The organism is Polaribacter sp., from assembly GCF_024639685.1.
GTDB lineage: Bacteria > Bacteroidota > Bacteroidia > Flavobacteriales > Flavobacteriaceae > Polaribacter.
The window spans coordinates 115,344-172,674 of record NZ_JAHEHX010000021.1; the positions used below are offsets into that span (position 1 = coordinate 115,344).

Consider the following 57,331-nt stretch of genomic DNA (forward strand, 5'->3'; position numbering starts at 1 on the left):
TTTTTTATTTCTATCGTATTCAGTTTTCAAATTAAAATTACTCTTTTTATTTTTATACAATAGTAAAAATAAAAAAACTCCAACAATTTAATGTTGGAGTTTCTATTTTTAAGAATCCTAAAAGATTTACTTTTTGAATTTCTTGTATTTGTTTTTGAATTTATCAATACGACCTGCAGCATCAATAAGTTTAGATTTACCAGTGTAAAATGGGTGAGATGTTCTTGAAATCTCTAATTTTACTAAAGGATACTCTACGCCATCAACTTCTAAAGTCTCTTTAGTGTCTACAGTAGAACGTGTTAAAAAAACATCTTCATTAGACATATCTTTAAAAGCTACCATTCTATAATTTTCTGGATGAATTCCTTTTTTCATTTTATAATATTTTAATTCTTAAATGTTATGTTTGCAGAATAAAGTTGGTAAAGTTTTATCCATTAATATCAAAACAGATTTACTATTTTGAGGATGCAAATTTAAGGATATTTTTCAATTAACAAATAAATAAATTACTTTTATTTAAAATTACATTCAAATTACACCTAAACCTTTGCAAATTAATAGCATGAAATTAATTTAAGCAAGAATTATAATCTATAAAAAAATGAAAAAAATAGTCATTTTAGCCTCATTCATTGTCCTACTATTCACCAGTTGTGATGATACTTATAATTTTAAATTAAAAGTAGACAACAAAACAACTTTAGATAAAAAAATTACAATTACTTTAAGTGAAAAGAATAATAAAATAGTAGACAAAGTACAATATTATATAGATAGTAAAGAAATAGAATCGAATGGCAACTCTTTAACTATAAATACTTCAGATTTTGGCTTAGGAAAACACCAAGTGTCTGCATTAATTTTTTATCCTGGAAAATCAAAAAAAACAAATAACTCCTTCGAAGTTTTTGCTAATAAAAAACCTATTATTTACGATTACGAAATTGTAAATACATTTCCTCATGATATAAACGCATATACACAGGGACTAGAATTTAAGAACGGATTTTTATATGAATCTACAGGTAGACATGGACAATCATCACTAAGAAAAGTTGACATTAAAACCGGTAAAGTACTGCAAAAAGTAAAGCTTGAAGACAAATATTTTGGTGAAGGAATAACAATTGTAAATGATAAAATTATTTGGTTAACCTGGCAGAGCAATAAAGGATTTGTTTATGATTTAAAAACGTTCAAATATGAAGGTGAGTTTAAATACCAGCAAAGTAAAGAAGGCTGGGGATTAACACAAAACGAAACAGAACTTATAAAGTCTGATGGAACTCACAAAATTTGGTTTTTAGATAAAAAAAGTCAAAAAGAGAAAAGAGCCATACAAACCTACACACATGATAGAGCCTTAAGTCAATTAAATGAACTTGAATTTATTAATGGTAAACTATATGCAAATTATTATCAAAAACCAGTAATAGCAATAATAAATCCAATTAATGGTGTTGTAGAAGGGCTAATTAATCTAAAAGGATTAGAAGCTGACATGAGAAAAACTCAAGAACTAGTAGAAAATGATGAAGTCTTAAATGGTATTGCTTATGATCCTGAAAAAAATAGACTTTTTGTAACAGGAAAAAATTGGGGTAATTTATATGAAATCAAATTGACCAAAAAATAATAAATCAATCATTTAAAAGTTCTATTTTTATAAAAACTGTTTTATGCGTTATTTTATTTCGTTTCTAATTTGTCTTGCTTTAATTACAGTTAGTTCTTGCAGAAAAGATTTTTCTACTATACCAAATTTTGGCAGTTTAGAATTTTCTAAAGACACTGTTTTCTTAGATACAGTATTCACTAATATTGGTTCTGCAACTTATAATCTAAAAGTTTACAATAGAGAAAATAATGCTATTACAATACCAAGAATTGCACTAGAAAATGGAACCTCTTCTAACTACAGATTAAATGTAGATGGTATACCTGGTAAAGAATTTAACAACATAGATATTCTTGCAGAAGATAGCATATTTGTTTTCGTCGAAACTACCATTGATGCTAGCTCTATAACAAATCCTTTATATACAGATCGTATTTTGTTTGATACTGGAACAAATCAACAAGACGTAGATTTAGTAACCTTAGTACAAGATGCCAACTTTATTTTTCCAAGAAAAAATCCTATATCAATGAAAATTGATAGCCTTACTTTGGATGGCCAAGCAACCACTATTAAAGGTCGATTTTTAGAGGACTCAGAACTCACTATAACAAATACAAAACCTACTGTTATTTATGGCTATGCAGCTGTTTCCGCAAATAAAACACTTACTATTAATGCAGGTTCACGAATCTACTTTCATGCTAATTCTGGCTTAATTATAGACAAAGAAGCAACTTTGCAAGTAAATGGTACAATAAGTGAAAAAGTTACTTTTCAAGGAGATCGTTTAGAAAATAGTTTTAGTAAAGTTCCTGGTCAATGGGGAACCATTTGGATGCGTGCAGGAAGTAAAAACAACGAAATTAAACACGCTCAAATAAGAAATGGAATTATTGGCATTTTAATTGATAGTGTAGGCTCAGACAACTCACCTACTCTAAAACTAGAAAACTCCGAAATTTACAACAACTCTAATTTTGGAATCTTAGCTAGAGAAACAAATATTGAAGCACACAATGTAGTTGTAGGCTCTGCAGGTCAAGCATCATTAGCTGCCACAGTTGGCGGTACTTATAATTTTACACATGCCACATTTGCTAATTTTTGGAATAATGGAATTAGACAGCTACCTGCTGTCTTAATCAATAATTTTTTCGTATTCCTGGACGATAATGGAAACGAAATTACAGTTGCTAAAGATTTAAATGCTGCAAATTTTACAAATTGTATTTTTGAAGGCAATACAAATATAGAATTCTTAATCGACAAAGTAGATGGCAGTCTATTTAATTATAATATTAAAAACTGTTTAATTTCTTTTAATGACATTAATAATTCTTTTACTGGGAATTTAGAGATGAACTTTTTAAATACAAATTACCAAAATAATATTATTAATGGGTTTTCAGATTTTAGAAACTCCCGAAATGAGGACTTTATCATTGGAGAAGAATCTGCAGCTATTCAAAAAGCAATTATAACACCATTTGCATTAGACATCTTAGGTGTAAATAGAGAAAACACTCCTGCAATTGGGGCTTATCAAAATATTATTTTTGATTAAAAATGATTCAATTTATTTTTTATAAATAACTCCATTTTTCATTACAAAAACAACATGTTCCATTGTAGATATGTTTTCTAATGGGTTATCATTAACTGCAATAATATCTGCAAAAAACCCTTCTGCAATCTGACCAATTTCATCAGACATGTTTAAAATCATAGCATTTGTAATAGTAGCTGCTTGAATAGTTTCCATTGCTGGCATACCACCTTCTACCATAAAACCAAATTCTTTACCATTTACACCATGTTTAAAAACACCTGCGTCTGTACCAAAAGCAATACCTACACCTTTTTTATAAGCTCTACCAAATGTACCTTGTATTTTAGGGCCAACAGCTAAAGCCTTAGGCACAACAATATCTGGATAGAAACCATCTATTTTTGCTTTTTCAGCAACCTCTTTACCTGCTGTAATGGTTGGCACTAAATAAGCATCGTGTTTTATCATTAAATTCATAGTTTCTTCGCTCATGTATGTTCCATGCTCGATAGTTTTAACTCCACCAATAATAGCTCTTTGCATACCTTCATCTCCATGAGCATGAGCTGCAACATGCATGCCATAATCTTTAGCCATTTCACAAATAGCTTTAATTTCATCGATTGTAAATTGAGGATTATCTCCTGATTTAGCAACACTTAACACACCTCCAGTAGCTGTAATTTTAATACAATCAGCACCATTTTTATAACGTTGTCTAACTGCTTTTTTACCATCTTCTACTGAGTTTACAACCCCCTCTTTAGGTCCTGGATTTCTAATTAAAACTCTACTACTACCATTTGTTGGATCTGCATGACCACCTGTTGTAGCCAATGCTTTTCCAGCTGTAAAAACTCTTGGCCCAGGTATTTTACCTGCATTAATTGCATTTCTTAGCGAAATATTTACGCCTGAACCTCCCAAATCTCTAACTGTTGTAAAACCATTTTTTAAAGTGGTTTCAGCAAATTTCACAGAATTGTAAGCAACATCTGCTTCATCTAAAATATATTTATTAATCCTAGTTTTATCATCATACTCCATTTCTAAATGCACATGCATATCTATTAAACCTGGCATAACAACCTTATCTCTTAGATCTATTAAATTGGCACTTTTAGGCAAGATATACCCATCTTTTACTGCTGTAATTTTATTGTCTTTTACTATAATAGTTTTTTCTTTATATATTTTTCCTGACTTGGTATCCAACAATTTACCACATAAAATATAGCTAGTTTGTGCTGAAATAATTTGTGCAATTAAAATCGTAAAAACGATTAAAAATAATTTCTTCATTTATCTTAATTTAATTCTTAAATGTATGAAAAAATAAGTAATTTGCTGTTAATTATAAATAGGAAACAATAATGAAGAATGTTGTAATAACAGGTACAAGTAGAGGTATTGGTTTTGAGCTGGCTCAACAATTTGCCAATAATGATTGTAAGGTACTTGCGTTATCTAGAAATGAGAAACCTTTAAAAGATTTAAATCATAAAAACATTACGACTCTTTCTGTTGATTTAGGAGTTGAATCAAATATTCAAAAAGTTACTTCATTTGTAAATGAGAACTGGAAAAATGTAGATATTTTAATTAACAATGCAGGTAAATTGATTAATAAACCATTTACAGAACTTTCTACTAATGATTTTCTAGAAGTATACAAAGTTAATGTTTTTGGGGTAGCTGAATTAACCAAAGCTATGGTTCCATTTTTGAAACAAAATAGCCACGTAGTTACTATAAGTTCTATGGGTGGTATACAAGGTAGCATGAAATTTCCTGGCTTAGCTGCTTATAGTTCTGCAAAAGGTGCAGTTATTACCTTATCTGAGTTATTAGCAGAGGAGTATAAAGAAGCTGGAATTTCATTTAATGTTTTAGCACTTGGAGCTGTGCAAACAGAGATGTTAGAAGAGGCTTTCCCTGATTATAAAGCACCATTATCTGCAAATGAAATGGCAGATTATATTTACAATTTTTCATTAACAGGTAATAAATTTTATAATGGTAAGATTCTAGAAGTATCTAGTTCTACTCCATAAATTAATGACTTTGAATTCTATTTTATCTAAATACATACCAGAAAATGCTATTATGATGGTTCAATATTTAATTGAACAAAATAATTTTAGCTTAAAAATTGTAAATCAGAGAGAAACCAAACATGGAGATTTTAGAAAAATGCCTGATGGAACTTTTCAAATTACAGTTAACAACAATCTTAATCAATATCAGTTTTTATTAACGCTTGTGCATGAGATTGCACATCACATCACACACCAAAAATTTGGTAGAGTTCAACCTCATGGAAAAGAATGGAAAAAAGTTTTTCAGCACTTAATGCTGCCGTTTTTAAAACCAGATATTTTTAAATATGAAATGCTACCTCATTTAGCTAACTATTTAAAAAAACCAAAGGCAAGCACAGATTCTGATGCAAAATTATCTTTAGCTTTAAGAGAATTTAAACCTAGCTTAGGCAAACATTTTGTATTTGATTTACCTTTTGGACAAGCTTTTCTATTTAAAAATAATATTTATAATAGAGGCAATAAAAGACGAACTCGTTTTGAGTGCTTAAATACTACTAACCAAAAAGTTTATCTCTTTAATCAGAACGTTGAAGTAGAAATTATTAAATAAAGTTATTACTTGCGTTTTATAAAGAGGGTATCTAACTTCATTTCTTGCTGTAACCACGCTCTTAGTTCCAACTCTTTTTTAATTAATGTAGAATCTTTTATGGTTTTATTCCACTTTATAATAGCAAGAGGTATTGTATCTATTTTTATAAAATCTTTAGACGACAATACTCTAGAAAAATCGATAGCCTCAATTTCGTTATATCTAATTTTTGCATCTTTTACAATTCTACTAAATGCTATAGCCTTTTGATTTTTACTTAATGCATTTTGCTCTATGCTAGCATTTAATGAAGAAATTGTTTGTTGTAATTCTGTAATTTGTTTTTGTAAGCCCGCAATTATATTTTTACTTTCTTGTAGTTCTTCTTTTTTCTCTTTGTAGGCTGTAGTTATTAATTCAAAACTTTTTGTATCACTCCCTTTGATTTCAAGGTTGAATTCTTTTAAACTATTATAAGCAATATTGTTTGTTAATTCGTTCTGCAAATCATTATAAGTAGCATCAGAAACCTCATTAAAAAAATTCAATTTTATTTTTTTATCTTCTAATTTAGAAATATCAAAATCAATTAAAGTAAGTGCGTTATTACTTTTTACCTCATTTTTAATAAAAATCTCAATTTGATTATTTATTTTATTTTCCTTGAAAACATTAATAAAGGTAAATATAGCAGGTATCATAACTGCAATACCAACAACCGTAGCAATAGTAGAATATCTTTTTCTCTTAGCAGCATTGGCGTACTTATGCATAGGAAAACGTAGCAACTTCATTACTAAAAAAGTAGCTAAGGCAATAAAAATCGTATTGATTGTAAATAAATACAGTGCTCCTAAAAAATAAATGAAATTTCCTTTTGCCAACCCATAACCTGCAGTACATAAAGGAGGCATTAAAGCTGTTGCTATAGCTACTCCAAAAATCACTGAAGCAATAGTTCCTTTCTTGGTCCTAGCAACCATAAATGCTAGTCCTCCAAAAAATGCAATTAAAACATCTCTAATATCTGGACTAACTCTACCCAATAACTCAGAATTATCTTCACTTAACGGAAAAAAATAAAAAAACAAAAAAGAAGCAAATAAACTTAAACCAATCATAATACCTAGATTGATTAAAGATTTTTTGAAAGTCTCTATATCATTCAGGGCAAAAGACATTCCAATACCTAAAATTGGACCCATTAAAGGAGATATTAACATGGCTCCAATAACAACTGCTGTAGAGTCAGCGTTTAAGCCTATAGACGCCACAAAAACTGCAAAAATTAAAATCCAAGCAGTTGCTCCTTTAAAAGGAATATCTGCTTTTATAGCTTCTAATGTTGCCTCATGATCTGTGTCTTCTCTAAAATCAAAAAGTTCAATTAAAAATAGTTTTATACTGTGAAGTAAACCTTTTGCGTCTTCTTTAACAGTATTAGTGATTACCTCTTCTTTAGATAAAGATCCGTCTACGGTTTTCTTAATTTCTTTTTCCATTAATTTATTATAAATACTTTGTTAAGATACAAATAAGCATCTTAACAAGATGCTGTTATTCAAGATGAATTTTATCAATTTCCAGCTGAAAAGATTCTGCTTTTTTATTCCCAAATAAAAAAGAAATCTGTGCTAATGTATTTGAAGAAAAGTTTTCAATATTTACCCTATTACCCCTAAACACTGGGTATAAGTCTTTTAATTCTATTTGTATAAATTCCCAATCCCCAGTTGTTTTTATTTGCTTTACAAAAGAGTAATACTTACTTTTATCATCTTTTATTCTAAACTGATATGTTTTTCCATCTCCTTTAACATGCATAACTATTTTAGTATATGGAGTAATATCCAATTCTCCTAAATTATATCGTACAGAAGAAAATCCTCCATTATTTTTTAAGGAAATCGATCCATAAAAAAAACCATTTCCGTTTTTATTAATCTTAAAGTTCCCATTAGACTTTCCTCCCATAACAACGTCATCAACGATTTGCCATGACTTTAAATTAGAATTATGAGAAAAATCTACTAAAACAAAAGACGAACTTAGCATGAAAATGAGATTTAAAATATAAATAGATATTGATTTCATATTCTAAAAATAATGTAATTTTAGCAAAATAAGATATATAAACTAAAAAAACTCCGTAAATAAATACAGAGTTTTTGTGACCGGGCTGGGGCTCGAACCCAGGACCCTCTCCTTAAAAGGGAGATGCTCTACCAACTGAGCTACCAGGTCATTTCTTTTCGTTTAAGCGGGTGCAAATATATAAGTTATTTTATAAAAAACAAATGATATTATAAATTTGTTTCATTTAAATAAGCTTGCCTTACTTTCTTAAATAGATTAGAGGAATAAACAAAGTTTACAACAGCTTCATTATCAGTTTTAAACATTTCCTCACTACTCCCTTCCCATTCTTTTATTCCGTCTTTTAAAAAAATAATTTTTTCCCCAATTTCCATTACAGAATTCATATCATGTGTGTTTATAACTGTAGTAATTTGATATTCTTCGGTAATTTCTTGAATTAGATTATCAATTACTATTGCGGTTTGTGGATCCAAACCAGAATTTGGCTCGTCACAAAACAAGTATTTTGGTTTCATAACAATAGCTCTTGCAATTGCGACTCTTTTTTGCATCCCTCCAGATAGCTCTGCAGGAAATCTATGATTGGATTGTTTTAAATTTACACGATCTAAAACAAAATTTACACGGTCTAACATTTCTGATTGTGTCTGATTGGTAAACATCTTTAAAGGAAACATTACATTCTCTTCAACAGTCTGAGAATCAAACAATGCGCTTCCTTGAAAAACCATACCAATCTCTTGCCTCCACTGTCTTTTTTCTTCTATACTAAAATTTGTGTTTAGCCTTCCATCAAAAGCTATACTTCCAGATTCAGGATGATGTAGACCAATAAGAGACTTTAAAAATACTGTTTTACCAGCACCACTCTGCCCAATAATTAAATTTGTTTTTCCAGGATGAAAAGTGGTAGAAATTCCTTTTAAAACCTCTACATTACCAAATCCTTTTCTTAAATCTTTTACCTCTATCATTTATGTAAGTAACATTTGAGTTAGCAAATAATTTGTAATAACAATTAATATTGTTGTCCAAACTACAGATTGAGTACTTGCTTTACCAACAGCAATAGATCCTCCTTTTACATAATAACCATGATAAGAGGGTACAGTTGCAATTAAAAAAGCAAAAACTAATGTCTTAATTAGTGCATAAGCAATTAAAAAAGGATTAAAATCAGTTTGCAAACCTTCAATATAACTTACACCACTAAACAAACCTGATAATACGCCAGCTAACCAGCCTCCAAACATTCCTAAAACCATACCCAAAGTTATAAGAAAAGGGTAAAAAAATAGAGTAGCTATTACTTTTGGTAACACTAAATGGTTTAGCGAATTGATACCCATTACTTCAAGCGCATCTATTTGCTCAGTTACTCTCATTGTTCCAATACTTGAAGTTATATAAGAACCAACTTTACCTGCTAGTATTATTGAACAAAAAGTAGGGGCAAACTCTAAAATTATAGAACGTTTTGCAGCAAACCCAATAAGTGATTCAGGTATAAAAGCACTATCTAAGTTTAAAGCTGTTTGAAGTGCAATAACCCCTCCAATGAAAAAAGAAATAAATAAAATAATACCAATTGACTTTAGACCTAACTCTTCAACTTCTCTTAGCAATGCATCATAAAATATTCTTGCTTTTTGTGGTCTTCTAAAAACCTGTTTAAGCATCATATAATATTTACCAATATGCTCTATATAATTCATAGCTTAAATTTAAAGCTAAATTAAGAAATAACATTAATACAATATCAAATTCCCATATTCAAAATAAAAAAAATTATTTTTGTATTCTAAAATGATAATATCATGAAAAAATTATTCTTATATATTACGATCTCTTTTTTATGTTTAAGTTTTACAGGAAATGAAACTGTAAAAACAAAACCAAAATTAGTTATTGGATTAGTTATAGACCAAATGAGATACGATTATTTAACACGATTTTCAGATCGTTTTTCTGAAGGTGGCTTTAAAAGACTATTAAATGATGGATTTTCTTTAGAAAATGCTCATTATAACTTAATACCAACATATACAGCAGTTGGACACGCTTCTATTTATACAGGAACAACCCCAACAAATCATGGAATTATCTCAAATAATTGGTATGATAAATTTTTAAAAAAAACTATATATTGTGTAGATGACAGAAGATATGAAACTGTTGGAAATCGAGGGAATTCTGGACAAAAATCACCAAAAAGAATGTTTACTTCTACGCTTGCAGATCAGCTAAAACTTCATCAAATCTCTAAAGGAAAATCTATTGGAATTGCAATTAAAGATAGGTCTGCTATTTTGCCTGCCGGACATACTGCAAATGGTGCATATTGGTTTGAGGGTGGAAATGAAGGTAAGTTTATTACGAGTTCTTTCTATATGGATCATTTACCTAAATGGGTTGAAGAATTTAACACTTCTGGAAAAGCAGACAGCTATTTATCTAAACCTTGGAATACATTGTTTCCTTTAGAAACTTATAGCAGAAGTATATCTGATAATAATGAATTTGAAGGCCTGTTTAAAGGAGAAACTTCACCTACATTTCCTCATAATATTCCTAAACTTAGAGAAAGAAATGGAAATTTTAGCATCTTAAAAGGAATCCCTGAAGGAAATACATTTACAATAGATTTTGCAAAAGCCGCTATTCTCGGTGAAAATTTAGGAATGTCCAATCATACAGATTTTTTAGCCATTAGTTTTTCTTCTACAGATTATATTGGACACCAATATGGTCCAGCATCTGTAGAGATAGAGGATACTTACTTAAAATTAGATAAAGATCTTTCCAATTTTCTAAACTTTTTAGACGATAAAATTGGTAAGGATAATTACACTATTTTTTTAACAGCAGATCACGCTGCAGTTCATGTACCTTCCTATTTACAATCCCTTAAAATTCCTGCACATTATTTTAATACAAAAGTATTTTATAATACAATTAATAAGATCACACAAAAATACTTTAATTCGAAAGAACTTGTAGAGAATATCTCTAACTATCAAATATTTCTAAATAAAGAAAAAATTGAAACATTAGGATTCACAAAAAATGAGATAGCAAAGCGAATTGTCAATGAGCTAGAAAGTCTTGAAGGGATTTATAAGGCAGTTACCGCAAAAACATTACAAACTAATCATTTTTCTGAAGGAATGATGAATTCCCTTCAAAATGGATACAATCAAAAACTATCTGGAGACGTTTTATTAGTGCCATATCCTGCAACATTAACTAGAGGTAAAACAGGTACATCTCATGGCTCTGGTTATTCTTATGACACCCATATACCTATTATCTTTTATGGAAAAGGAATTGAAAATGGAATGTCAAAAAAGCGATATGAAATTGTAGATATTGCTCCTACAATAGCAAACCTACTAGGTATTGAAGCACCAAATTCAGCAACAGGAAAAATTATTGAAAAAGCACTAAAACCAAAATAAATGAATAAAAAAGTATTTTTTTTATTTATTCTATTTTGCCTTTTAAATAAAATACAGGCTCAAATTACCGATTTTAAAACTAAATTTGAATTACCTTCTGAAGTATCAGAATCTTCTGGTTTATTGTTTTTGAATGGTAAAATAGTCACTCATAATGATAGTGGAGATGCTGCCAAACTTTATGAATTAGACAGTTTAACCGGAAATTTACTTAGAACTATAAATATCTCTAACGCAACAAATATAGATTGGGAAGATATTACAGAAGATGAAAACTATATTTATATTGGCGATTTTGGGAATAACAATGGTAACAGAACCGACTTAAAAATAATCAGAATTGCAAAAGCAGATTACTTAAACAGTGATTCTGTAACTGCGGATTTTATTACTTTTAGTTATGAAAATCAAACTGATTTTTCAATTAGAACCAATCAACATAATTTTGATGCTGAAGGTTTTGTGGTCATAAACAATTCACTTTTTATATTTACTAAAAATTGGGTGGATTTTAGAACTAATTTATACAAAATACCCAAAACAATTGGCGATTATACTGCAGAAAAAATCAGTACTGCAAATGTAGAAGGATTAATTACAGGAGCTACAGTAAATAGCAGAGCTTATTTACTTTGTGGGTATAATTCTACAGCAGTTCCTTTTATAATTTACATTGAAAGAAGTACTATTTTTGCAGATAATATTTTTAATGCTGGTTTCAATAAAACTTCACTTAACTCAAACGAATTAGAACAATTTAGTCAAGTTGAAGCAATAACCTCATTTGATAATGGTAAATTCTATATCTCTAGAGAAAAAGTAACTAGAAATGGAATTAATCTACTTCAAAAACTTTATGAATTTAAAGATGATAGATTAAAAACCTTAAACACAGATGAGCATAAGTTGAAAGATCTAGAAATTTCTCCAAATCCAACTTCTGGGGTTATTAATATTACTAACTCAGAAGGTATAAATAATCTATCAATTTATAATGCCTTAGGGAAAAAGGTTATTCAAAAAACGAATGTTAATTCTCAAATAAATATAAGTCACTTTCCTAAAGGAATATATTTATTGAGAGTTTGTTTTAAAGATTCATCAACAATAGTTAAGAGGTTAATTAAGCTTTAAAGTGGGAAATTTGTTGATGTTTTTTTATTGCCTTTTGAGATAATACAATGCCTATTATTAAAGAAACAAAAGCACCAATTGCTATACCAGGAATAAAGTTGATGAATAGAAAAAAGTCATAAGCTCCATGGAATAATGTAGCGACTACCAAACCAATTAAATTGTATTTTACCCTACAATCAGAAAACTTAGCTTTACCCATAAAATAGCCCATTAAAATTCCGAAAGTAGCATGTGCAGGAACTGCTGAAAATGCTCTAGTTAAACCAGTTGTTACTCCAAATTGGGATATATATAACACATTTTCTAAAGCTGCAAACCCCATAGAAACAACCACTGCATATACAATACCATCAAATGGTTCATTAAAATCAGTTTTCTTTTGTGCATAATATTTTACAATAATATATTTAGAGAACTCTTCTACCAAAGCAACTACAAAAAAGGCTTTAACAAATTGTTGTAAAATACTTTTTTGATCTGTAAGAGGAAAAATAATATTGGCTATAAAACCAAGAAGTAAGGTTATTATTATACTAACAACAGCACCTAAGAAAAAAATTTTAACCAATAACCCAATTGGTTTTTTTTCGTATTTATCTTTTACATAAATGTAAATTAAAATAACTATGATAGGAGCTAGAGCAATTAGCAATAAAGACATCTTTTATTTATTGTTTTGGTAAAAATACTTCAGCCATCATACATCTTGCACTTCCACCACCACAGGTTTCTATAGTTGATAACGAACTAGAAACTATTTTACAGTGTTTCTCTATTCTATAAACTTGATCTTTTGTTAAAGAATCATAAGCAGCTTGACTCATAATTAAAATACGTTCATTATCACTTCCTTGAACTTGCAACATATTTCCTGCAAAATTAGTTACTTGATCTTCAGAAATATCAATAACTTCTTTTTTATCTTCTTTTAAGGATTTTAAAACTTGTTTGCGTTCTTTTTTATTATCTATAGAAGACAAACAAATTACAGTAAAAGTCTCTGCAACACACATCATAATATTTGTATGATAAATAGCTTCTCTAGTACCATTTACGGTCTGATTTGCTGTAAAAATTACTGGTGTATATTCAAAATCTTCACAAAACTCTATAAACAAATCTTCATCTGCTCTTGGAGATAGCGCACAATAAGCTTTACGATTTTCTCTATCTAAAATCATACTTCCTGTTCCCTCTAAAAATACATCTTGCTCTTCTGCAGAAGTATAGTCTAAAACATTCTCTATAAGAAATCCATTTTCTTCTAGTGTATCTAAAACATCTTCTCTTCTCTCTAATCTTCTATTTTCTGCAAACATAGGATATATGGCTACACTACCATTTTCATGAAATGATATCCAATTATTAGGAAAAATTGAATCAGGTGTATCGCTTTCTAAATTATCATCTATTGTAATTACTTGAATTCCTTCACTTTTAAGTTTTGTTACATAATTATCAAACTCAAGCTGGGCTTTTTTATTAATCTCTAAACTCTTTATTTCTAGATCCTCTTGATAGTAATTGTTTACTGCGGTTTGTTCATTCATTCTGAAGCTTACAGGACGAATCATGAGTATTGTGTTCGTAGTTTGTTGCATATCCTTCTAATTAATCACTAAAAATACTTCTTGATTATTGAATAAAATTAAACTCTTATTAATGGCATTGTAGAACAGCGTAATAGCCCCTCTTGCTTAGCAATTTCTGAGTATTGTACTTCTTCTACAGTAAATCCGTTATTTCTTAACCAGGAATTTAAACGAAAAAAGTGTTTTTCAGAAATAACAATATCTTCTGATATTGAAAAAATATTACTATTCATTTGATACATTTCCTCTTTAGTAATTTCGAAAATGTTATCCTCACCAAAAAAGTTTTTTATCCATTGATAGTCTTCTTCTTTTAAAAATCCATTCTTATGTAAAATTGCTTTATTTTTTCCTATTGGCTGAAAACAACAATCTAAATGCAGTGCATTTTCTTTTGCATTAGTATTAGATTTTCTTAACTCAAATGATTTTACAATTTTATTTGGAAATAATTTTTGTATTGCATTCATAGCATTAACATTTGTTCTTGCAGTAATAAATTCTGGATAATCTACTCCTGAATACGTTCCTATGAATATATAGTTATTCCAAGGCATTACATCCCCTCCTTCTACATGACATTCTTCTGGAAGTTGAATTATATCTTTTGGATTAATTAAATCCAAAACATGTTGAATAGCGAAATATTCTTTTTCTCTATCAGGTAATATATTCGCTCTAACCAATTTATTATCAATTACAAAAGCGATATCTCTAGAAAATATTTGGTTATAATTTTCTATCACATTAGGTCTATAAATATCTACATTATATTTCTTTAATATTGTAGCTACTTCCTCCATTTCTTGAACCATATCTTGTTCTTTAGGATATGTTCCTGCTAAGACATGTTCTAGACTTTTAGGGTCATAACATTCTTCTGGTTTAGGAATGGGTCCATTGTTCTTTGCGATACCTAAAATAACAGCTTTTAATTTAGAAGTTTCGTTAGTAATATTTAATTCTAGCATTTTATTAGTTATAAAAAAAGCTTCATAAATTATGAAGCTTTCAATTTTATAGTAAAAATAATATTTTATTATCTGTTTTCAATAGATGTAAAAGACCTTTCTGTTTGACCTGTATAAATTTGACGTGGTCTACCTATTGGTTCTTTATTCAATCTCATTTCTTTCCATTGTGCAATCCAACCAGGTAAACGCCCTAAAGCAAACATTACTGTAAACATTTCTACAGGAATACCCATAGCTCTGTAAATTATACCTGAATAGAAATCTACATTAGGATATAGTTTACGATCTACGAAGTAAGGATCTTTTAATGCTTCTTTCTCTAATCCTTTAGCTATTTCTAAAATTGGATCATCAACACCTAAACTATTTAATACTTCATCAGCTGCTTTCTTTATGATTTTTGCTCTAGGATCAAAATTTTTATAAACCCTATGACCAAAACCCATTAATCTAAATGAATCATTTTTATCTTTAGCTTTAGCCATGTATTTTTTAGTATCTCCACCATCTTCTTTAATAGCCTCTAACATTTCTAGTACAGCTTGATTAGCACCTCCATGTAATGGGCCCCAAAGTGCAGAAATACCAGCAGATAAAGATGCAAATAATCCAGCATGAGATGAACCTACAATTCTTACTGTAGATGTAGAACAGTTTTGCTCATGATCAGCATGTAAGATTAATAATTTATCTAAGGCATCTTTTACTATTGTATTAATTTCATAATCTTCATTTGGTTGCTCAAACATCATTTTCATAATATTCTCTACATATCCTAAAGATTTAGAACCATAGTTTAAAGGCAATCCTTGTTTTTTACGCATTGTCCAAGCAACTAAAACAGGAAATTTACCTAAAATTTTAACAATAGCTCTGTACATATCCTCTTCTGAATCTACATTCACTGAAGAAGGATTAAATGCTGTTAATGCACTTGTTAAAGAAGACAAGATCCCCATAGGGTGGGCTGTCTTCGGAAAGGCATCTAAAATCTTTTTTACATCATCATCTACAACTGATTTAGATTTAATATCCGTATGAAATTTATCTAGTTGTTCAGACGTCGGTAAGTTCCCAAAAATTAATGCGTAAGCTACTTCAAGAAAGACTGCTTTTTCAGCCAATTGTTCTATTGGATATCCTCTATATCTTAAAATACCTTTTTCTCCATCTAAAAAAGTAATAGCACTTTCACAAGAGCCTGTATTCTTAAAACCAGGATCAATTGTAATAACTCCATTTGTTGCTCCTCTTAAAGATTTTATATCAATAGCAACTTCGTCTTCTGTTCCTTTTATTAGTGGAAATTCATAAGAATTTTCTCCAATTTTTAAATTCGCTTTATCTAGCATTTAGGTAATAATTTTATTAAATTTTTATTTCGACGAAGATACCATAAAAAAAAATTTTTTAAAAGTATAGAGTTATAGATTTTTTTAAATTAAATAATAAGGTTAGTTTATTTAACAATATCTTAATAAAAAAGCCTTGTAACATAATTACAAGGCCTTAACAAAATAAATAACTTAACATTTATATTTTAAAAGCATTTTCTTTTGGAAAATAAGCAGTTGCTCCAAGAGCTTCTTCAATTCTAAGTAATTGATTGTATTTTGCCATTCTATCTGAACGAGAAGCAGATCCTGTTTTTATTTGTCCACAATTTAACGCCACAGCTAAATCTGCAATAGTATTATCTTCTGTTTCTCCTGATCTATGAGACATTACTGAAGTATACCCTGCATTTTTAGCCATATTAACGGCAGCAATAGTTTCTGTTAAAGTACCAATTTGATTTACTTTAATTAAAATTGAATTGGCAATACCATTATCAATACCTCTAGATAAGCGCTCTACATTAGTTACAAATAAATCGTCTCCTACTAGTTGAACTTTATCTCCAAGTTTATCAGTTAAATACTTCCATCCTTCCCAATCGTTTTCATCCATTCCGTCTTCAATTGATATAATTGGATAGTTGGCAGCTAATTCAGCAAGATAATCTGCCTGCTCTTTACTAGATCTTACTACACCAGATTCTCCTTCAAACTTCGTATAATCATAATTTCCATCTACATAAAATTCAGCAGCTGCACAATCTAAAGCAATCATTATTTCATCTCCAAAAGAATATCCAGCATTACTAACTGCTAAAGCTATAGTATCTAGAGCATCTTCTGTTCCTTCTAATGTTGGTGCAAAACCACCTTCATCTCCAACTGCTGTAGAAAGATTTCTATGGTGTAAAACTTTTTTTAGATGATGAAAAATTTCAGATCCCATTTTCATGGCCTCAGAAAAATTAGTAGCTTTTACAGGCATAACCATAAACTCTTGAAATGCAATAGGTGCATCTGAATGCGAACCACCATTAATTATATTCATCATAGGAACAGGTAAGGTATTTGCAGAAACACCACCAATATATCTGTACAATGGTAAACCTAACTCATTTGCTGCTGCCTTTGCTGCAGCCAAAGAAACACCTAAAATTGCATTTGCCCCTAAATTGGATTTATTGCTAGTGCCATCTAAATCTATCATTAACTGATCTATTGCATTTTGTTCAAAAACAGAAACACCTAAAAGCTCTTGTGCAATTAAATTATTCACATTAGATACGGCTTTTAGCACACCTTTACCCATATAATCTTTGCCTCCATCTCTAAGTTCTACAGCTTCATGTTCTCCTGTTGAAGCCCCTGAAGGAACAGCAGCTCTTCCCATAACACCGTTTTCTGTAATTACATCTACTTCTACTGTTGGGTTTCCTCTTGAATCAAATATTTGACGCGCATGTACACTAATAATTATACTCATTTTATTTTATTTAAAACTCATTTTTGATGAGACTAAGTTAATACGGCTAAATTACAAATTATAAAAAATAATTGATTGAATGCTAAGATGAATTTACGAAAACGTTTGCTGAAATTTCAGCAAAAAAAACCCACTTAATAAATTAAGTGGGAAAAATTGCTATGAAAAAGAAATGTGATTTTAACATCACAATTCAAATTTAAATAATATTATTCATTTATAAAAATAAAAACGATAAAAACCATTTTTAAAATAACAAACAACTTAAATATCAGGATAAACTGTTTTTAACTTTTGTAATATTTTCTATAAATTGGTCAAATAAATATACAGAATCATTAGGGCCAGGACTAGCCTCTGGGTGATACTGTACAGAAAAAATATTTTTATCTTTTAAACGAATACCTGCTACTGTATTATCGTTTAAATGAATATGTGTAATTTCTACATTAGAATTTGCTTCAGTCTCCTCTTTATTAATTGCAAAACCATGATTTTGCGAGGTTATTTCTCCTCTGCCTGTTATTAAATTCTTAATAGGATGATTTATTCCTCTATGACCATTATGCATTTTATAAGTAGAAATACCGTTAGCTAATGCAATTACTTGATGCCCCAAACAAATTCCAAAAAGAGGCAAATCTCTTTTAATAATTTCTTTTGCCAATTCAACAGCTTCTTCTAAAGGTTCAGGATCTCCAGGTCCATTTGAGATAAAATATCCATCAGGATTAAAACCTTCTAGATCTGAGAAAGTTGAGTTATATGGGAATACTTTAATGTAGGCTCCTCTCTTTGCAAGATTCCTTAAAATATTTTTCTTTATACCAATATCTAAGGCCGAAATTTTAATAGGAGCATTTTCGTCTCCAATAAAATAGGGTTCTTTAGTAGAAACTTTTGAAGCCAATTCTAAACCTTCCATACTTGGTATAGCAGCTAATTGTTTTTTAAGTTCATCAATATTATCTACATCTGTAGATATGATTGCATTCATAGCTCCATTGTCTCTAATATAAGATACAAGTGCTCTTGTATCTACATCTGAAATTGCAACTAATTCGTGTTTTCTAAACCAATCTAATAGATTACTATCAGAATCCACTCTAGAGTGTATAAAACTAAAATTTCTACATATTAATCCTGAAATTTTAATTGAATCTGATTCAACCTCTAAATCATTTACCCCATAGTTACCAATATGAGCATTTGTCGTTACCATTAACTGACCAAAATAAGAAGGATCTGTAAAAATCTCTTGGTATCCTGTCATTCCAGTATTAAAACATATTTCACCTGTAGCTGAACCATCTGTTCCAACAGATTTACCATAGAAGACTGTACCATCTGCTAATAATACTAATGCCTTTTTTCTTTGTTGATATTTCATTTATAATTCTGTTAATTTTCTGCTCATACAGAAAAAGTGTTACAAAAATAAGCTTATTGATATTTTTAAGCTAAAAGAGTTATTATTTTTTATTTACAAAAAAAGGGATAAACGTAAACGCTTATCCCTTTATATGTTTAAAAATTTTCATTTTTTATTCTTCTGATTTCTCTTCAGTTGAAGTAGCTTCTACTTGAGCAGTTTCTGCTTTCTTAGAACCTCCTCTTCTACTTCTACGTGTAGACTTTTTAGCTTTTTCGCCTTTAGGGTTGTAAAGTTCGTTATAATCAACTAACTCAACCATAGCCATAGGGGCATTATCTCCTTGACGATTTCCTAACTTAATAATACGAATATAACCACCTGGTCTGTCAGCAACTTTTACAGAAATTTCTCTAAAAAGTTCTGTTACTGCATACTTATCACGTAAATAAGAAAATACAGTACGTCTATTGTGAGTAGTATCTGCTTTAGATTTAGTAATTAATGGCTCTACAAAAACTCTTAATGCTTTTGCTTTTGCAACTGTAGTATTAATACGTTTGTGCTCTATTAAAGAACAAGCCATATTTGCTAACATCGCTTTTCTATGCGCTGTTTTTCTACCTAAATGATTGTGTTTTTTTCCGTGTCTCATGACGTTTGTTTATTCTTTCATCTTGCATCTACCCATTTTGAGGAGCAAACTACGAAAGGTTAATCTCTATCTAATTTATATTTTGTTAAATCCATTCCAAAACTTAGACCTTTAACAATAACTAATTCTTCTAGCTCTGTTAATGATTTTTTACCAAAATTTCTAAATTTCATTAAATCACTCTTGTTAAAAGAAACTAAATCACCTAAAGTATCTACTTCTGCTGCTTTTAAACAATTTAAAGCTCTTACAGATAAATCCATATCAATTAATCTAGTTTTTAATAACTGACGCATGTGTAATGATTCCTCATCATATGTTTCAGTTTGTGCAATTTCATCAGCCTCTAAAGTAATACGCTCATCAGAGAATAACATAAAGTGGTGAATTAATATTTTTGCAGCCTCTGTTAAGGCATCCTTTGGATTAATTGAACCATCAGTATCAATATCGAAAACTAATTTTTCATAATCTGTTTTTTGCTCAACACGAAAGTTTTCGATTGCATATTTTACATTCTTTATAGGAGTGTAAATAGAGTCTGTAAAGATTGTTCCTATTGGAGCTGAAACTTTCTTATTTTCTTCTGCAGGTACAAATCCTCTCCCTTTTTCAATCGTAATTTCTGCGTTTAATTTAACAGATTTATCCATGTTACAGATTACTAAATCTGGATTCAATACTTGAAAACCTGAAATAAACTTCTGTAAATCTCCAGCAGTAAACTGCTCTTGACCAGATACTGAAACTGATACAGTTTCTCTATCTGTTTCATCAATCTGCTTCTTAAAACGAACTTGTTTTAAGTTTAATATAATTTCAGTAACGTCTTCAACAATTCCTGAAACTGTTGAAAATTCATGTTCAACACCATCAATTCTTAATGATGTAATTGCAAAACCTTCTAATGAAGATAATAAAACTCTTCTTAAAGCATTACCTACGGTTAATCCAAAACCTGGTTCTAAAGGTCTAAATTCAAATCTACCAGAAAAATCTGTAGACTCAATCATTATTACTTTATCTGGTTTTTGAAAATTTAAAATTGCCATTTGTTCTTCTTTTTAATTGTTATTTAGTTGCGCGGTTTTCGGTGTGAAGAAATACTTAAAACCCTTTGGCTAAATACCAATATGATTAATTTATTACTTAGAATATAATTCTACGATTAACTGCTCTTTAATGTTCTCAGGAATCTGTAATCTTTCAGGTACTTTTACAAAAGTTCCTGTTTTGGTATCATTATTCCATGTTAACCATTCAAAAACATTATTATTAGACGCTAATGCATCTTTAATAGCTACTAAAGATTTAGATTTCTCTCTAACTGCAACTACATCTCCTTCTTTTAAACTGTAAGATGGAATGTTAACAATTTCTCCGTTAACAGTAATGTGTCTATGGGAAACTAATTGACGAGCTCCACTTCTAGAGTTAGAAACTCCCATTCTATAAACTACGTTGTCTAAACGAGATTCACATAATTGTAATAGAATCTCACCAGTAATTCCTTGAGAAGCTGAAGCTTTTTTAAATAAGTTACTGAACTGACGCTCTAATATACCATAAGTATATTTTGCTTTCTGCTTCTCCATTAATTGAGTTGCATATTCAGATTTCTTTCCTCTTCTTCTAGCATTACCATGCTGTCCTGGAGGAAAATTTCTTTTTTCGAAGTTTTTGTCTTCGCCAAAAATTGCTTCGCCAAATTTACGAGCTATTTTAGTTTTTGGTCCTGTATATCTTGCCATTTCTTTTTGTGTTAAGATTAGGGATTATGAATTAAGGCTTATCCTTCGAAAATCTTATTCCTAATCGATTAAAATATAATTATACTCTTCTTCTTTTTGGTGGACGACACCCATTATGAGGAATTGGTGTAACATCAATAATTTCTGTTACTTCAATACCAGCATTATGGATAGATCTTATTGCAGATTCTCTACCATTACCAGGTCCTTTAACATAAACTTTTACCTTACGTAAACCTGCTTCCTTTGCAACGTTAGCACAATCTTCTGCTGCTAATTGAGCTGCATATGGAGTATTCTTTTTAGAACCTCTAAAACCCATTTTACCAGCAGATGACCATGAAATTACATCACCTTTTTTATTTGTTAAAGAAATAATGATATTGTTAAAAGTTGCACTTACGTGAGCTTCTCCAATTGCATCAATTATAACTTTACGTTTTTTTGAACTTGCTTTTGCCATAATATTAATTGTTTAGCTATCACTTTATAGTAAATTGTATAAAATACGGCACACTATTAGTTGATAACTCGTTTAATCTCTAACTTATTTCTTCTTGTTAGCTACAGTTTTTCTCTTACCTTTTCTTGTACGAGAATTGTTTTTTGTTCTTTGACCTCTTAAAGGAAGTCCTAATCTATGACGAATTCCACGCTGACAACCAATATCCATCAAGCGTTTGATGTTTATTTGTACTTCAGAACGTAATTCCCCTTCAATTGTGAAAGATCCTACTTGTTCTCTAATTGCTGCGATTTGACCATCTGTCCAATCTTGAACTTTGATACTTTCATCAACTTTTGCTTCTGCTAAAACTTTTTTAGCTCTACTGTTTCCTATACCAAAGATGTAAGTTAAAGCAATAACTCCTCTTTTATTCTTTGGAATATCAATACCTGCTATTCTTGCCATATTAATTAGTTATTAGTTGTTGGCTTTTGTTAGTTAATTTTAATTAAACAGTTAATTAATATATAACGTATAAAACCAACTTCTACTTTATCCTTGTCTTTGTTTAAATCTAGGATTCTGTTTGTTAATTACGTATAATCTACCTTTTCTGCGAACTATTTTGCAGTCGGCACTTCTCTTTTTTACTGATGCTCTTACTTTCATCTGTTTTGTTTTTAGTATCTGTAAGTAATTCTTGCTTTTGTTAAATCGTATGGACTCATTTCTAATTTTACCTTATCTCCGGGTAAAAGTTTAATATAATGCATACGCATTTTACCTGATATATGAGCTGTAACAATATGACCGTTTTCTAATTCTACACGAAACATTGCATTTGATAATGCTTCTGTAATTGTCCCATCTTGTTGAATTGCTGATTGTTTAGCCATACTATTTATTCGATTTTCTATTGCTATTTCCTGTTTTCATTAAACCATCATAGTGACGATTTAATAAATAAGAATTAATTTGTTGTAATGTATCTATTGCAACACCAACCATAATGATTAATGATGTACCTCCATAAAACATTGCCCAGCTTTGTTGTACTCCAAACTGGACTACAATTGCTGGTAATATTGATAAAGCTGCTAAAAATAAAGAACCCGGAAAAGTAATTCTTGATAAAACAGAATCTAAACGTTCAGCTGTATCTTTTCCTGGTCTAATTCCTGGTATAAAACCACCACTTCTTTTTAGATCTTCAGCCATTTTATTCGTAGGAATAGTGATTGCTGTATAAAAGAAACTAAAAATGATGATTAATAGTGCAAAAATAACATTATAACCTAGACCATTAATGTCTTGCAAACTAGCCATAAATGGAAACCTTTGAGCTAAAGCCATAGGTACAAACATTATTGCCTGAGCAAAAATTATTGGCATTACACCAGCTGCATTTAACTTTAATGGTATGTAATCTCTACTTCCTGCAACATTTTGTGTATTTCCTACAACTGTTCTTCTAGCGTACTGGACTGCAATCTTTCTAACAGCGGTAACTAGTAATACAGTAAGTAAAATAACCACAAACCAAACAATAATCTCAATTAAAATCATCATGATTCCACCTGCACCAGCATTTGTTGTTTTAGCAACAAACTCTTGTAAAAATGCTGCAGGGAAATTAGCAATAATACCTACAGTAATAAGTAGTGATATTCCATTACCTACACCTTTGTCCGTAATACGCTCTCCTAACCACATAGCAAATATTGTACCTGCAGTTAAAATGATAATTGATGAAACCCAAAATGTAGCACCACTAACTAAAAAAGCTTCTGGTCCTAATCCGAATTGTGTTTTTATAGCTGTAATATACGTTGGTGCTTGTACCAAAGTAATAGCTATTGTTAACCATCTTGTTATTTGTGTAATTTTTTTACGTCCACTTTCTCCATCTTTCTGTAATTTTTGCAAATAAGGAACTGCTATTCCCATTAACTGAACTACAATAGAAGCAGAAATATAAGGCATAATACCAAGTGCCATTACTGACGCTCTAGCAAATGCCCCTCCTGTAAATGCATTCAATAAACCTAAAAGACCACCATCAGTACTTTCCTTTAAAGCCGCAAGTTGTAATGGATCCACTCCTGGTAAAGGAACAGCAGCCATAAAACGATAAACGGCAATTAAACCTATTGTTAAAAGAATTTTGTTTTTTAATTCTTCAATACTAAAAATGTCTTTTAATCTATTAATAAAATTCATCATTTACGAGATCTTATAAAGTAACAGCTTCTCCTCCAGCAGCTTCAATAGCGGCTTTTGCTGATGCTGTAAATTTATGAACAGTTATATTTAATTTAGCTTTTAACTCACCATTACCTAATATTTTTACCAGGTCATTCTTACCCGCTAATCTATTAGCTATTAGTATATCTAAATCAACTGAATCTTTGATTTTCCCTGCATCAACTAAAGACTGTAATTTATCTAAATTGATGCCTTGGTATTCTTTTCTGTTAAGATTAGTGAAACCAAACTTTGGTACACGTCTTTGTAAAGGCATTTGACCACCTTCAAAACCTATTTTTCTAGAATAACCTGATCGAGATTTAGCCCCTTTGTGACCTCTTGTAGAAGTTCCTCCATGACCAGAACCTTCACCACGTGCGATTCTTTTCCCTTTTTTAACAGATCCTTCTGCTGGTGTTAAGTTATGTAAACTACTCATTTTAAATATCTTATTTTAATTTCTCTACAGAAACTAAATGTGAAACTCTATTTACCATACCAACAATTGATGGAGTTGCCTCGTGCTCAACAGATTGGTTCATCCTACGTAAACCTAATGCTTCTAAAGTTCTTTTTTGATTCTTTAAACGCCCGATTTGACTTTTTACTTGTGTAACTTTAATTTTTGTCATCTCTACTAGATTTATCCGTTAAATACTTTTTCTAAAGATATACCTCTTTGCTTTGCTATTGCAACAGCACTTCTTAATTGAAGTAAAGCGTCAAAAGTTGCTTTAACAGCATTATGAGGATTAGAAGATCCTTGAGACTTAGATAACACGTCTTGTATCCCAACTGATTCTAATACTGCACGTACCGCACCACCAGCAATAACCCCTGTACCAGGAGAAGCAGGTTTAATGAATACTTTTGCACCACCAAACTTACCTTTTTGTTCGTGCGGTAAAGTACCTTCAAGAATTGGTATTCTTACTAAATTTTTCTTTGCGTCTTCTACAGCTTTTGCTATTGCAGATGAAACATCCTTTGATTTTCCTAATCCGTGACCTACAACTCCGTTACCATCACCAACAACAACAATAGCAGAAAAACCGAATGCTCTACCACCTTTTGTTACTTTAGTTACACGCTGTACACCAACTAATCTATCTACAAGCTCTAATCCGCTTGGTTTAACTCTTTCTACGTTTTTATAACCTTGCATAATTTCTTAAAATTTTAAACCAGCTTCTCTTGCAGCATCTGCTAATACTTTGACTCTACCATGGTATAAATAACCATTTCTATCAAAAGCAACAGTTTCGACTCCTACTTTTGTAGCTTTTTCTGCAATTGTTTTACCTACTATAGTAGCTGCTTCAACTTTTGTTGTTGCTTTTAAATCTTTATCTCTAGATGAAACTGAAGCTAAAGTAACCCCATTTACATCATCTACTAATTGAGCATAAATCTCTTTATTACTTCTGTAAACTGACAATCTTGGTTTAGTTGCTGTACCAGAAACAATTTTTCTAATTCTATGCTTAATTCTAATTCTTCTTTGTAGCTTTGATAATGCCATAATGCTATATATTATGCAGACTTACCTGCTTTTCTTCTTAATACTTCACCAACAAACTTAACACCTTTACCTTTATAAGGCTCTGGAACTCTGAAAGAACGAATCTTTGCAGCAACTTGACCAACTAATTGTTTGTCAAACGAAGATAACTTAATGATTGGGTTTTTCCCTTTCTCTGATATAGTTTCAACTTTAACCTCTGGAGCTAAGTTTAGAATTATATTATGAGAGAAACCTAAAGCTAAATCTAATTTTTGACCTTGATTAGAAGCTCTATAACCAACTCCAACTAATTCCAAATCTTTAGTCCATCCTTTAGAAACACCTTCAATCATATTATTGATTAAAGCTCTCATTAAACCGTGTTGTGCTTTGTGATCTTTGCTTTCTGATGCTCTATCTAAAGTAATAACATCATTTTCAATCTTTACAGTAATACCTTCAGAAATTGTTTGAGATAATTCTCCTAATTTACCTTTTACTGTAATTACGTTTTCATTAATGTTTACATCTACACCTTGTGCTATGCTAACTGGGTTTTTTCCAATTCTACTCATCTCTTAAGGTTTAATAAACGTAACATAAAACTTCACCTCCAACATTCTCTTGTTTTGCTTTTTTGTTTGTCATTACACCTTTAGATGTAGAAACAATAGCAATACCAAGTCCGTTTAATACTCTTGGCATCTCTGAAGAGCCAACATATTTACGTAAACCAGGAGTACTAATTCGTTGAATTTTTCTAATAACTGACTCTTTTGTGTCTTTGTCATATTTTAAAGCAATCTTGATGGTTCCTTGAACTTTATCATCGTTAAATTGATAACTTAAAATATAACCTTGATCAAACAAGATTTTTGTCATCTCCTTCTTCAAATTTGAAGCAGGGATTTCAACTACTCTGTGACCTGCAGCGATAGCATTTCTTACTCTAGTAAGATAATCCGCGATTGGATCTGTATACATAATTAATTAAATTGCGATTATGGTTTTCATCTTTCTCTATTTACACTACAGATTTCTCTGTGAAACATGAACCTTTAATCAGTTAAAATTCTAATACTCAAAAAAAATAGAGCGCGCAAAGATACACATTCTATTTTTATTAAAAGATTTAAATCAAATTTTCTACCAACTTGCTTTTTTAACACCTGGTATTAAACCTTGATTTGCCATTTCACGAAAAGTTACACGCGAAATACCAAATTGTCTCATATATCCTTTAGGACGACCAGTTAATTTACACCTATTGTGTAATCTAATTGGTGATGCATTTTTTGGTAATTTTTGTAATGCTTCATAATCGCCAGCTTCTTTTAAAGCTTTTCTTTTTTCAGCATATTTAGCAACTGTACGTTCTCTTTTGCGCTCACGCGCTTTCATTGATTCTTTAGCCATTTCTTAATTTTTTTTGAATGGTAAACCTAATTCTCCTAATAATGACTTCGCTTCTTTATCAGTATTTGCAGATGTTACAAATGTAATATCCATACCGTTAATTTTTTTAACTTGATCAATATTAATTTCTGGATAAATGATTTGTTCTGTAACTCCTAAATTGTAATTACCTCTTCCGTCAAACCCATTAGCTTTTATACCGTTAAAGTCTCTAACACGTGGTAAAGAAGCAGTAACTAACCTGTCTAAAAATTCATACATCTTATCTCCTCTTAACGTAACTTTTACACCAATTGGCATACCCTTACGTAATTTAAAAGATGCAACATCTTTTTTAGACATTGTAGAAATCGCTTTCTGACCAGTAATCTTAGTCAACTCCTCTACAGCATAATCTATTAATTTCTTATCTGCGATTGCAGCACCAACACCTTTAGAAACAACAATCTTTTCTAATTTAGGTACTTGCATTACATTCTTATAGCTGAATTCTTCAGTAAGACTTTTAATAACTCTTTCTTTATATTCCGCTTTTAATCTTGGTACGTAACTCATGATTAATTCTATTTATTCGTTTTTTTAGAGATTCTAGTCTTAGACTCCCCATCAACATTATAACCAACTCTTACAGCTACACCATCTTCTACCAACATAACGTTAGAAATATGCAATGATGCTTCTTTCTTTACAATACCGCCTTGAGGACTTTGAGCACTAGGTTTAGTGTGTTTAGAAACTAAATTCACACCTTCTACTAATACTCTATGCTTATCTTTGATAATTTGTAAAACTTTACCTTCAGATCCTTTATGATCACCTGCAATAACCTTTACAGTATCTCCTGATTTTATTTTGAACTTCTTCATTTGTGTAATAGTTTAAAGCACTTCAGGTGCTAATGATACAATTTTCATAAATTGCTTATCACGAAGCTCACGTGCAACAGGTCCAAAAACACGAGTTCCTCTCATCTCCTCTGTAGGGTTCAAAAGTACACAAGCGTTATCGTCAAATCTAATATAAGATCCGTCTTTACGTCTAACTTCTTTTTTAGTTCTTACAACAACTGCTCTAGATACTTGACCTTTCTTTACAGTTCCGTTTGGAGTTGCAGATTTAACAGATACAACAATCTTGTCTCCAATGCTTGCGTAACGTTTTTTTGTTCCTCCTAAAACTCTAATTACTAAAACTTCTTTTGCTCCAGTATTGTCTGCTACTTTTAATCTTGATTCTGTCTGTAACATATTATTTAGCTCTTTCTAGGATTTCTACTAATCTCCAACGTTTAGATTTACTCATAGGTCTTGTTTCCATGATCCTAACAGTATCTCCTTCGTTGCAATCATTCTGTTCGTCGTGTGCAACATACTTTTTCGTTTTTAAAACGAATTTACCGTACATTGGGTGTTTTACTCTTTTCGTTTCAGAAACAACAATAGATTTCTCCATTTTGCTACTAGAAACAACACCAATTCTCTCTTTTCTAAGATTTCTTTTTTCCATCTTTAAAACTGACTATAGAATTATTGTAATTCTCTTTTTGTTAATTCTGTTGCAATTCTTGCTACAGTTCTTCTTAAACTTCTCAACTGCAATGGATTCTCCATAGGAGTGATTGCGTGAGTCATTTTAAGATCGGTATAATTTTTTTGCAACGCTACCAACTTTTCATTTAGATCAGCTGTAGATAATTCTTTAATTTCTGATTGTTTCATTTTATTTAGAATTATGCGTTAATATCAAAATCTCTTGCGATTACAAACTTCGTTCTTACAGGAAGTTTTTGCGCAGCTAAACGAAGTGCTTCTTTTGCAACATCCATTGGTACACCACCAACTTCAAACAAAATTCTACCTGGTTTAATTACTGCTACGAAATGATCTGGAGCACCCTTACCCTTACCCATACGAACCTCTAAAGGTTTCTTTGTAATAGGTTTATCCGGAAAGATTTTAATCCATAACTGACCTTCTCTTTTCATATGACGAGTAGCTGCAATACGAGCTGCTTCAATCTGACGTGAAGTTAATAAATTCTGGTCCAAAGATTTTATACCAAACATTCCGTTAGAAAGTTGATTACCTCTTTGAGAGTTTCCAGACATATTTCCTTTGCCTTTCTGTACCTTACGATATTTTACTCTTTTTGGCTGTAACATTTTTAATTTCTAGTTTAAAAATTATTTTCTTCTACGTGGTTGACGTTTAGATCTATCACCACCTTTACCACCTTGCTTTTTAGACAAACCAACTAACGGAGATAATTCTCTTTTTCCATAAACCTCACCTTTCATTATCCATACTTTTACACCTAATCTACCATAGGTTGTATGCGCTTCAACTAAAGCATAATCAATGTCAGCTCTAAAAGTAGAAAGAGGAATTCTACCTTCTTTAAAATGTTCTGATCTAGCCATCTCTGCACCATTTAAACGACCTGAAATCTGAATTTTTATTCCTTCAGCATTCATACGCATAGTAGCAGCAATTGCCATTTTTATTGCTCTCTTGTAAGAAATTCTATTTTCAATTTGACGAGCAACACTAGTTGCAACTAATCTTGCATCTAATTCTGGACGTTTAATTTCAAAAATATTAATTTGAACCTCTTTACCTGTAATTTTTTTAAGCTCTTCCTTTAACTTATCTACTTCCTGACCTCCTTTACCAATAATAATTCCTGGACGTGCAGTTGTAATAGTAACGGTTACAAGTTTTAAAGTACGCTCTATAATTACTCTAGAAACACTTGCTTTAGATAATCTAGCATGAATATACTTTCTTATCTTATCATCTTCAGCAATTTTATCTCCGTAGTCATTTGCACCATACCAGTTAGATTCCCAACCTCTGATGATTCCTAAACGATTCCCTATTGGATTTGTTTTTTGTCCCATTTCTACTTTGATTAATTACTTAAATTTTTACTACCTAACTCTAAAGTTACGTGATTAGAACGCTTACGAATTCTATGAGCACGGCCTTGTGGAGCTGGTCTTAATCTTTTTAACATACCTGCGCTATCTACACAAATAGACTTTACGAATAAACCAGCATCTTCAATAGATGAATCTTCATTCTTTGCTTGCCAATTTGCAATTGCAGATAACAATAACTTCTCTAAATTAATAGATGCCTCTTTAGGGCTGAATTTTAAGATTTGTAAAGCTTTTTCAACTTCAACACCTCTTACCTGATCAGCAACTAAACGCATTTTTCTTGGTGATGTAGGACAGTTAGTAAGCTTAGCGAAAGCACGTTGCTTTCTGTCTGCTTTTAACTGATCTGCCATATTTTTTTTACGAACTCCCATTTCCTACTATTTTTTACCTTTATTTTTTGCACCTGCATGTCCTCTAAAAGAACGTGTTGGTGAAAATTCGCCTAATTTATGCCCTACCATATTTTCAGTAACGTAAACTGGTACAAACTGACGCCCATTATGAACAGCAATTGTTTGACCAACGAAATCTGGAGTTATCATACTTGCTCTTGACCAAGTTTTGATAACTGTTTTATTACCAGCTTCTACATTAGCTAAAACTTTTTTCTCTAACTTATAGTGAACGTAAGGTCCTTTTTTTAATGATCTTGCCATAACTTAATTATTTCTTTCTACGTTCTATGATATACTTATTACTAGCCTTAGTCTTAGATCTAGTCTTGTAACCTTTAGCAGGTATACCATTTCTTGATCTTGGATGACCTCCTGATGAACGACCTTCACCACCTCCCATTGGGTGATCAACTGGGTTCATTCTTACAGCATTAACTCTAGGTCTTCTACCTAACCATCTTCTTCTACCTGCTTTTCCAGAAACTAGTAATTGATGATCTGAGTTAGAAACAACACCAATTGTTGCTGTACAAGTTAATAAGATTAACCTTGTTTCCCCTGAAGGTAATTTCACAGTAGCATACTTACCATCTCTAGCCATTAACTGAGCAAAAGAACCTGCAGATCTTGCCATAACAGCACCCTGACCAGGACGTAATTCTAAACATGAAATTGTTGTTCCTAAAGGAATTTCACTTAAAGGCATTGCATTACCAATATCTGGTGTTTTACCACTACCAGAAACAATAGTTTGTCCTACTGATAAACCATTTTGAGCAATTACATAACGCTTTTCACCATCTGCATAACTAAGTAAAGCAATAAATGCAGTACGATTTGGATCGTACTCTATAGTTTTTACTGTTGCAGGAACATCTTTTTTATCTCTTTTAAAATCGATAATACGATATTTCTGCTTATGACCACCACCTATATTACGTGTAGTCATTCTACCTTGATTGTTTCGACCTCCAGATCTTTTTTTCGGTGCCAATAATGACTTTTCCGGCTTATCAGTTGTTATGGCGTCGAACCCATTTACAACTCTAAAACGCTGACCTGGTGTTATTGGTTTTAATTTTCTAACTGACATGTTGTCTTTTGTTAAATATTGTTATAAAAATCAATACTTTCTCCTTCTGCTAATTGTACAATAGCTTTCTTATACCCACTCTTAATACCAGTTACTAAACCTTTTTTAGTATACTTTGTATTTCTTTGAATTGGATAGTTTAAAGTTTTTACACTTGATATAGAAACACCATAAGCAGCCTCAACTGCACTTTTGATTTCTAATTTATTAGCATTTTTATCTACAACAAAAGTATAACGATTAAATAATTCGCTATCGTTTGTCGCTTTTTCCGTAATAATAGGTTTAATTAAAATACTCATTTCCCTATTTGCTTAAATTTGAATTAATTCCTTCTAAAGAACCTTCTGTTAATACAATCTTATTAGCATTTAAAACACCATAAGTATTAATTTCTGAAGCCTTAATTACTTTAGAGTTTTTAATGTTACGTGATGATAAATATACGTTTGAATTTTCACCATCTAAAACAAATAATGATTTTTTAGAGTCTAATTTCAATGATTTTAATACGTCAACGAAATTTTTAGTCTTTGGAGAATCAAAATTGAAATCTTCAAGAACTACTAAATTTTTATCATTTGCCTGTATACTTAAAGCAGATTTTCTAGCTAAACGCTTTAAATTTTTATTTAACTTAAAAGAATAACTTCTTGGTCTTGGTCCAAACATACGACCACCACCTCTAAAAACACCAGACTTAATAGATCCTGCTCTTGCAGTACCTGTACCTTTTTGCTTTTTTATCTTTCTAGTAGAACCAACAATTTCAGCTCTTTCTTTAGATTTATGTGTACCTTGACGCTGATTTGCCAAATACTGTTTTACATCTAAATAAATCGCATGATCATTAGGTTCAATACCAAATACATCTTTAGAAAGCTCAACCTTTCTACCTGTATCTTTTCCTGTAATATCTAAAACTGCTACTTTCATTATTTCTGAATAGTTACAAAAGCGTTTTTATGCCCAGGAACTGCTCCCTTAACAACAAGTAAGTTCTTTTCAGCAACTACTTTTAACACTCTTAAGTTTTGTACTTTCACTTTCTCTCCACCCATTCTACCTGCCATTCGCATTCCTTTGAACACTCTTGCAGGATAAGATGCAGCACCAATAGAACCAGGGGCCCTTAAACGGTTGTGTTGACCATGAGTAGCTTGACCCACACCAGCAAAACCATGACGCTTAACAACACCTTGAAAACCTTTACCTTTAGAAGTTCCAGAAATATCTACGAACTCTCCTTCATCAAAATGCTCTAGAGTAATAGTATCACCTAATTTATACTCATTTTCAAACCCTTGAAATTCAACAACTTTTTTCTTAGCAGTGGTGCCAGCTTTTTTAAAGTGACCGTCTAACGCTTTGTTAGAACTCTTTGCTTTTTTGTCATCGAAACCAAGTTGTAACGCATTGTATCCGTCAACCTCTTCGGTTCTGACTTGGGTAACAACGCAAGGACCCGCTTCGATTACTGTACATGGAATATTCTTTCCATTTTCATCAAATAAGCTGGTCATTCCAATCTTTCTACCTATTAACCCAGACATTAATTTTAAATTTTAAGACGATAGATTATTTTCCAGCGCGTCTATTTCTACTAATTGTTTGAAACAAATGTTTCGTTCTGTCTTTCACCTTTGCTTAAAAAAAAAGCGTTAAAACAAATTCAACGCTGATTTTGTTTTTCCGTTTTTCCTTTGCGAAACGCTCTGGACATGTAATTTTACAACTAAAAAGGAAGTAAAATTGTTAACCTTACTCTATTTCGGGTTGCAAAAGTATTAAAAACTTTTGATTTAACAAAATTGTTAAATCAAAAGTTTTTAAACAATACTTACACTTTGATTTCTACTTCGACACCACTTGGTAACTCAAGCTTCATTAAAGCATCAATAGTTTTCGAAGAAGAACTATAAATATCTAATAATCTTTTGTAAGCGGCTAATTGAAATTGCTCTCTAGATTTTTTGTTTACGTGTGGTGAACGTAAAACGGTAAAAATCTTTTTATGCGTTGGTAAAGGTATTGGACCATTAACTATTGCTCCAGTACTTTTAACTGTCTTTACAATCTTTTCAGCAGACTTATCTACTAAATTGTAATCGTAAGACTTTAATTTTATTCTAATTTTTTGACTCATCTTATTTATTTTAGTAGATTATCCTTTAGCAGCAGCAATTACTTCTTCTGAAATATTAGAAGGAGTTTCTGCATAGTGAGAAAATTCCATTGTTGATGTTGCTCTACCAGAAGACATTGTTCTTAAAGCAGTAACATAACCAAACATTTCTGATAATGGAACTACAGCTTTTACAACTTTAGCACCAGCTCTATCTGACATATCGTTTACTTGACCTCTTCTTCTGTTAAGATCACCAACAATATCTCCCATGTTTTCTTCTGGAGTTAATACTTCTAACTTCATTAACGGCTCCATGATTTTCGCTTTTGCAGCTTTTGCGGCAGCTTTATATCCTAATTTTGCAGCTAACTCAAAAGATAGTTGATCTGAATCCACTGCGTGGAATGAACCATCCTTTAAAGTAACTTTCATAGAATCCATCTCATAACCTGCTAATGGTCCATTTCTCATTGCTTCCTTGAAACCTTTCTCTACTGAAGGAACAAATTCTTTTGGCACGTTTCCACCTTTAATGATAGATGAAAACTGTAAACCTTGAATACCTTCGTCAGCTGGCTCCATTGTAAATACAATATCTGCAAACTTACCACGTCCACCAGATTGCTTTTTATAAACTTCTCTGTGATCTGCAGCTGCAGTAATAGCTTCTTTATACTCTACTTGAGGTTGACCTTGGTTAACTTCAACTTTAAATTCTCGCTTTAAACGATCTACAATTACATCTAAGTGTAACTCACCCATACCAGAAATAATAGTCTGACCTGAAGCTTCGTCTGTTCTAACTGTAAACGTAGGATCTTCTTCTGCTAATTTACCTAAACCAATACCTAACTTATCAACGTCAGCTTTAGTTTTTGGTTCAACAGCGATACCAATTACTGGATCTGGAAAATCCATTGACTCTAAGACAATAGGATGCTTTTCATCAGATAAAGTATCTCCTGTTTTAATAGATTTAAAACCTACAGCAGCACCTATATCTCCAGCTTCAATAAAATCAATTGCATTTTGCTTGTTAGCATGCATTTGATAGATACGTGAAATACGCTCTTTCTTGTTAGATCTGTTATTTAGAACATAAGAACCAGCATCTAAACGACCTGAATAAGCTCTAAAAAATGCTAAACGACCTACAAAAGGATCTGTAGCAATCTTAAATGCTAAAGCAGCAAAAGGCTCCTTTACATCTGGTTTACGTAATTCTTTCTCCTCTGTATCTGGATTAACCCCTACAATACCTTCTTTATCAGTAGGAGAAGGTAAATAACGACAAACGGCATCTAATAAGAACTGAACACCTTTATTTTTGAATGCTGAACCACAAATCATAGGTATGATAGCCATATCCATAACAGCAGCTCTTAAAGCAGCATGTACTTCTTCTTCAGTAATAGAATCTTCATCTTCCATGAATTTTTCTAGTAAGTTCTCATCGTAACTTGCTACTTCTTCAATTAATAAAGCTCTATATTTTTTTGCTTCAGCTTTTAATTCTTCAGGAATTTCAATAACATCAAAAGTTGCTCCTTGAGTTTCATCATGCCATACAATAGCACGGTTTTTTACTAAATCAATAATACCTTTAAAATCATCCTCTTCACCAATATTTAAAACAATTGGCACAGCATTAGATTTTAACATATCTTTTACTTGCTGACAAACTCCTAAAAAATCAGAACCTTGACGGTCCATTTTGTTAACAAATCCGATTCTTGGCACTTTGTAGTTATCAGCTAATCTCCAGTTTGTTTCTGACTGTGGCTCTACACCATCAACAGCAGAAAATAAAAAAACCAAACCATCTAATACACGTAAAGATCTATTTACTTCAACAGTAAAATCTACGTGACCAGGAGTATCAATAATATTAAAATGATATCCTTTAGTTTCTGGTGTTGGCTGGGCATTCTCTAATGGAAACTGCCAAGTACAAGTTGTAGCAGCAGAAGTAATTGTAATACCTCTTTCTTGCTCTTGCTCCATCCAATCCATAGTAGCTGCACCATCATGAACTTCTCCAATTTTATGAGAAACTCCTGTATAATACAATACACGCTCCGTAGTTGTGGTCTTACCTGCATCAATATGTGCTGCAATACCAATATTTCTTGTATATTTTAAATCTCTAGCCATTTGTATTAAAATCTAAAGTGTGAGAATGCTTTGTTTGCTTCTGCCATCTTATGAGTATCTACTCTTTTCTTAACAGCAGCACCTTCTTCTTTAGCCGAAGCTAAAATTTCAGCCGCTAAACGCTGTGCCATGGTTTTTTCATTTCTCTTACGAGTATATAAAATCATCCATTTGATAGCCATAGACACCTTACGATCTGGCCTAATTTGCATTGGAATTTGAAAAGTTGCACCACCAACTCGTCTTGAACGAACCTCTACGTGTGGCATAACATTAGACAAGCCTTCTTTCCAAATTTCTAAAGCTGATTTTTCTTCACCTTCTCCTTTTCTTTCCTCTACAATGTCTAATGCATCATAAAATACTTTAAATGCTACTGACTTCTTACCACTCCACATTAAGTTATTCACGAAACGTGTTACTAACTGATCATTAAATTTTGGATCTGGTAATAAGACTCTTTTTTTTGCTGCTCTTTTTCTCATGTTTTACATTAAAAAAGTTACTAATTTTACTTTTTTGGGCGTTTTGCACCATACTTAGATCTACGTTGGGTTCTACCCTCAACACCTGCTGTATCTAATGCTCCACGTACCACGTGATATTTAACACCTGGTAAATCTTTTACCCTTCCACCTCTAACTAATACTATCGAGTGCTCTTGTAAGTTATGACCCTCACCTGGAATGTATGCGTTTATCTCATTACCATTTGTCAATCTAACTCTGGCAACTTTACGCATTGCTGAATTAGGTTTCTTTGGTGTTGTAGTGTAAACACGTGTACAAACTCCACGTCTTTGAGGACTTCCCTGCAAAGCAGCCGATTTACTCTTCTTAGTTATTTTGGTTCTTCCTTTACGAACTAATTGTTGAATAGTTGGCATACTAAATAATTACTGTTTTTCGTTTATAATTAAACTTTGCTCTTTTTTAAGAGTCCGCAAATGTACAATTAATTTCTAATTATTCAAATATCAATAAGTTATTTTTTAAAAATGATTTTTTGCAAGCTATTTTAATAAAATAGTTACTTTTGAAGAGATTCAAAAACAATCCTTGAAAAACAGAAAAAAATTCATCTTAATTCATGTAACAATACTCTTTTTTACCACAAATTTTTTTGGTCAAAATTTAGAGCTTAGCATCACGTCAAATGAAAAAAATGAGAAAAGTGTATTAAATAATATTGATTACCAAAAAAAACACAAAAACAAATCCTCAATTAAATTAGAAACTCAAAAAATAACCAAACACCTAAAAACAATTGGATATTTTACCAATAAAATAGATAGCACTGTATTTAAAAACAAAAAAGCCATAATATTTTTTAATTTAGGAAAAAAAATAGATTATGCAGTTATAAATATTAGTAACATAGATAAACTTTTAATAAAAGGATTTAAAATTACAAACGATTCTATAAAATTACCAATCAAAGAGGTGGATTTTTTCCTAAGAAAAATATCTCAACAATTAGATAATGAAGGAAAATCATTCTCTGAAGTTCATCTAGAAGAAACCAGAGTATATAAAAATTATTTACTCGCCTCTCTTAACATTAAGGAATCTGAAAAAAGAAAAATACAAAAAATTATTATTAAGGGTTATGAAGATTTTCCCAGGTCATTTATAAGAAATTATTATAAAATTGATAAAGATGTTATTTTTAATCAAAAAAAAATAAATAGAATTTACGAACTTACAAATCAACTTAATTTTATAGAACAATTAAAAAAACCTGAAGTTTTATTTAAACCAGATTCTACTCACATATATCTTTACCTAAGAAAAAAAAACAATAATAGTATTGATGCCTTGCTAAATTTCGGATCAAAAGAAAATGGAAAACTATTTTTTAATGGAAACTTAAACCTAGAACTTAATAACACATTAAATTATGGAGAAGGATTTAAATTAATTTGGAATAAAATTGACGAAAACAGACAAGAACTAAATCTCTCTACTAAAATTCCCTATTTTCTTAAAAGCACTATATCTCCAGAAATAAATTTTTCTTTATACAGACAAGACTCAAGTTTTGTTACAACCAAACTTAGATCTTTAATTAGATACAAACTCAACTCAAGAAATAATTTTTCTATAAGTTACGATATAGAAACTTCAAACAACAATTCATTAACAAACACTGAAATTGAGAGTTATAAAAATTACTTTTTTGGAATAGGCTACGAGTTCCAGAAAAAAATAAACCCAAAAAGTAAAATAGACTTTAATATTTCTACTGAATTTGGTGTTAGAGAAACAGTAAGCAAAACAAAACAACAAAAAATTACAAGCAACATATCTTACACTTACACATTAAACAATAGGAATCATTTTTACTTAGAAAATAATACAGGATACTTAAACTCAAAAAATCTTCTATTAAATGAGCTCTTTAGAATAGGAGGTGTTAATACAATAAGAGGATTTAATGAACAGAGCATATTTACAGACAAATATTCATACTTTAATATCGAGTATAGGCACAAAACAAACACAGCGTCTTATTTATACACGATAACTGACATAGGGATCTATAAACACAACTTACAACATAATTCTATATTAGGATTAGGGCTAGGATATTTATACGAAACAAAACGTTATCAAATAAATTTAGGGATAGCCACAGGAAAGATGAATAAAGAAAAAATTAATTTTCAAAATGCAAAACTTCTTTTAAGTTGGAAGAATTATTTTTAAGGTTTTATTCTACTCTACACAAATAATTTATAAAACTATTGTGAATACAAACCCACAAATACTGAGATAATGAAATTATTTTAAAGAAATTATTGTTAAAAAATTGTTTTTTTAAGTTTTATTTAAGACTTTTGGAATTAATTAATTCAAATAATTATATAATGAAGACAAAGTTTAATGGAATTTTAACGCTATTACTAGCGTTTGTAGTGCAAATATCCTTTGCACAAGAGAAGACTGTCTCAGGTACAGTTTCTGATGAATCAGGAAATTTACCAGGAGTTAGCATTATTATTAAAGGAAGTACAAAAGGTACAGAAACTGACTTTGATGGTAAGTATTCTATTCAAGCTAAAACAGGAGATGTTTTAGTATTTAGATATTTAGGTTATAAGGCAAGTGAAAGAACTGTTGGTGCTTCAAACGTAATCAACGTAAAACTAGCTGAAGATGCAAATGTTTTAGATGAGATAGTTGTTGTAGGTTATGGTACATCAACTAAACAAGCATTCGTAGGAACAGCTTCTGTTGTAAAGCAAGAACAACTAGAGGTGAAAAACTTCTCTAACGTTTCTCAGGCACTTACTGGAGAGGTAGCTGGGGTAACAATAATTAATGGTTCTGGACAACCAGGTACTGTTGGTGCAATTAGAATTAGAGGGTATGGATCTGTAAATGGTAACAGAGCTCCTTTATACGTAGTTGATGGTGTTCCTTTTTCTGGGAGTATCAACTCTATTAACCCAAGTGATATTGCTAGTACAACAATATTAAAAGATGCAACTGCAACTGCAATTTATGGTTCTAGAGGTGCAAATGGTGTTGTATTAATTACTACAAAAGGTGGTACTGCTAGTAACTCTTATATAGAGGTAGATATCAAAACAGGTGTTAATGATCAAATCATTCCTAGATATGATGTTATTACAGATCCTGAAGAATACATTGGATATGTATGGGAAGGAATCAAAAACAGAGGTGTTGTAACAGGAAATCCTGATCCAGTTGCCTTTGCTAATGCGAACTTATTTACAGGAAACTATGTAGCTCCAGGTTACAATATGTGGAATGCTACTAGTGGAGCAGATTTAATAGATCCTACTACAGGAACTGTTCGTCCAGGAGTTACAAGAAAGTATACGCCATTAAGATATGCAGACGTTGCTTTTGATTCAGCAATAAGAACTGAAACAAACTTAAGAATGGGTGGTGGTAATAAAGATACTAGATACTTTGCTTCTTTTGGTTACTTAGATGATAATGGATATTCTATTAACACTAGTTTTAAAAGATATACTACTCGTTTAAATTTAATCAGTGACATTAAGCCATGGTTAAAATTAAAAAGTAATATCGGTTATGCATATTCTGAGAATGTTGCAAACGGTCAAATTGCTGGTTCAGAAAACGTTTTTGAATTTGCAGACAAAATGGCTCCAATTTTCCCAGTATTCTTAAGAGATGATAATGCTGAATTAGTACCTGATTTATTTTATGGTGGATTCCAGTATGATTACGGTTCTCTTTCTGGTTTTAGAGATAGACCAAATGCAAACGGATTAAACCCTATTGGTTCAGCGAAGTATGACTTTAATGGAACAAATCGTCATGAAATGAATGGAAACTTTTCTGCTACATTTAAATTTACTGAAAATTTATCTGCAGAAGTTAGATATGGTGTTCAATTTGCAACTCAAAAAAATAGAGACTACACTAACAAATTTTATGGTGGTGGTCAAGCAACTAGTGGAGATATTACAATCAATGACTTTTCTAGTATAACACAAAACATTTTACAGATTGTAAGATATAATAATTCTTGGGGAGATCATTCATTTGATGCTTTAGTAGCACATGAAAGTAATGACTTTGAGCAAAACTTTGCTTCAGCTTCAAAAGGATTACAAGTAAGTCCATTTTTATATGACTTAGATAACTTCCAATCTAGTTTAGGTTTACCTTCAGGCTCTACTAGTGGATTTACAATTGAATCTTACTTTAGTCAGTTCAACTATAATTTTGACCAAAAGTATTTCTTTTCAGCTTCTGTAAGAACAGATGGATCTTCAAGATTCGTAAATGAAAAATGGGGAACATTTGGTTCAGTTGGTGCTTCTTGGGTAGTAAGTAACGAAGATTTTTTACAAGACAGTATCTTTAGCTTCTTAAAAATTAAAACTTCTTACGGTATAACAGGGGACCAATCAGGTGTTGGATTCTTTTCTGGATACAACACGTATAATGCAGGTAATTTAGGTGGAAGTATATCTTTAGCTCCTGGTTCTAACGGTAACCCAGATTTAACTTGGGAAACTACTAATCAATTGCAAGTTGGTGCTGAAATGAGTTTTGGTAAATACTTAGATGTAAACTTAGACTACTATAACAAGTTAACAGATAACTTAATCTTTAACCGTTTTGTAGGACCTTCTCAAGGTATTTCTTCTATTACAGTTAACGATGGAGAATTAATCAATGCTGGTTTAGAATTTGATATTACTGGTCATTTAGTAGATACTAAAGACTTTACTTTAGATTTATCTGTAAACGGTGAAATGGTTAACAATGAAATTACTGTAATGCCATTAGATCCTGCAACTGGAGAGCCTCAATTATTAACTCCAAGTGGATCTTATGCAAGATCTAAAGGAAGATCAATTTTTGATTTCTACATGAGAGAATGGGCTGGAGTAGATCCTTCTGATGGTGCACCAATGTGGTACCAATACTACGATGACGTAAACAACAACGGTGTTTTAGATGCTGGAGAACCTTCTTCTTATTCAAGTGGATCTTGGGTTCCTGAAGATGCTACTATAACTAACAATACTGGTTCTATCGTTGAATATGAACAAAAAGTTCCTGGTGCAAACATTAAGAAAACAGTTACTAAGGTTTATTCTGATGCTTCTGATGTATATGCTGATAAATCTGCAATCGCAGATGTAAGAGGTGCTTTCCGTTTAGGAGGTACTTGGGGTAACTTTAACTTTGGTACACAATTTACCTATAGTTTAGGAGGTTATGCTTATGATGGACAATATGCAGAATTAATGTCAGATCGTTTTGGTGCAGTTGGTAACAACTTCCACAAAGATATTGCTAACAGATGGCAAAAACCAGGAGACATTACTAATGTTCCTGCTTTAACTGATAACGCTATCGTTAACGGTACTTCTACATCAACTAGATTTATAACTTCTACAGATTACTTAGCATTAAACAATGTTAATATCGGATATAATATACCAAAACAATATTTAGATAAAATTTCTGTACAAACTGTGAACATATGGTTTTCTGCAGATAATTTATTTAATGCTACTGCACGTCGTGGTTTCCTTCCAAATACAAGAGAAACTGGAAATTCTGGACGAAGATTTTATGCGCCAATGACAACAATGACATTAGGTGTTAGAGTGAAATTTTAATATTAAAATTTAAATTTAAAAAAACATGAATAAATTAATAAAATTCGGATTACTCTCTGCATTAGCGATATCAACAGTAAGCTGTGGAGACGATTTTCTTGAGAAGCCTGCCTTAGAAGGATCTGCTTCTTTAACATCATCACAATTAGAGCAAGCCTCTAGTATTGACCCTGAAGTTACAGGTGCATTAATGGGTGGTGTATATAGTTTAACCTTTACTTTTGGTTCAGGTGGAACGAGTGGACATGATGACTTTGGTCACAAATCTTATGATATTTTTAGTGATATGTTATCTGGAGATATGGCCTTAAGTACAAGTACTTATGGTTGGTACAGAGCATCTATTACTGAATACCAATCTACGCAAGATTTTACTTACGGAGACAACAGACAAGTATGGAGATATTACTATAGAATTGTAAGAGGTTGTAACGAAGTAATTGATGGATTAGGAGGTACAGATGTAACTCCAGAAAGTGATGCTAATAAAGCAATTATGGGACAGGCAAAAGCGTTGCGTGCTCATTCTTACTTTTATTTAACTCAGTTTTTCCAAAAAGAATATAATGGTGCAGAAGAAATTTTGCCAATCTACAGAAGTGCTACGGACTTAAATGGTCCTAAAGTTACTGCTGCTGAGATATATGATCTTATGGAGTCTGATTTAACTGAAGCTATTTCTTTATTAGATGGATTTACAAGAGGTAATAAAACTGAAATAAACAAATCAGTTGCACAAGGTATTTATGCTTATGTGTTAGGTGCAAGAGGTACAGATTATACTAAAGCGTATAATATGGCTAAAGCAGCTATCAACGGATATGCTTTAATGAGTGCTTCTGAAATTACTGGAGGCTTTACAAACGTAAACACTCCAGGATGGATGTGGGGCGTTGACTTAAATGATGAAATTGGTTTAGGATTAGTTTCATGGTGGGGTCAAATGGATTACTTTGCATACAGTTACCCAGCATTTGGGGATGCAAAATCTATGGATCAAGGATTATTTGATGCAATTCCAGCAAATGATGCTAGAAAAGCACAATTTAATGATGCTCCAGGAACATATGCACACCTTATGCCTTTAGGTAAGTTTTACAATGCAGCTAGAACACGTTATGGTGTTACTAGAATTGTACAAGATGATTATGTTTATATGAGAGTTGCAGAAATGCACTTATTAGCTGCAGAATATGCACTAAAATCAGGTAATGCTTCACAAGCTAAAGCGGAATTAACTGCATTAGTTAGTAACAGAGTTCCAGATGCATCTTATATTGGTGGATTAAACGACAATCAATTAGCTGATGAAATCTATTTACAGACAAGAATAGAGTTATGGGGAGAAGGAAAAAGCTACTTAGCAATGAAGCGTAATGAAGCTACAGTTACTAGAGGGTCTAACCACCTATCTTTTGTTGGAACTTCAATTCCTTACAATGATGAGCGTATGACATTTGAAATTCCAGAAGGAGAGATTCAATTCAACCCTTTCATATCAACTCAAAACAACTAATAACTTTTTGAATAGGAGATTTATTTAATCTCCTATTCATTTTAAATTTTAAAAGAATGAAACAATTTAAATTATATACATTACTATTTTTAAGCTTAGCTTTATTTAGTAGTTGTGAGGAAGAGGTAGAGGCTCCAAATACACCTTACGCTTCTTTTGAATCATACTTTTCAACTGATGTAACTGTTACACCAGGAGAAAACTATAACAAATCTATTAGCGTATACACAGCTGACATTACAGATACGGACAGAACTATAAATTTAACAGCATCAGGATCTATTTCTGCTGCTTCTTATACAATGCCAACTTCTGTAACAATTCCAGCAAATTCTAACGAAGCAACTTTAGACTTAGTGTTCAACGAAACTGATTTAGAAATTATTTCTGATAAAACATTAACTATTGAAATGGTTGGTAGTGAAGAAATGAGCGTGGGTGAAGCTATTACTTTAAACGTAGCTAAGGGTTGTCCTGCAGGTGAAGGTAAAGTTAAAATTGCAGTAGAGCTAGATAAATATCCAGAAGAAGTATACTGGAGAATTATAAACACTGACCTTGATGAAGTAGTAATGGCTAATAATGCAACTGCTGCCTTTGGAGGTTATGCTGGGTTAACTGGTACTCAAAGAGATGCGGCATGTTTAGTAAACGGAAATTATAAATTTGAAATATATGATGGATACCAAGATGGTGCAGGAGCTGTTGAAATCACTGTAAACGGAGTACAAGTATTTACAACGAATGGTGATTATGGTGCTGGTACAACTAGTACATTTGTTGTAAACTAAACAAAACATTACATTACAATATTTTAAAAATCGTAATCATTTTTGATTACGATTTTTTTTATTTAAACAAAATACTTTGACAGAAACAACTAACATTTTCGGATTAAGAGCTATTATTGAAGCAATTGAAAGCGGCTCAACAATTAATAAAATTTACTTGCAAAAAGGGTTAAGAGGGAGTTTGTATTATGAATTAGATAAACTAATAAAAGACTCTAAAATTGCTACAAGTACTGTACCTGTAGAAAAACTAAATAGGTTATCAAAAAACAGTAATCATCAAGGAGCAGTTGCACAAATTTCTCCAATAGATTTCTACGATTTAGAAACTTTGTTAGATGATACCCTAGAGGCTGATAAAGTCCCATTCTTTTTAATATTAGACCAATTATCTGATGTAAGAAACTTTGGTGCAATTATTAGAACTGCAGAATGTACTGGAGTTAATGGTATCATAATCCAAAAAAATGGAAGTGCCCCTGTAAATGCAGAGACCATAAAAACCTCTGCAGGAGCAGCGTTTAAAATGCCTATTTGTAAAGTAGATCATATCAAAGATGCACTTTTTATACTACAAGCATCAAATATTAAAACGGTTGCAGCCACAGAGAAAACAGAAAGTTCTATCTATGATGTAAACTTTAATCAGCCTATAGCAGTGATTATGGGTTCTGAACATAGAGGAGTTAATCCATCCGTTTTAAAAATGGTAGATTATAAAGCGAAGTTACCTTTATTAGGTAATATAGAATCTTTAAACGTATCTGTAGCTTGTGGTGTATTTTTATACGAAACTGTGAGACAAAGAAGCATTAATTAATAACATCAAGATTTTCTTTAGATTCTTCAGGATGAATTAGATAGCCATTTTCATCAAATAGCAAATCAAACTCTGTTGAACTGAATTCATAATCTTTTCTTACCAAACCATTTTTTCGGTAAATAAAAGCTAATACTAAACCAACTAGAAAACCAGATAAGTGACCTTCCCAAGACATACCATCTTTTACAGGAAACACATACCAAATCATACTACCATAAAGAAAAATTACAATAAACGATAGCGCAACTAATCTATAATGTTTTCGAATGATGCCACTAAAAAACACAAAGCTAAATAGTAAATAGACGATTCCACTAGCTCCTATGTGATAGGAATCTCTAGCTATTAACCAAGTTGCCAAACCCGTTAATAAACCACCAATTATTAAAATTTTAAAGGCAATATCTTTATAGAAGTAGAACAAACTACTTAATAGTACAAACAAGGGGATAGAATTATTGAATAAGTGACTTGTATTACTATGTAAAAAATGAGTAAACACTATGCCTCTTAAGCCTTCTATTGTTCTGGGAAATATTCCGTATTTATTTAAATTAAAACCATACTTTATTTCCATTGCATATATACCCCAAATCAGAAGGATAAATAAAGTAGGAACTATAAAAGGTGAAGTTTTATTTTGTAACTCAGCTTCTTGCATATGCCAAAATAAACAAAAACCTAACCAAAAGATAATTTGACAACTTCTGTCATAAATCTTTGTATTTTTGTGCTATGAATGAACCTTTGGCAGAAAGAATAAGACCTAAGAATTTAGAGGATTACATAAGTCAGCAACATTTGGTTGGACCAAAAGGTATATTAACCAATCTTATAAAACAAGGTATTATTCCATCTCTTATTCTATGGGGTCCTCCAGGAATAGGAAAAACCACATTAGCCAATATTATTGCTACTGAATCTAATAGACCTTTTTACACCTTAAGTGCTATAAGTTCTGGAGTAAAAGATGTAAGAGAAGTTATAGAAAAAGCGAAAAAAAGTGGGGGTTTATTTACTGCTAAAAATCCTATTTTATTTATCGATGAAATACATAGATTTAGTAAATCGCAACAAGATTCTTTATTAGGCGCAGTAGAAAAAGGATGGGTTACTTTAATAGGAGCCACTACAGAAAACCCTAGTTTTGAAGTAATACCTGCACTTTTATCTAGGTGTCAGGTTTATATTTTAAATTCTTTTGATAAGGACGATTTAATAGCACTTTTAAAACGCGCAATCCAAAAAGATGTAATTATAGCCACAAAAAAGATAAAACTCTCTGAAACTGATGCTTTGTTGCGTGTTTCTGGAGGAGATGCTCGAAAATTATTAAATATTTTTGAACTGCTGGTATCTGCAGAAGAAACTGTAGAAATTACCAATGACTATGTCTTAGAAAAAATTCAGCAAAACACAACCAGATATGATAAAACTGGAGAGCAGCATTATGACATTATTTCAGCTTTTATTAAATCTATAAGAGGCAGTGATCCTAATGCAGCTGTATATTATTTAGCAAGAATGATTGAAGGTGGTGAAGATGTAAAATTTATTGCACGAAGATTACTAATTTTAGCTTCTGAAGATATTGGAAATGCAAATCCTACAGCATTAATTTTGGCGAACAATACATTTCAGGCAGTAGCTGTAATTGGCAATCCAGAGTCTAGAATTATTTTGAGTCAGTGTGTGGTTTATTTAGCCAATTCAGCAAAAAGTAACGCTTCTTATTTAGCCATAAATAAAGCACAAAGCTTGGTAAAAACTACTGGAGATTTATCTGTCCCTCTTCATTTAAGAAATGCTCCTACCAAACTAATGAAAGATTTAGATTATGGTAAAAGTTATAAGTACTCACATGATTATCCTAATAATTTTGCTGAACAAGAATTTTTACCTGAAGAAATAGCTGGCACTAAATTATACGAACCAGGAAATAATGCAAGAGAAAATCAGTTTAATGAGATTCTAAAAAAGCGTTGGAAAAATAAGTACAACTACTAAAATTTTATCTGTAGTTCTTCCTGAATTAAGTTTGATGCTTTATAGTATTCTACAATCCACTTACCCACTTTTTCATATACAATCCCTTTTTCATTTTTAAGGATATATACTTTGCTCTTATTGGTTTTTAATAAAGTTTAGACAATTTCTGGTTTCGAATTGACCAATTGAAAACCATTAGTTATGGGTTGTGCATAAAGAACATGTGTTGGTAAATCTAATTTCACCTTTTTATAAACCTTTTGTTTCTTTACTTCTTTTGCTAACTTCTCATTCTTCATCGTTATCTCATATGTTTCATCAGAGATATTGGCAGCAACTACATCTTTGTTTTTACTCTTTATCAAACTAACATCTATATAACTGTATTTAAAATCAGTCATGGTTTTATGTGCCTTTCTTATACTTTCATGATAGGCTTTCTTATAATCTTTAAACTTGCTCTTCCCTACTCCAGAAGTATAAATTACTTTACCAAAGCAATCTTTAGCTTCGAAATAACTTTTGGTTAGTAACATAGAAGAATCAACCTTTATGGTTACTATTAAGACTGCACATTTACTTTCTATTAATGGATCTGGAATAGTTTCGTTACTCAAATAAACAGGAAAGCCATTTTTCTGTAATAAGAATTTTGTGAGAGAACTGGTTTGATAAGCATCTACAGTATTCACAAAATCAAACTGATTTGGTACAATAATATATTGGTACTTCTCTAGCTTACTTTGCTGACTATAAATACACATTGTCACACCAAGTAATAAAGTAAAAAGTATTTTTTTTTATCATTTTAATTGAATATTAAGTTAAACCCTAATTGAAAAGAAGCGCTATTTGCAGAAGACAAATCTCCATATTCTAATAAATTATCTACCAATCCATAAAAATTAACGTTCCCTAATTGAACTGATAAACCAACTCCAACATTGGTATAAGAAAAATCATCTATAGTATAGGTTTATTTAGTGTGTATTTTATTAGTAATCGCTTTTTCATAAAAACCTGTTAATGCTAATAGTGAACTTAAAGGTCTAAACACATTATATAATTGCAATCCTATTGCATCTGTATAAAAATTTTTATAAGTATTGTCATAACAGATTTTACTTCTATACTCTCCAAAATTATATTTTAAGGCTAGATTCAATTTTGTAGGTCTCCAAGAAATATACGATTCAAAATCATCTGTCACTAGAATTTCATCTTGAAAACGCTGATCTATTTCATCCCAATTTTCAAAATTATTATCGTTATCAAATTCTAATGCAACACCTTCAAAAACAAAATTTCCTGTAATACTTGTGTTCTTGGTATTCTTCTTATGGTTGATAAAACCAAGATCAAAAATACTTCCTGAAAACTCCAATTGTGGTGTAATTCTATAGGTTACTCCTACATCTATACCCAAACCTAAATTACTTCCAAAAACTGTATTTTTAAGATAAGAATTAACATCTGTGATGTATTCATTATTTTCTATTAAACCAGATGTTTTAAACTTTAAATTTACATCTGTAAGATAATGGGTGCATATATTATTAATTCCACCAGTTGTTGTAAATAAACCTGTATTGTTATTCGATTCTACGTTTAAGGCAGAAGAATAAATTTTAAACCTACCTCCTATGGTTAACTTATCGTCTACTTTTTTAGAGATACCTGTATGCAAAACGCCTAAAAAATCTGCTTTATACCATACACCTGCTACACTAAAAGCTCTATTTACATGAGGTGCATTGCCTTCGCTAATAAAATCTAATGCATCTTTAGGGTAATACCCAATTGCATCTAATTCTTGATAAAAACCAAAACTTAAATAGTAATCATCCTTAAGTCTAAAACCTGCATTTAGAATTTCTATCTGTGTATTTATTTTGGTAAAATCTCTATAAGACAAATTACGAATGGCCTCTGCAATTTTATCATTAATAGAGCGATTATCATTGGCAAAAATATCAGACAATACCACTCCTTTAGATCCAAAATCTGATGATATTCCAGATAACAAAGGCACACCAACATGAAATTTATAGTTTACTTCAGAAGCAGGGTTTAACAGCAAAGTTTGTGGTAGTTCTGCAAAATTATAAAGAATCTGTTTGTTCTGAGCTAATGTTTGCAACACCATAAAAAACAGAACTAGGTTAATAAGTTTTTTCATCTTAAAGTTCTGATTCTATATAAAGTATTACTGAAGACTTAAACTCAAACTCACTAGTATCATTAGGATTCATATTCGTGCCTGTATCTTCTAACTCTGCTCTAATTCTTACTTTGGTTGTATTTACAATTGCAGGATTTGTACTAATAAAAACCTCTTCTGTAAATGTGTTTTCTAAATCACCTGCAGGAATTACAATGGATGTAAATTGATATAAAAGTGTATTATTATCATCTAAGAAAGAAACATTAATAGTAAAACCTCTATCAAACTCATTTTTAATTAGCGTATTAAAATCTATCTTTACAATATCATTCTTTACAAAAGAATCTTCGAAAACTCTAAAATCTGATTCTGATGTAATACTTGTTTCTTGAACACCAGCAGCATTAAAAAACTGACCTGGAACTACTGAGAAAAAGTTAGTGAAGATATAATTACTGGCTTGTATATATACTCATTTATTTGATCAAAATCTAACTCTTCATGACTAGAGTTGAATACCAAGAAACAGCAAATTATACTTATTCTAAGTATAATTTTCATAATTAAATGTTTAAGTCTTAACGTTATTACAATTATAGATATTGCTTTAATTCATTCAGTGCTGTAATACTTTCAAAATCTGAATTATCTATAGTCTCATTATCAAAATTACAATGAATTGCTTTTATTCCAGAATTGATTGCTCCATAAATATCTGCTTCAATACTATCTCCAATCATTATTGAATTATTTTTAGTTGCATTTGCTTTCTCTAGAGCAAATTCAAAAACTCTAGGATTTGGCTTTTTAACACCCACAGATTCTGAGGTAACAATCACATCAAAATAATCTAGAATTTTAGAAGACGCCATCTTTTTCGCCTGAATTTCCTCAAATCCATTGGTTATAATGTGCAAGTCATACTTGTCTTTCAGGTAATCTAGTATTTCGAAAGTACCAGCAAATAAATGGTTAAAATGAGGCAGAAAATTGATATATTCAATAGCTATGATATCTATTAAATCGTCAGATATTTCAAAATTAATAGCTTCAAAAGTATTTTTTAGTCTACGATATCTAAGCTCACTCTTTGTAATTTTTTCTTCTCTGTAGAGCCTCCAAAACTCTAAATTTAAAGGTTTATAGACTTCTAAAAACTTGTCTAAATCAATTATTATTTTTTGTTTTTCAAATACTTTTTGAAAAGCCAAATCAGAATTTTTTTCAAAATCCCAAAGTGTGTGATCTAAATCAAAAAAAATATGTTGAATCGTGTTTTTTTTCATTGCTTTTTAAAGTTTAGCTTTGTTAATTAAAGTTTTAAAAGGAAAAACATTTTTTATGTATTTTTGAAAAAAAACACATTTGACTACTAAAGTAAACAAAAAGACGGTATCTTCTTTCTTAAAAAACATTCTTATCATGTTTAGGGGTACTTTAATAGCCCAAGCGATAACTGTTTTTATAGGTATTTATATCGCAAAATTGTATGGTGAAAATGCATATGGATATTTTGGTTTTTTTATTAGTATTGTTAGTGTAAGTTCTATTATTGGTACTCTACAATTAGAAAACTGTATAGTAACTGCAAAATCTAAAGAAGAAAGTAGGCAATGGTTTCGTTTTTTAACTTTTAGTATACCTATAGTTATAACATTAGTTTTTTTGTTATTAATGTCTTTTTCAATGGTAATTGAATTAGAAAAATTAAATTCTACTATTTTAATTTTGGCTTTTTTTGGTTCTTTATTAGTTACTTACAATCTTAAGCATCAACACTTATATACCTTTGATAAAAGGTTTTTAATTTTATCTAATACTAAAATTTTCACTGCCTTTTTCACAGTCTTATTTCAGTATTTATTTTATACCTCTTTTCCAATTTTAGGGTTAATTTATGGATTCTGTATTTCACAATTTACCGTACTGGTTTTTAACTTTTATCAACATAACAAAAATCTAGGAAAAATAAATTTCAATAAAATTAAAACTGAAATAAAAACCAATTCAAGTATTATTAGCTATTTACTTCCCTCTAATGTTATAAATAGTCTTGGTCATAATTTAATGCCTATATTAATTTTGTTTTTTTTTGGGGTTGAAAAAGCAGGAGTATATTTTTTTAGTACTAAGATTTTAGCTACACCGTTATTTTTAATATCATCCTCTATTTCTCAAGTTTACTTTAAGGAATCTATTGACCTAAAAAAAAATAAAGACAGAAATCTTTTTAAGAAAACGAAGAAGATAGTTGCTTTAAATTTAGTGTTAATGAGTTGCTTTGTTTTAGTCATAAACACAATTGGAATCTCAATCTTAGAATATTTTTTTGAAAACCAATGGGCTGATTTAAGAAGCTTTATTTTAATTTTATCTTTTCTAATTATTGCGAGAAGTACTTTTAACCCCATAAGCAGCTTAATTGTAGTTCTAGATAAGAATAAAACTGGACTTTTTTTTAATTGCTACTTATTTGCTATAAACTTTATTGCTATTTATTTAGGGGCATTCTTGAATGATATATTAGTTACAGTAATTGTAGTATCTTTATTTGGTGGAATTGGTTATTTAGTGCTTTTAAATTATTTTTTAAAACAATTAAAAAATAACAAATAGATGTTTAGAAAATTAGACTATATTTTTTTTGGGTGGATTGTGAATTTATTCTATCCTCAATACTTTAGACCAAAATATGGCTATCAACGTTATTATATTTTGTTCTTTCATTATTTTATACCTCAAAAAATATTTCGCTTAAATCCAAAAGTGAAATGGCCTGTGCATTTCACTTCAAAAGTATTAGCCCCAGAAAAAATTCAAAAAGGAATTCTATGTGATCCTGGTGATAATCTCAATAACTATATTCAAGCTAACAATGGAATTATTTTTGGCTCAAACATAGAACTTGGCCCAGGAGTTTCTATCATCTCATCAAACCATAGAACTGATAATTTAAGAGAGCACAAAAAAGGCAAACCAATTATTATTGGAAATAATGTTTGGATTGGAGCAAACTCAACTATTTTGCCTGAAATTACTATCGGTAATAATGTAATCATTGGTGCAAACTCATTGGTTAATAAAGATATTCCAGACAATTCAATTGCAGTTGGCAACCCATGCAAACCAATCAAAGAAAAAGAAAAATACATTGAAGATTTATCTGAAATTATTTTCAACAAAAATGTCCCAAATAAATATCAAGCATTTTTAAATACTAACGTTTAAACAACTTTATAAAAGCAGGTAGATTATTGTAATTTATTTGTTGATATTCTTTTGTTTCTGATCCAAAACTTAAAAAATAATTAGCGATACTTTTCATAGAAGAGCCTCCAAAATTAAAGAATTGATATTTGTTATGATACTTTCGAATTGCAGTATGAATCAGGAAAGTATTCTCACCATTTTTTCTGAAATTAAAATCGGTAGAGGACACTAAAATTGTTACAGTATTTTTATGTTTTAAGAAAAATCCTGAAGCTACTAGATCATTATTATCGTTATAAATAGACAACACCTCTCCTACTTTTTTTGCAATGCTAATGGTTAATAATTGTAATAAATTAGAATAGTCTTTCTCTACTATAAAAGGCGTTCTTTGCCCTACATTATTCTTAAATAATTGTATCAATTTTATAGGATCATCATTCCATTTTAATTGGAGTTCTGCTTTCTCAGCTTTTTGCAAGTCCTTTTTTCTGTCTTTTCTAAAACTCTCTAGTATTTTGTTAGTATCCCTATTTAGCTCTAAGATTTGCATTTGCCTATTGACTAAAAAAGAAGCCTTTTGCTGAATACTAATACCAGTATTTAATTTACTTTCTGCAAACTTAAATTTAGAAAACAACACTTTATAAAACTGTTGAAAATCTAAATCCTCATCAACTGAAAAAACACCTAATTCCAATACCCAAAAAGGTGGATACACATATTTTACAAAACCTTTTTTACGCCAACAAATAGGCATAACAGCTTTATAATCTTCGAACACTAAAACAGACCAGTTTTCTGCAACAATATCTAAGTACCAAGAAAATGCATAAACCCTTGATTGAATAGCTTTTTCTATACAAACGTTATATTTAGCGACTTCTAAATCTTCTCTTTTAACGTATTTTACCATCTATGAAGTTGCAATTTTTAACATAGATTCGTACAAACGTTTCCAACCTTTCCAACGTAAATAATCGCTTAAAGTTTCATTATGAAATAAGGTTATAAATGTACCATTTACAGCTTTTACCTCATTTCTTAAATCTCTTATTCTACCCAAAGATTGTTTTGGGGTCAGTTTCATATAATCGTTTAAAGTAGTATCCATTAATGCAAATGGAAAAACCTTTAAAGGAGTTTGAATTTCAAAATCTAAATCGTAAAAATAAAAAGGAGTACAAGTACCAGCTCTAAAACCTACATTACTTGCATAACCCATTGAATAATCTTCCTCTATTTCTAAATCTATTAAAAGTTGATAGGTTTCTGGTAAACTGAATCGTAAATAATGTTGTCTAGAACTTTTTAGTGGTGTGTTTGTAATGCTCTCTAAACGTTCTTTTTCTTTTTTTATTAAGGCTGAGTTTTGCATCGAAAAATAAGAAGGATGCAAACCAACTCTTGCATAATCTACCATTTCTTTAATAAGCAATCTGTACTTACTTTTAGCAACGGAAACATTCGTATCAAAGGTGGTATAATCGCCCACTAAGAAAAAGAAAATGGTTTTAACATTATAAGTATTTTGTAATCTTAATATCGTATTGAATGTGTGGTAAGGGTCGCTCTTTAAATTTAAATTTACAGCTAACCGACTAACAACATTTAATATCCTAAATTTAAATATATCATTGAGGTAACCTCCAACATTTCTCACAAAACTTTTATGCTTGTAAGCAAAAGCATTGTCTATATCTATTGTAGAAATATAATTATAGTTTCTTTTGCTGTACTCATATTCTGGAAATTTTTCTTTTAAAACTTGTAGAAATTTAAATGCCCAAATATCAACTACAGGTTTTTCTAAAAACCCCTTTTTAAAAGCTAAACTTTGTTCTGCAGTAAACCTACCATGTTTATCCTTTACGTGAGGTAAATACTCTTCATAACGAGATATTAAATAAAAGCTGGCTGCAAAAATATCGTATGGAATTGATGATTTTGAATTGGTTGCAAAAAAACAAGGCACATTTTCCCAATTACGAATTATAATATCTAAATCGTTAACACCTTGCTCAAAAAGTAATTCATTGCTTTTAATAAAAAATTCGTTTCCCAGAGGTGTTTTTGTATAACTAATCTTAGGGCCATTATGTGCAACAAATTCCTCTACTTTACTTGTAAAACTAACAGGTATTAATAAAGTTCTTGTTACTATATGTTTAAAAATATAGCGAACTCTAGGTGTTATTTTATGTGAATAAATTAAAATCATTGTCTTTGTTAATTAGCAGCCTAACTGCCTGTTTACAATAAATTACAGACTATATCTGCGAACTTATTTACTACAAAACTCCCTCATCTGCAAAGCTAAAATACCATTTTTCGGTAATTATAAGATGGTCTAAGAGTTTTATATCTAAAGTTGAACCAGCTAATCTTATTTTTTCTGTAAGTTGTTTATCTGCTTGGCTTGGTTCTAATTTTCCTGAGGGATGATTATGGCACACAATCATACCTACAGATGCTAATTCTAAAGCCCTCTTAAACAACAATCTAACATCTACAATTGTAGCTGTTAATCCTCCTTTACTCATTTGGCTTTTTGCTAAAACTTTATTTGAATTGTTTAAAAATAACACCCAAAACTCTTCATGTTCTAAATCTCCAATAATGGGTTGCATTAAATCAAATACTGCTTTACTGCTTGTAATTTTCGGTTTCTCTAGAGCTGTTTCTAATTGTCTTCTTTTACCCAATTCTAGGGCTGTAATTATAGAAATTGCTTTTGCCTCTCCTATTCCTTTAAACGTAGAGAGCTTCTCAACTGAAAGTTTGGCGAGTTCGTTTATATTGCCATCAACCGTTTGTAAAATTCGTTTAGATAAAGCAACTGCACTTTCTTGCCTATTTCCAGAACCTATTAAAATAGCAATTAGTTCTGCATCAGACAAAGTTGTTTTGCCCTTAGCCCAAGATTTTATAGTGAGTTTCTTCATAGTTTAATTTTTTCTAAAAATACCAAAAAATCACCTTTAAAAAAGAAAAAACCTTTTTAAAAGAAGTCTTTGTATACTTTTGTATCTTTGTCGACAGTTATTATTATTTTTTTATGAAAATTATTATAGCAGGTGCTGGAGATGTAGGTTTTCATTTAGCAAAATTACTTTCTTATGAATCTCAAGATACTTATATCATAGATTTTGATGGGGAAAAATTAAACTACATTAACAACCACCTAGACGTAATTACTCAGAAAGGGGATGCCACTTCAATTAAATTGTTAAAAGAAATTGGTATTGATTCTGCAGACCTACTTATTGCTGTCACAGATAGTCAAAATACAAATTTTACTATCTCTGTTATTGGTAAATCTTTAGGAGCTAAAAAAACTATTGCTCGAATTGATAATCCTGAATTTTTAAATGATTGTGAGGTAGATTTCTCAAAGTTTGGTTTAGACTTTATGATATCACCTCAAGAATTAGCAGCAAATGAAATTAAGTTACTTTTAAATCAATCTTCATTTAACGATACTGTTGCTTTTGAAAGCGGTCTTTTTAATGTTATGGGTACTGAGCTTAGTTATAAATCTCCACTAGTAGATTTGACCGTTAAAGAAGCTAAGCAAAAGTTCTCTAATGTTGATTTTATTACTATTGCTATTAAACGTGAAAATGTTGCACAGACTATAATTCCAAGAGGAGATACTACCTATAAAATAGACGATCAGGTTTATTTTTCTGTACCCAATTATAGTATGCAAGATCTTTACCCTATTATCGGAAAAAAACAGTTTGAAATTAAAAATGTACTTATTTTAGGAGGTAGTAGTATTGGAGAAAAAACAGCAAGAAGTCTTTGTGAAGACAACTTTAAAGTAAAACTAATAGAAAAAAATAGAGAAAAAGCAGAAATATTAGCAGAAACTCTTTGTGATACTTTAGTAATTAACGGAGATGGAAGAGATTTAGAACTACTTGAAGAGGAAAACATTAGAGAAACTGATGCTTTTATTGCAGTTACAGGTAACTCTGAAACTAATATTATGTCTTGTTTAGTTGCAAAATCTAAAGGAGTAAAAAAAACGATTGCTTTGGTAGAAAATATGGACTACATCGATATTTCTCAAACCATAGGTATACAATCTCTAATAAATAAAAAATTAATAGCTGCAAGTAACATTTTTAAACATATTAGAAAAGGGGAAATTTTAGAATTAGCCAACCTTCATAATATTGATGCTGAAGTCTTTGAATTTGAAGTAAGACCAAATGCTAAAGTAACTAAACACCCTATTAAAGATTTACGTTTTCCAAGAGAAGCTGTCTTTGGTGGCGTCATAAGAAATGGTAAAGCATTAATGTCTTTCGGAGATATGCAAATACAAAATGGAGATAAAGTAATTGTTTTTTGCCTACCAGAAGCTATAGGAACAGTAGAGCGTTTTTTTAATTAAAATGAATAATTTAAACTTTAAAATCATTTACCGCTTTTTAGGCATAACCGCTATCCTAAATGGCTGTTTCATGTTCATAGCGTTTCCTTTTAGTTTATTTTCTAATGAACAAGAAGCCTGGGGTATTTTAAATGCTGGTATTATAACTATTTTTATAGGGTTACTTTTGTTCTTTTTTAATAAACCTGCACATAAAAATATTCAGAAAAAAGAAGGGTACTTAATTGTAACACTTGGTTGGTTAATTCTATCGATTACAGGAATGTTACCCTATTTATTATCTGGTGCAATTC

At 30.8% G+C, this 57,331-nt stretch carries 69 protein-coding genes and 1 tRNA gene (2 of these 70 only partly in view); 17 read left to right on the forward strand and 53 right to left on the reverse strand.

Annotated elements, in window-relative coordinates:
* Together Q0L44_RS10030 and Q0L44_RS10035 are read right to left on the reverse strand one after the other, a co-directional pair.
* Positions 1-30: the beginning of a class I SAM-dependent methyltransferase gene (locus Q0L44_RS10030; protein ID WP_296638048.1), read on the reverse strand. It extends 639 nt beyond the left edge of the window; the window shows 30 of its 669 coding nt (coding positions 1-30); the start codon lies at positions 28-30; the stop codon falls past the left edge of the window.
* 96 nt (positions 31-126) lie between these two features.
* Positions 127-378, reverse strand: coding sequence for a type B 50S ribosomal protein L31 (locus Q0L44_RS10035; protein WP_015482265.1), 252 nt, complete (start codon positions 376-378; stop codon positions 127-129).
* 229 nt (positions 379-607) lie between these two features.
* Between Q0L44_RS10035 and Q0L44_RS10040 the strand changes: the two genes are divergently transcribed.
* Both Q0L44_RS10040 and Q0L44_RS10045 read left to right on the forward strand, forming a co-directional pair.
* Positions 608-1,642: a glutaminyl-peptide cyclotransferase gene (locus Q0L44_RS10040; protein WP_296638053.1), complete on the forward strand. Its 1,035-nt coding sequence runs from the start codon at positions 608-610 to the stop codon at positions 1,640-1,642.
* Between the two features lie 43 nt (positions 1,643-1,685).
* Positions 1,686-3,191, forward strand: a complete 1,506-nt coding sequence (locus Q0L44_RS10045; RefSeq protein ID WP_296638054.1) for a hypothetical protein — start codon at positions 1,686-1,688, stop codon at positions 3,189-3,191.
* A 12-nt stretch (positions 3,192-3,203) separates the two neighbouring features.
* On the opposite strand, the gene Q0L44_RS10050 is transcribed toward Q0L44_RS10045, so the two are convergent.
* Positions 3,204-4,478, reverse strand: a complete 1,275-nt coding sequence (locus Q0L44_RS10050; RefSeq protein ID WP_296638056.1) for an amidohydrolase family protein — start codon at positions 4,476-4,478, stop codon at positions 3,204-3,206.
* A gap of 71 nt (positions 4,479-4,549) precedes the next feature.
* Between Q0L44_RS10050 and Q0L44_RS10055 the strand changes: the two genes are divergently transcribed.
* Together Q0L44_RS10055 and Q0L44_RS10060 are read left to right on the forward strand one after the other, a co-directional pair.
* A complete protein-coding gene (locus tag Q0L44_RS10055) occupies positions 4,550-5,230 on the forward strand; it encodes an SDR family oxidoreductase (protein WP_296638058.1) in 681 nt (226 codons plus the stop codon).
* Between the two features lie 4 nt (positions 5,231-5,234).
* On the forward strand, positions 5,235-5,831 hold the full coding sequence (locus Q0L44_RS10060; protein ID WP_296638060.1) for a SprT-like domain-containing protein: 597 nt from the start codon (positions 5,235-5,237) through the stop codon (positions 5,829-5,831).
* Positions 5,832-5,836: 5 nt separating this feature from the next.
* Here Q0L44_RS10060 and Q0L44_RS10065 read toward each other — a convergent pair whose 3' ends face one another.
* The 5 genes from Q0L44_RS10065 to Q0L44_RS10085 form a co-directional block, all read right to left on the reverse strand.
* Positions 5,837-7,315, reverse strand: a complete 1,479-nt coding sequence (locus Q0L44_RS10065; RefSeq protein ID WP_296638061.1) for a DUF389 domain-containing protein — start codon at positions 7,313-7,315, stop codon at positions 5,837-5,839.
* 55 nt (positions 7,316-7,370) lie between these two features.
* Positions 7,371-7,868, reverse strand: coding sequence for a CIA30 family protein (locus Q0L44_RS10070; RefSeq protein WP_296638063.1), 498 nt, complete (start codon positions 7,866-7,868; stop codon positions 7,371-7,373).
* Between the two features lie 116 nt (positions 7,869-7,984).
* A tRNA-Lys gene (locus tag Q0L44_RS10075) sits at positions 7,985-8,057 on the reverse strand.
* Positions 8,058-8,116: 59 nt separating this feature from the next.
* Positions 8,117-8,887, reverse strand: a complete 771-nt coding sequence (locus tag Q0L44_RS10080; protein WP_296638064.1) for an ATP-binding cassette domain-containing protein — start codon at positions 8,885-8,887, stop codon at positions 8,117-8,119.
* Complete coding sequence (locus Q0L44_RS10085; RefSeq protein WP_296638065.1) at positions 8,888-9,628, reverse strand: ABC transporter permease; 741 nt, start codon at positions 9,626-9,628, stop codon at positions 8,888-8,890.
* A 102-nt stretch (positions 9,629-9,730) separates the two neighbouring features.
* Between Q0L44_RS10085 and pafA the strand changes: the two genes are divergently transcribed.
* Both pafA and Q0L44_RS10095 read left to right on the forward strand, forming a co-directional pair.
* A complete protein-coding gene (pafA, locus tag Q0L44_RS10090; RefSeq protein ID WP_296638066.1) occupies positions 9,731-11,371 on the forward strand; it encodes an alkaline phosphatase PafA in 1,641 nt (546 codons plus the stop codon).
* The gene (locus Q0L44_RS10095; protein ID WP_296638068.1) at positions 11,372-12,505 is read left to right on the forward strand and encodes a T9SS type A sorting domain-containing protein; all 1,134 of its coding nucleotides are present in this window, start codon (positions 11,372-11,374) and stop codon (positions 12,503-12,505) included.
* On the opposite strand, the gene Q0L44_RS10100 is transcribed toward Q0L44_RS10095, so the two are convergent.
* From Q0L44_RS10100 to rpsL, 38 genes are all read right to left on the reverse strand, one after another.
* Positions 12,495-13,169: a PrsW family glutamic-type intramembrane protease gene (locus Q0L44_RS10100; RefSeq protein ID WP_296638069.1), complete on the reverse strand. Its 675-nt coding sequence runs from the start codon at positions 13,167-13,169 to the stop codon at positions 12,495-12,497. The genes Q0L44_RS10095 and Q0L44_RS10100 overlap by 11 nt on opposite strands.
* 7 nt (positions 13,170-13,176) lie before the next feature.
* The gene (gene ctlX, locus Q0L44_RS10105) at positions 13,177-14,109 is read right to left on the reverse strand and encodes a citrulline utilization hydrolase CtlX (RefSeq protein ID WP_296638071.1); all 933 of its coding nucleotides are present in this window, start codon (positions 14,107-14,109) and stop codon (positions 13,177-13,179) included.
* A 47-nt stretch (positions 14,110-14,156) separates the two neighbouring features.
* Positions 14,157-15,071, reverse strand: coding sequence for an arginine deiminase-related protein (locus tag Q0L44_RS10110; RefSeq protein WP_296638072.1), 915 nt, complete (start codon positions 15,069-15,071; stop codon positions 14,157-14,159).
* A gap of 68 nt (positions 15,072-15,139) precedes the next feature.
* Complete coding sequence (locus Q0L44_RS10115; protein WP_296638073.1) at positions 15,140-16,426, reverse strand: citrate synthase; 1,287 nt, start codon at positions 16,424-16,426, stop codon at positions 15,140-15,142.
* A gap of 181 nt (positions 16,427-16,607) precedes the next feature.
* Positions 16,608-17,894: a phosphopyruvate hydratase gene (gene eno / locus Q0L44_RS10120; protein ID WP_296638074.1), complete on the reverse strand. Its 1,287-nt coding sequence runs from the start codon at positions 17,892-17,894 to the stop codon at positions 16,608-16,610.
* A gap of 271 nt (positions 17,895-18,165) precedes the next feature.
* On the reverse strand, positions 18,166-19,284 hold the full coding sequence (gene carA, locus Q0L44_RS10125; RefSeq protein ID WP_296638076.1) for a glutamine-hydrolyzing carbamoyl-phosphate synthase small subunit: 1,119 nt from the start codon (positions 19,282-19,284) through the stop codon (positions 18,166-18,168).
* A gap of 154 nt (positions 19,285-19,438) precedes the next feature.
* A complete protein-coding gene (gene rplQ, locus Q0L44_RS10130; RefSeq protein ID WP_296638078.1) occupies positions 19,439-19,921 on the reverse strand; it encodes a 50S ribosomal protein L17 in 483 nt (160 codons plus the stop codon).
* Positions 19,922-19,980: 59 nt separating this feature from the next.
* Complete coding sequence (locus Q0L44_RS10135; protein ID WP_296638079.1) at positions 19,981-20,973, reverse strand: DNA-directed RNA polymerase subunit alpha; 993 nt, start codon at positions 20,971-20,973, stop codon at positions 19,981-19,983.
* 93 nt (positions 20,974-21,066) lie between these two features.
* A complete protein-coding gene (gene rpsD, locus Q0L44_RS10140) occupies positions 21,067-21,672 on the reverse strand; it encodes a 30S ribosomal protein S4 (protein ID WP_296638080.1) in 606 nt (201 codons plus the stop codon).
* Positions 21,673-21,751: 79 nt separating this feature from the next.
* Positions 21,752-22,135, reverse strand: a complete 384-nt coding sequence (rpsK, locus tag Q0L44_RS10145; protein WP_015482243.1) for a 30S ribosomal protein S11 — start codon at positions 22,133-22,135, stop codon at positions 21,752-21,754.
* 84 nt (positions 22,136-22,219) lie between these two features.
* On the reverse strand, positions 22,220-22,585 hold the full coding sequence (gene rpsM / locus Q0L44_RS10150) for a 30S ribosomal protein S13 (protein ID WP_296638084.1): 366 nt from the start codon (positions 22,583-22,585) through the stop codon (positions 22,220-22,222).
* Between the two features lie 87 nt (positions 22,586-22,672).
* Entirely contained in the window at positions 22,673-22,789 is a 117-nt protein-coding gene (ykgO, locus tag Q0L44_RS10155) for a type B 50S ribosomal protein L36 (RefSeq protein WP_004568720.1), read from the reverse strand.
* Between the two features lie 11 nt (positions 22,790-22,800).
* Complete coding sequence (infA, locus tag Q0L44_RS10160) at positions 22,801-23,016, reverse strand: translation initiation factor IF-1 (RefSeq protein ID WP_015482241.1); 216 nt, start codon at positions 23,014-23,016, stop codon at positions 22,801-22,803.
* 1 nt (position 23,017) lies between these two features.
* Positions 23,018-24,340 carry a preprotein translocase subunit SecY gene (secY, locus tag Q0L44_RS10165; RefSeq protein WP_296638555.1) on the reverse strand — a complete coding sequence of 441 codons (1,323 nt, stop codon included), beginning with the start codon at positions 24,338-24,340 and terminating at the stop codon, positions 23,018-23,020.
* A gap of 13 nt (positions 24,341-24,353) precedes the next feature.
* Entirely contained in the window at positions 24,354-24,806 is a 453-nt protein-coding gene (gene rplO / locus Q0L44_RS10170; RefSeq protein WP_296638104.1) for a 50S ribosomal protein L15, read from the reverse strand.
* A gap of 10 nt (positions 24,807-24,816) precedes the next feature.
* Positions 24,817-24,999 (reverse strand): 50S ribosomal protein L30, encoded by a 183-nt coding sequence (rpmD, locus tag Q0L44_RS10175; protein ID WP_296638106.1) that lies wholly within the window; start codon positions 24,997-24,999, stop codon positions 24,817-24,819.
* Between the two features lie 11 nt (positions 25,000-25,010).
* Positions 25,011-25,535 (reverse strand): 30S ribosomal protein S5, encoded by a 525-nt coding sequence (gene rpsE, locus Q0L44_RS10180; RefSeq protein ID WP_296638558.1) that lies wholly within the window; start codon positions 25,533-25,535, stop codon positions 25,011-25,013.
* A 3-nt stretch (positions 25,536-25,538) separates the two neighbouring features.
* Positions 25,539-25,889 (reverse strand): 50S ribosomal protein L18, encoded by a 351-nt coding sequence (gene rplR, locus Q0L44_RS10185; protein ID WP_296638108.1) that lies wholly within the window; start codon positions 25,887-25,889, stop codon positions 25,539-25,541.
* A gap of 11 nt (positions 25,890-25,900) precedes the next feature.
* The gene (gene rplF / locus Q0L44_RS10190) at positions 25,901-26,446 is read right to left on the reverse strand and encodes a 50S ribosomal protein L6 (RefSeq protein ID WP_296638110.1); all 546 of its coding nucleotides are present in this window, start codon (positions 26,444-26,446) and stop codon (positions 25,901-25,903) included.
* Between the two features lie 10 nt (positions 26,447-26,456).
* A complete protein-coding gene (rpsH, locus tag Q0L44_RS10195; RefSeq protein WP_296638112.1) occupies positions 26,457-26,855 on the reverse strand; it encodes a 30S ribosomal protein S8 in 399 nt (132 codons plus the stop codon).
* A gap of 162 nt (positions 26,856-27,017) precedes the next feature.
* Complete coding sequence (gene rpsN / locus Q0L44_RS10200) at positions 27,018-27,287, reverse strand: 30S ribosomal protein S14 (RefSeq protein ID WP_053973144.1); 270 nt, start codon at positions 27,285-27,287, stop codon at positions 27,018-27,020.
* Between the two features lie 3 nt (positions 27,288-27,290).
* On the reverse strand, positions 27,291-27,842 hold the full coding sequence (rplE, locus tag Q0L44_RS10205; protein WP_296638116.1) for a 50S ribosomal protein L5: 552 nt from the start codon (positions 27,840-27,842) through the stop codon (positions 27,291-27,293).
* Between the two features lie 8 nt (positions 27,843-27,850).
* Positions 27,851-28,153, reverse strand: a complete 303-nt coding sequence (rplX, locus tag Q0L44_RS10210; RefSeq protein WP_296638117.1) for a 50S ribosomal protein L24 — start codon at positions 28,151-28,153, stop codon at positions 27,851-27,853.
* Positions 28,154-28,165: 12 nt separating this feature from the next.
* A complete protein-coding gene (rplN, locus tag Q0L44_RS10215; protein ID WP_053973146.1) occupies positions 28,166-28,534 on the reverse strand; it encodes a 50S ribosomal protein L14 in 369 nt (122 codons plus the stop codon).
* A gap of 1 nt (position 28,535) precedes the next feature.
* Positions 28,536-28,793, reverse strand: coding sequence for a 30S ribosomal protein S17 (rpsQ, locus tag Q0L44_RS10220; RefSeq protein WP_015482229.1), 258 nt, complete (start codon positions 28,791-28,793; stop codon positions 28,536-28,538).
* 20 nt (positions 28,794-28,813) lie between these two features.
* Positions 28,814-29,005 (reverse strand): 50S ribosomal protein L29, encoded by a 192-nt coding sequence (gene rpmC / locus Q0L44_RS10225; protein WP_296638120.1) that lies wholly within the window; start codon positions 29,003-29,005, stop codon positions 28,814-28,816.
* A gap of 11 nt (positions 29,006-29,016) precedes the next feature.
* Positions 29,017-29,448: a 50S ribosomal protein L16 gene (gene rplP / locus Q0L44_RS10230; RefSeq protein WP_053973147.1), complete on the reverse strand. Its 432-nt coding sequence runs from the start codon at positions 29,446-29,448 to the stop codon at positions 29,017-29,019.
* A gap of 21 nt (positions 29,449-29,469) precedes the next feature.
* Positions 29,470-30,186, reverse strand: a complete 717-nt coding sequence (gene rpsC / locus Q0L44_RS10235; RefSeq protein ID WP_296638122.1) for a 30S ribosomal protein S3 — start codon at positions 30,184-30,186, stop codon at positions 29,470-29,472.
* An 11-nt stretch (positions 30,187-30,197) separates the two neighbouring features.
* The gene (gene rplV / locus Q0L44_RS10240; protein ID WP_015482225.1) at positions 30,198-30,602 is read right to left on the reverse strand and encodes a 50S ribosomal protein L22; all 405 of its coding nucleotides are present in this window, start codon (positions 30,600-30,602) and stop codon (positions 30,198-30,200) included.
* A 6-nt stretch (positions 30,603-30,608) separates the two neighbouring features.
* Positions 30,609-30,887 carry a 30S ribosomal protein S19 gene (rpsS, locus tag Q0L44_RS10245; RefSeq protein ID WP_015482224.1) on the reverse strand — a complete coding sequence of 93 codons (279 nt, stop codon included), beginning with the start codon at positions 30,885-30,887 and terminating at the stop codon, positions 30,609-30,611.
* Positions 30,888-30,894: 7 nt separating this feature from the next.
* Positions 30,895-31,719 carry a 50S ribosomal protein L2 gene (rplB, locus tag Q0L44_RS10250; RefSeq protein ID WP_296638126.1) on the reverse strand — a complete coding sequence of 275 codons (825 nt, stop codon included), beginning with the start codon at positions 31,717-31,719 and terminating at the stop codon, positions 30,895-30,897.
* Positions 31,720-31,730: 11 nt separating this feature from the next.
* On the reverse strand, positions 31,731-32,021 hold the full coding sequence (gene rplW / locus Q0L44_RS10255; protein WP_296638127.1) for a 50S ribosomal protein L23: 291 nt from the start codon (positions 32,019-32,021) through the stop codon (positions 31,731-31,733).
* 4 nt (positions 32,022-32,025) lie between these two features.
* The gene (rplD, locus tag Q0L44_RS10260; RefSeq protein ID WP_296638128.1) at positions 32,026-32,655 is read right to left on the reverse strand and encodes a 50S ribosomal protein L4; all 630 of its coding nucleotides are present in this window, start codon (positions 32,653-32,655) and stop codon (positions 32,026-32,028) included.
* Entirely contained in the window at positions 32,655-33,272 is a 618-nt protein-coding gene (gene rplC, locus Q0L44_RS10265) for a 50S ribosomal protein L3 (RefSeq protein ID WP_296638129.1), read from the reverse strand. The genes rplD and rplC overlap by 1 nt, the downstream gene beginning before the upstream one ends.
* A 287-nt stretch (positions 33,273-33,559) precedes the next feature.
* A complete protein-coding gene (gene rpsJ / locus Q0L44_RS10270; protein ID WP_015482219.1) occupies positions 33,560-33,865 on the reverse strand; it encodes a 30S ribosomal protein S10 in 306 nt (101 codons plus the stop codon).
* A gap of 18 nt (positions 33,866-33,883) precedes the next feature.
* Complete coding sequence (fusA, locus tag Q0L44_RS10275; protein ID WP_296638130.1) at positions 33,884-36,001, reverse strand: elongation factor G; 2,118 nt, start codon at positions 35,999-36,001, stop codon at positions 33,884-33,886.
* Between the two features lie 5 nt (positions 36,002-36,006).
* On the reverse strand, positions 36,007-36,486 hold the full coding sequence (gene rpsG, locus Q0L44_RS10280) for a 30S ribosomal protein S7 (protein ID WP_296638131.1): 480 nt from the start codon (positions 36,484-36,486) through the stop codon (positions 36,007-36,009).
* 26 nt (positions 36,487-36,512) lie between these two features.
* Positions 36,513-36,887: a 30S ribosomal protein S12 gene (gene rpsL, locus Q0L44_RS10285; protein WP_015482216.1), complete on the reverse strand. Its 375-nt coding sequence runs from the start codon at positions 36,885-36,887 to the stop codon at positions 36,513-36,515.
* 172 nt (positions 36,888-37,059) lie between these two features.
* Between rpsL and Q0L44_RS10290 the strand changes: the two genes are divergently transcribed.
* From Q0L44_RS10290 to rlmB, 5 genes are all read left to right on the forward strand, one after another.
* Entirely contained in the window at positions 37,060-38,709 is a 1,650-nt protein-coding gene (locus tag Q0L44_RS10290) for a ShlB/FhaC/HecB family hemolysin secretion/activation protein (RefSeq protein WP_296638132.1), read from the forward strand.
* A gap of 161 nt (positions 38,710-38,870) precedes the next feature.
* Entirely contained in the window at positions 38,871-42,140 is a 3,270-nt protein-coding gene (locus Q0L44_RS10295) for a SusC/RagA family TonB-linked outer membrane protein (protein ID WP_296638133.1), read from the forward strand.
* A 25-nt stretch (positions 42,141-42,165) separates the two neighbouring features.
* Positions 42,166-43,656, forward strand: coding sequence for a RagB/SusD family nutrient uptake outer membrane protein (locus Q0L44_RS10300; RefSeq protein WP_296638134.1), 1,491 nt, complete (start codon positions 42,166-42,168; stop codon positions 43,654-43,656).
* A gap of 56 nt (positions 43,657-43,712) precedes the next feature.
* Positions 43,713-44,447: a hypothetical protein gene (locus tag Q0L44_RS10305; RefSeq protein ID WP_296638135.1), complete on the forward strand. Its 735-nt coding sequence runs from the start codon at positions 43,713-43,715 to the stop codon at positions 44,445-44,447.
* 76 nt (positions 44,448-44,523) lie between these two features.
* A complete protein-coding gene (rlmB, locus tag Q0L44_RS10310; protein WP_296638136.1) occupies positions 44,524-45,267 on the forward strand; it encodes a 23S rRNA (guanosine(2251)-2'-O)-methyltransferase RlmB in 744 nt (247 codons plus the stop codon).
* On the opposite strand, the gene Q0L44_RS10315 is transcribed toward rlmB, so the two are convergent.
* The gene (locus tag Q0L44_RS10315; RefSeq protein WP_296638137.1) at positions 45,260-45,931 is read right to left on the reverse strand and encodes a rhomboid family intramembrane serine protease; all 672 of its coding nucleotides are present in this window, start codon (positions 45,929-45,931) and stop codon (positions 45,260-45,262) included. The genes rlmB and Q0L44_RS10315 overlap by 8 nt on opposite strands.
* 74 nt (positions 45,932-46,005) lie before the next feature.
* On the opposite strand from Q0L44_RS10315, the gene Q0L44_RS10320 reads away from it, so the two are divergent.
* On the forward strand, positions 46,006-47,277 hold the full coding sequence (locus Q0L44_RS10320; RefSeq protein WP_296638138.1) for a replication-associated recombination protein A: 1,272 nt from the start codon (positions 46,006-46,008) through the stop codon (positions 47,275-47,277).
* A gap of 137 nt (positions 47,278-47,414) precedes the next feature.
* On the opposite strand, the gene Q0L44_RS10325 is transcribed toward Q0L44_RS10320, so the two are convergent.
* Both Q0L44_RS10325 and Q0L44_RS10330 read right to left on the reverse strand, forming a co-directional pair.
* Complete coding sequence (locus Q0L44_RS10325) at positions 47,415-48,023, reverse strand: hypothetical protein (protein ID WP_296638139.1); 609 nt, start codon at positions 48,021-48,023, stop codon at positions 47,415-47,417.
* A gap of 212 nt (positions 48,024-48,235) precedes the next feature.
* A complete protein-coding gene (locus tag Q0L44_RS10330; RefSeq protein ID WP_296638140.1) occupies positions 48,236-49,438 on the reverse strand; it encodes a DUF5723 family protein in 1,203 nt (400 codons plus the stop codon).
* A gap of 77 nt (positions 49,439-49,515) precedes the next feature.
* Here Q0L44_RS10330 and Q0L44_RS10335 point away from each other — a divergent pair, with 77 nt between their 5' ends.
* Positions 49,516-49,650: a hypothetical protein gene (locus Q0L44_RS10335; protein WP_296638141.1), complete on the forward strand. Its 135-nt coding sequence runs from the start codon at positions 49,516-49,518 to the stop codon at positions 49,648-49,650.
* 366 nt (positions 49,651-50,016) lie between these two features.
* Here Q0L44_RS10335 and Q0L44_RS10340 read toward each other — a convergent pair whose 3' ends face one another.
* Positions 50,017-50,709: a YjjG family noncanonical pyrimidine nucleotidase gene (locus tag Q0L44_RS10340; protein WP_296638142.1), complete on the reverse strand. Its 693-nt coding sequence runs from the start codon at positions 50,707-50,709 to the stop codon at positions 50,017-50,019.
* A gap of 79 nt (positions 50,710-50,788) precedes the next feature.
* Here Q0L44_RS10340 and Q0L44_RS10345 point away from each other — a divergent pair, with 79 nt between their 5' ends.
* Entirely contained in the window at positions 50,789-52,039 is a 1,251-nt protein-coding gene (locus Q0L44_RS10345) for an oligosaccharide flippase family protein (RefSeq protein ID WP_296638160.1), read from the forward strand.
* Positions 52,040-52,651: a DapH/DapD/GlmU-related protein gene (locus Q0L44_RS10350; RefSeq protein ID WP_296638162.1), complete on the forward strand. Its 612-nt coding sequence runs from the start codon at positions 52,040-52,042 to the stop codon at positions 52,649-52,651.
* Here the strand turns inward: Q0L44_RS10350 and Q0L44_RS10355 are convergent.
* The 3 genes from Q0L44_RS10355 to radC form a co-directional block, all read right to left on the reverse strand.
* Positions 52,641-53,549: a hypothetical protein gene (locus tag Q0L44_RS10355; protein WP_296638165.1), complete on the reverse strand. Its 909-nt coding sequence runs from the start codon at positions 53,547-53,549 to the stop codon at positions 52,641-52,643. The two genes, Q0L44_RS10350 and Q0L44_RS10355, sit on opposite strands and share 11 nt — an antisense overlap.
* A complete protein-coding gene (locus tag Q0L44_RS10360; RefSeq protein WP_296638166.1) occupies positions 53,550-54,854 on the reverse strand; it encodes a polysaccharide deacetylase family protein in 1,305 nt (434 codons plus the stop codon). It lies immediately after the preceding gene.
* 70 nt (positions 54,855-54,924) lie between these two features.
* On the reverse strand, positions 54,925-55,578 hold the full coding sequence (radC, locus tag Q0L44_RS10365; RefSeq protein ID WP_296638169.1) for a DNA repair protein RadC: 654 nt from the start codon (positions 55,576-55,578) through the stop codon (positions 54,925-54,927).
* A gap of 113 nt (positions 55,579-55,691) precedes the next feature.
* Here radC and trkA point away from each other — a divergent pair, with 113 nt between their 5' ends.
* The gene (gene trkA / locus Q0L44_RS10370; protein WP_296638171.1) at positions 55,692-57,038 is read left to right on the forward strand and encodes a Trk system potassium transporter TrkA; all 1,347 of its coding nucleotides are present in this window, start codon (positions 55,692-55,694) and stop codon (positions 57,036-57,038) included.
* 1 nt (position 57,039) lies between these two features.
* Positions 57,040-57,331: the 5' portion of a potassium transporter TrkG gene (locus Q0L44_RS10375; protein WP_296638174.1), read on the forward strand. 1,208 nt of this gene lie beyond the right edge of the window; the window shows 292 of its 1,500 coding nt (coding positions 1-292); the start codon lies at positions 57,040-57,042; the stop codon falls past the right edge of the window.

Bases quoted from the DNA above. Each gene is read 5' to 3' on its own strand.
- rplB (WP_296638126.1), bottom strand. From the start codon at position 31,719: ATGTCAGTTAGAAAATTAAAACCAATAACACCAGGTCAGCGTTTTAGA.
- Q0L44_RS10040 (WP_296638053.1), top strand. From the start codon at position 608: ATGAAAAAAATAGTCATTTTAGCCTCATTCATTGTCCTACTATTCACC.
- rplC (WP_296638129.1), bottom strand. From the start codon at position 33,272: ATGTCTGGGTTAATAGGTAGAAAGATTGGAATGACCAGCTTATTTGAT.
- Q0L44_RS10305 (WP_296638135.1), top strand. From the start codon at position 43,713: ATGAAACAATTTAAATTATATACATTACTATTTTTAAGCTTAGCTTTA.
- fusA (WP_296638130.1), bottom strand. From the start codon at position 36,001: ATGGCTAGAGATTTAAAATATACAAGAAATATTGGTATTGCAGCACAT.
- Q0L44_RS10055 (WP_296638058.1), top strand. From the start codon at position 4,550: ATGAAGAATGTTGTAATAACAGGTACAAGTAGAGGTATTGGTTTTGAG.
- rpsG (WP_296638131.1), bottom strand. From the start codon at position 36,486: ATGAGAAAAAGAGCAGCAAAAAAAAGAGTCTTATTACCAGATCCAAAA.
- Q0L44_RS10330 (WP_296638140.1), bottom strand. From the start codon at position 49,438: ATGAAAAAACTTATTAACCTAGTTCTGTTTTTTATGGTGTTGCAAACA.
- rplR (WP_296638108.1), bottom strand. From the start codon at position 25,889: ATGGCATTATCAAAGCTACAAAGAAGAATTAGAATTAAGCATAGAATT.
- rplD (WP_296638128.1), bottom strand. From the start codon at position 32,655: ATGAAAGTAGCAGTTTTAGATATTACAGGAAAAGATACAGGTAGAAAG.
- Q0L44_RS10045 (WP_296638054.1), top strand. From the start codon at position 1,686: ATGCGTTATTTTATTTCGTTTCTAATTTGTCTTGCTTTAATTACAGTT.
- Q0L44_RS10355 (WP_296638165.1), bottom strand. From the start codon at position 53,549: ATGGTAAAATACGTTAAAAGAGAAGATTTAGAAGTCGCTAAATATAAC.
- rplO (WP_296638104.1), bottom strand. From the start codon at position 24,806: ATGAGTAGTTTACATAACTTAACACCAGCAGAAGGATCTGTTAAAAAA.
- Q0L44_RS10095 (WP_296638068.1), top strand. From the start codon at position 11,372: ATGAATAAAAAAGTATTTTTTTTATTTATTCTATTTTGCCTTTTAAAT.
- rplE (WP_296638116.1), bottom strand. From the start codon at position 27,842: ATGAGTTACGTACCAAGATTAAAAGCGGAATATAAAGAAAGAGTTATT.
- trkA (WP_296638171.1), top strand. From the start codon at position 55,692: ATGAAAATTATTATAGCAGGTGCTGGAGATGTAGGTTTTCATTTAGCA.
- Q0L44_RS10060 (WP_296638060.1), top strand. From the start codon at position 5,235: ATGACTTTGAATTCTATTTTATCTAAATACATACCAGAAAATGCTATT.
- radC (WP_296638169.1), bottom strand. From the start codon at position 55,578: ATGAAGAAACTCACTATAAAATCTTGGGCTAAGGGCAAAACAACTTTG.
- rplX (WP_296638117.1), bottom strand. From the start codon at position 28,153: ATGAAGAAGTTCAAAATAAAATCAGGAGATACTGTAAAGGTTATTGCA.
- carA (WP_296638076.1), bottom strand. From the start codon at position 19,284: ATGAAATATCAACAAAGAAAAAAGGCATTAGTATTATTAGCAGATGGT.
- rplW (WP_296638127.1), bottom strand. From the start codon at position 32,021: ATGAGTATTTTAATTAAACCTATTATTACGGAAAAAGCGACAAACGAT.
- infA (WP_015482241.1), bottom strand. From the start codon at position 23,016: ATGGCTAAACAATCAGCAATTCAACAAGATGGGACAATTACAGAAGCA.
- Q0L44_RS10320 (WP_296638138.1), top strand. From the start codon at position 46,006: ATGAATGAACCTTTGGCAGAAAGAATAAGACCTAAGAATTTAGAGGAT.
- ctlX (WP_296638071.1), bottom strand. From the start codon at position 14,109: ATGCAACAAACTACGAACACAATACTCATGATTCGTCCTGTAAGCTTC.
- Q0L44_RS10085 (WP_296638065.1), bottom strand. From the start codon at position 9,628: ATGAATTATATAGAGCATATTGGTAAATATTATATGATGCTTAAACAG.
- ykgO (WP_004568720.1), bottom strand. From the start codon at position 22,789: ATGAAAGTAAGAGCATCAGTAAAAAAGAGAAGTGCCGACTGCAAAATA.
- rpmD (WP_296638106.1), bottom strand. From the start codon at position 24,999: ATGACAAAAATTAAAGTTACACAAGTAAAAAGTCAAATCGGGCGTTTA.
- Q0L44_RS10070 (WP_296638063.1), bottom strand. From the start codon at position 7,868: ATGCTAAGTTCGTCTTTTGTTTTAGTAGATTTTTCTCATAATTCTAAT.
- Q0L44_RS10300 (WP_296638134.1), top strand. From the start codon at position 42,166: ATGAATAAATTAATAAAATTCGGATTACTCTCTGCATTAGCGATATCA.
- rpsS (WP_015482224.1), bottom strand. From the start codon at position 30,887: ATGGCAAGATCATTAAAAAAAGGACCTTACGTTCACTATAAGTTAGAG.
- Q0L44_RS10050 (WP_296638056.1), bottom strand. From the start codon at position 4,478: ATGAAGAAATTATTTTTAATCGTTTTTACGATTTTAATTGCACAAATT.
- rpsJ (WP_015482219.1), bottom strand. From the start codon at position 33,865: ATGAGTCAAAAAATTAGAATAAAATTAAAGTCTTACGATTACAATTTA.
- Q0L44_RS10080 (WP_296638064.1), bottom strand. From the start codon at position 8,887: ATGATAGAGGTAAAAGATTTAAGAAAAGGATTTGGTAATGTAGAGGTT.
- rpsL (WP_015482216.1), bottom strand. From the start codon at position 36,887: ATGCCAACTATTCAACAATTAGTTCGTAAAGGAAGAACCAAAATAACT.
- Q0L44_RS10135 (WP_296638079.1), bottom strand. From the start codon at position 20,973: ATGGCAATTTTAAATTTTCAAAAACCAGATAAAGTAATAATGATTGAG.
- rpsD (WP_296638080.1), bottom strand. From the start codon at position 21,672: ATGGCAAGATATACAGGACCAAAAACTAAAATAGCTCGTAAATTTGGC.
- Q0L44_RS10065 (WP_296638061.1), bottom strand. From the start codon at position 7,315: ATGGAAAAAGAAATTAAGAAAACCGTAGACGGATCTTTATCTAAAGAA.
- Q0L44_RS10360 (WP_296638166.1), bottom strand. From the start codon at position 54,854: ATGATTTTAATTTATTCACATAAAATAACACCTAGAGTTCGCTATATT.
- Q0L44_RS10100 (WP_296638069.1), bottom strand. From the start codon at position 13,169: ATGTCTTTATTGCTAATTGCTCTAGCTCCTATCATAGTTATTTTAATT.
- rplP (WP_053973147.1), bottom strand. From the start codon at position 29,448: ATGTTACAGCCAAAAAGAGTAAAATATCGTAAGGTACAGAAAGGCAAA.
- rpsQ (WP_015482229.1), bottom strand. From the start codon at position 28,793: ATGGAAAAAAGAAATCTTAGAAAAGAGAGAATTGGTGTTGTTTCTAGT.
- pafA (WP_296638066.1), top strand. From the start codon at position 9,731: ATGAAAAAATTATTCTTATATATTACGATCTCTTTTTTATGTTTAAGT.
- rpsN (WP_053973144.1), bottom strand. From the start codon at position 27,287: ATGGCTAAAGAATCAATGAAAGCGCGTGAGCGCAAAAGAGAACGTACA.
- eno (WP_296638074.1), bottom strand. From the start codon at position 17,894: ATGAGTATAATTATTAGTGTACATGCGCGTCAAATATTTGATTCAAGA.
- Q0L44_RS10315 (WP_296638137.1), bottom strand. From the start codon at position 45,931: ATGCAAGAAGCTGAGTTACAAAATAAAACTTCACCTTTTATAGTTCCT.
- Q0L44_RS10110 (WP_296638072.1), bottom strand. From the start codon at position 15,071: ATGCTAGAATTAAATATTACTAACGAAACTTCTAAATTAAAAGCTGTT.
- Q0L44_RS10115 (WP_296638073.1), bottom strand. From the start codon at position 16,426: ATGCTAGATAAAGCGAATTTAAAAATTGGAGAAAATTCTTATGAATTT.
- Q0L44_RS10295 (WP_296638133.1), top strand. From the start codon at position 38,871: ATGAAGACAAAGTTTAATGGAATTTTAACGCTATTACTAGCGTTTGTA.
- rpmC (WP_296638120.1), bottom strand. From the start codon at position 29,005: ATGAAACAATCAGAAATTAAAGAATTATCTACAGCTGATCTAAATGAA.
- rplQ (WP_296638078.1), bottom strand. From the start codon at position 19,921: ATGAGACACGGAAAAAAACACAATCATTTAGGTAGAAAAACAGCGCAT.
- Q0L44_RS10350 (WP_296638162.1), top strand. From the start codon at position 52,040: ATGTTTAGAAAATTAGACTATATTTTTTTTGGGTGGATTGTGAATTTA.
- Q0L44_RS10340 (WP_296638142.1), bottom strand. From the start codon at position 50,709: ATGAAAAAAAACACGATTCAACATATTTTTTTTGATTTAGATCACACA.
- rplN (WP_053973146.1), bottom strand. From the start codon at position 28,534: ATGTTACAGACAGAATCAAGATTAAAAGTAGCAGACAATACTGGAGCA.
- Q0L44_RS10035 (WP_015482265.1), bottom strand. From the start codon at position 378: ATGAAAAAAGGAATTCATCCAGAAAATTATAGAATGGTAGCTTTTAAA.
- Q0L44_RS10325 (WP_296638139.1), bottom strand. From the start codon at position 48,023: ATGTGTATTTATAGTCAGCAAAGTAAGCTAGAGAAGTACCAATATATT.
- rpsM (WP_296638084.1), bottom strand. From the start codon at position 22,585: ATGGCAAGAATAGCAGGTATTGATATTCCAAAGAATAAAAGAGGAGTT.
- rplF (WP_296638110.1), bottom strand. From the start codon at position 26,446: ATGAGTAGAATTGGAAAAAACCCAGTTAGCATAGCACAAGGTGTAGAT.
- rplV (WP_015482225.1), bottom strand. From the start codon at position 30,602: ATGGGAGTTCGTAAAAAAAATATGGCAGATCAGTTAAAAGCAGACAGA.
- rpsC (WP_296638122.1), bottom strand. From the start codon at position 30,186: ATGGGACAAAAAACAAATCCAATAGGGAATCGTTTAGGAATCATCAGA.
- secY (WP_296638555.1), bottom strand. From the start codon at position 24,340: ATGAATTTTATTAATAGATTAAAAGACATTTTTAGTATTGAAGAATTA.
- rpsH (WP_296638112.1), bottom strand. From the start codon at position 26,855: ATGTATACAGATCCAATCGCGGATTATCTTACTAGAGTAAGAAATGCT.
- rpsK (WP_015482243.1), bottom strand. From the start codon at position 22,135: ATGGCAAAAGCAAGTTCAAAAAAACGTAAAGTTATAATTGATGCAATT.